The organism is Alkalimarinus alittae, assembly GCF_026016465.1.
GTDB classification, from domain to species: domain Bacteria; phylum Pseudomonadota; class Gammaproteobacteria; order Pseudomonadales; family Oleiphilaceae; genus Alkalimarinus; species Alkalimarinus alittae.
The window spans coordinates 2,643,083-2,700,753 of sequence record NZ_CP100390.1 but is presented as its reverse complement, the minus strand read 5'-3'; the positions used below and the strand labels follow the sequence as shown (position 1 = coordinate 2,700,753).

47 protein-coding genes and 1 riboswitch (2 of these 48 running past the window's edge) are annotated in these 57,671 nt (G+C 42.8%); of the genes, 18 read left to right on the top strand and 29 right to left on the bottom strand.

The window, feature by feature from the left end; genetic code table 11:
• The 7 genes in view from NKI27_RS12285 to NKI27_RS12255 are tightly spaced (at most 11 nt apart) and all read right to left on the bottom strand, a layout consistent with a single transcriptional unit that may run on beyond the window.
• On the bottom strand, window positions 1-3,480 hold the 5' portion of the coding sequence (locus NKI27_RS12285) for a hypothetical protein (RefSeq protein ID WP_265046343.1). It extends 726 nt beyond the left edge of the window; the window shows 3,480 of its 4,206 coding nt (coding positions 1-3,480); the start codon lies at window positions 3,478-3,480; its stop codon lies beyond the left edge, outside the window.
• On the bottom strand, window positions 3,477-8,279 hold the full coding sequence (locus NKI27_RS12280) for a hypothetical protein (RefSeq protein ID WP_265046342.1): 4,803 nt from the start codon (window positions 8,277-8,279) through the stop codon (window positions 3,477-3,479). The genes NKI27_RS12285 and NKI27_RS12280 overlap by 4 nt, the downstream gene beginning before the upstream one ends.
• A gap of 11 nt (window positions 8,280-8,290) precedes the next feature.
• A complete protein-coding gene (locus tag NKI27_RS12275; RefSeq protein WP_265046341.1) occupies window positions 8,291-9,262 on the bottom strand; it encodes a hypothetical protein in 972 nt (323 codons plus the stop codon).
• A complete protein-coding gene (locus NKI27_RS12270) occupies window positions 9,249-11,939 on the bottom strand; it encodes a hypothetical protein (protein ID WP_265046340.1) in 2,691 nt (896 codons plus the stop codon). The genes NKI27_RS12275 and NKI27_RS12270 overlap by 14 nt, the downstream gene beginning before the upstream one ends.
• 1 nt (window position 11,940) lies before the next feature.
• The gene (locus tag NKI27_RS12265) at window positions 11,941-15,162 is read right to left on the bottom strand and encodes a poly-gamma-glutamate biosynthesis protein PgsC/CapC (protein ID WP_265046339.1); all 3,222 of its coding nucleotides are present in this window, start codon (window positions 15,160-15,162) and stop codon (window positions 11,941-11,943) included.
• On the bottom strand, window positions 15,162-15,542 hold the full coding sequence (locus NKI27_RS12260) for a response regulator (protein WP_265046338.1): 381 nt from the start codon (window positions 15,540-15,542) through the stop codon (window positions 15,162-15,164). The genes NKI27_RS12265 and NKI27_RS12260 overlap by 1 nt, the downstream gene beginning before the upstream one ends.
• Entirely contained in the window at window positions 15,542-18,319 is a 2,778-nt protein-coding gene (locus NKI27_RS12255; protein WP_265046337.1) for a sensor histidine kinase, read from the bottom strand. Before NKI27_RS12255 ends, NKI27_RS12260 begins: the two co-directional genes overlap by 1 nt.
• A 278-nt stretch (window positions 18,320-18,597) precedes the next feature.
• On the opposite strand from NKI27_RS12255, the gene NKI27_RS12250 reads away from it, so the two are divergent.
• Entirely contained in the window at window positions 18,598-19,296 is a 699-nt protein-coding gene (locus tag NKI27_RS12250) for a THxN family PEP-CTERM protein (RefSeq protein WP_406803156.1), read from the top strand.
• A gap of 24 nt (window positions 19,297-19,320) precedes the next feature.
• Here the strand turns inward: NKI27_RS12250 and NKI27_RS12245 are convergent, their stop codons facing one another.
• Window positions 19,321-20,895 carry a M48 family metalloprotease gene (locus NKI27_RS12245; RefSeq protein WP_265046335.1) on the bottom strand — a complete coding sequence of 525 codons (1,575 nt, stop codon included), beginning with the start codon at window positions 20,893-20,895 and terminating at the stop codon, window positions 19,321-19,323.
• Window positions 20,896-21,093: 198 nt separating this feature from the next.
• Between NKI27_RS12245 and NKI27_RS12240 the strand changes: the two genes are divergently transcribed.
• The 5 genes from NKI27_RS12240 to NKI27_RS12220 all read left to right on the top strand — a co-directional run bounded on the left by NKI27_RS12240 (window position 21,094) and on the right by NKI27_RS12220 (window position 25,902).
• Window positions 21,094-21,807: a DUF599 domain-containing protein gene (locus tag NKI27_RS12240; RefSeq protein WP_265046334.1), complete on the top strand. Its 714-nt coding sequence runs from the start codon at window positions 21,094-21,096 to the stop codon at window positions 21,805-21,807.
• Window positions 21,808-21,813: 6 nt separating this feature from the next.
• Complete coding sequence (locus tag NKI27_RS12235) at window positions 21,814-22,335, top strand: PaaI family thioesterase (RefSeq protein WP_265046333.1); 522 nt, start codon at window positions 21,814-21,816, stop codon at window positions 22,333-22,335.
• Window positions 22,335-22,766, top strand: a complete 432-nt coding sequence (locus tag NKI27_RS12230; RefSeq protein ID WP_265046332.1) for a PaaI family thioesterase — start codon at window positions 22,335-22,337, stop codon at window positions 22,764-22,766. The genes NKI27_RS12235 and NKI27_RS12230 overlap by 1 nt, the downstream gene beginning before the upstream one ends.
• Window positions 22,767-22,899: 133 nt before the next feature.
• The gene (htpG, locus tag NKI27_RS12225; RefSeq protein ID WP_265046331.1) at window positions 22,900-24,807 is read left to right on the top strand and encodes a molecular chaperone HtpG; all 1,908 of its coding nucleotides are present in this window, start codon (window positions 22,900-22,902) and stop codon (window positions 24,805-24,807) included.
• Between the two features lie 210 nt (window positions 24,808-25,017).
• Window positions 25,018-25,902: a Dyp-type peroxidase gene (locus NKI27_RS12220; RefSeq protein ID WP_265046330.1), complete on the top strand. Its 885-nt coding sequence runs from the start codon at window positions 25,018-25,020 to the stop codon at window positions 25,900-25,902.
• Between the two features lie 126 nt (window positions 25,903-26,028).
• Here the strand turns inward: NKI27_RS12220 and NKI27_RS12215 are convergent, their stop codons facing one another.
• The 3 genes from NKI27_RS12215 to NKI27_RS12205 all read right to left on the bottom strand — a co-directional run bounded on the left by NKI27_RS12215 (window position 26,029) and on the right by NKI27_RS12205 (window position 29,647).
• Entirely contained in the window at window positions 26,029-26,997 is a 969-nt protein-coding gene (locus NKI27_RS12215; RefSeq protein WP_265046329.1) for a GGDEF domain-containing protein, read from the bottom strand.
• 9 nt (window positions 26,998-27,006) lie between these two features.
• Window positions 27,007-28,050: a response regulator gene (locus tag NKI27_RS12210; RefSeq protein ID WP_265046328.1), complete on the bottom strand. Its 1,044-nt coding sequence runs from the start codon at window positions 28,048-28,050 to the stop codon at window positions 27,007-27,009.
• 235 nt (window positions 28,051-28,285) lie between these two features.
• A complete protein-coding gene (locus NKI27_RS12205; RefSeq protein ID WP_265046327.1) occupies window positions 28,286-29,647 on the bottom strand; it encodes a DUF1329 domain-containing protein in 1,362 nt (453 codons plus the stop codon).
• A 234-nt stretch (window positions 29,648-29,881) separates the two neighbouring features.
• Between NKI27_RS12205 and NKI27_RS12200 the strand changes: the two genes are divergently transcribed.
• Both NKI27_RS12200 and NKI27_RS12195 read left to right on the top strand, forming a co-directional pair.
• On the top strand, window positions 29,882-30,388 hold the full coding sequence (locus tag NKI27_RS12200) for a DUF6586 family protein (protein ID WP_265046326.1): 507 nt from the start codon (window positions 29,882-29,884) through the stop codon (window positions 30,386-30,388).
• 122 nt (window positions 30,389-30,510) lie between these two features.
• Window positions 30,511-30,753, top strand: a complete 243-nt coding sequence (locus tag NKI27_RS12195; RefSeq protein WP_265046325.1) for a hypothetical protein — start codon at window positions 30,511-30,513, stop codon at window positions 30,751-30,753.
• Window positions 30,754-30,769: 16 nt separating this feature from the next.
• Here the strand turns inward: NKI27_RS12195 and NKI27_RS12190 are convergent, their stop codons facing one another.
• The 3 genes from NKI27_RS12190 to NKI27_RS12180 form a co-directional block, all read right to left on the bottom strand.
• Window positions 30,770-31,255 carry a cell division inhibitor SulA gene (locus NKI27_RS12190; protein WP_265046324.1) on the bottom strand — a complete coding sequence of 162 codons (486 nt, stop codon included), beginning with the start codon at window positions 31,253-31,255 and terminating at the stop codon, window positions 30,770-30,772.
• Entirely contained in the window at window positions 31,252-31,860 is a 609-nt protein-coding gene (gene lexA, locus NKI27_RS12185) for a transcriptional repressor LexA (RefSeq protein ID WP_265046323.1), read from the bottom strand. Before lexA ends, NKI27_RS12190 begins: the two co-directional genes overlap by 4 nt.
• A gap of 172 nt (window positions 31,861-32,032) precedes the next feature.
• Complete coding sequence (locus NKI27_RS12180; RefSeq protein ID WP_265046322.1) at window positions 32,033-32,515, bottom strand: DUF1499 domain-containing protein; 483 nt, start codon at window positions 32,513-32,515, stop codon at window positions 32,033-32,035.
• A 118-nt stretch (window positions 32,516-32,633) separates the two neighbouring features.
• Between NKI27_RS12180 and NKI27_RS12175 the strand changes: the two genes are divergently transcribed.
• Window positions 32,634-32,999, top strand: coding sequence for a translation initiation factor Sui1 (locus NKI27_RS12175; RefSeq protein WP_265046321.1), 366 nt, complete (start codon window positions 32,634-32,636; stop codon window positions 32,997-32,999).
• A 49-nt stretch (window positions 33,000-33,048) separates the two neighbouring features.
• Here the strand turns inward: NKI27_RS12175 and NKI27_RS12170 are convergent, their stop codons facing one another.
• From NKI27_RS12170 to NKI27_RS12145, 6 genes are all read right to left on the bottom strand, one after another.
• A complete protein-coding gene (locus tag NKI27_RS12170; protein ID WP_265046320.1) occupies window positions 33,049-34,839 on the bottom strand; it encodes an ABCB family ABC transporter ATP-binding protein/permease in 1,791 nt (596 codons plus the stop codon).
• Between the two features lie 119 nt (window positions 34,840-34,958).
• On the bottom strand, window positions 34,959-35,543 hold the full coding sequence (locus NKI27_RS12165; RefSeq protein WP_265046319.1) for a PhnA domain-containing protein: 585 nt from the start codon (window positions 35,541-35,543) through the stop codon (window positions 34,959-34,961).
• 41 nt (window positions 35,544-35,584) lie between these two features.
• Window positions 35,585-36,349 carry an OmpA/MotB family protein gene (locus NKI27_RS12160; RefSeq protein WP_265046318.1) on the bottom strand — a complete coding sequence of 255 codons (765 nt, stop codon included), beginning with the start codon at window positions 36,347-36,349 and terminating at the stop codon, window positions 35,585-35,587.
• A 21-nt stretch (window positions 36,350-36,370) separates the two neighbouring features.
• Window positions 36,371-37,180: a motility protein A gene (locus tag NKI27_RS12155; RefSeq protein WP_265046317.1), complete on the bottom strand. Its 810-nt coding sequence runs from the start codon at window positions 37,178-37,180 to the stop codon at window positions 36,371-36,373.
• A 256-nt stretch (window positions 37,181-37,436) separates the two neighbouring features.
• On the bottom strand, window positions 37,437-38,489 hold the full coding sequence (locus tag NKI27_RS12150; RefSeq protein WP_265046316.1) for a methyltransferase domain-containing protein: 1,053 nt from the start codon (window positions 38,487-38,489) through the stop codon (window positions 37,437-37,439).
• Between the two features lie 53 nt (window positions 38,490-38,542).
• Entirely contained in the window at window positions 38,543-39,574 is a 1,032-nt protein-coding gene (locus tag NKI27_RS12145; RefSeq protein WP_265046315.1) for an NAD-dependent epimerase/dehydratase family protein, read from the bottom strand.
• Window positions 39,575-39,866: 292 nt separating this feature from the next.
• On the opposite strand from NKI27_RS12145, the gene NKI27_RS12140 reads away from it, so the two are divergent.
• From NKI27_RS12140 to NKI27_RS12130, 3 genes are read left to right on the top strand one after another with little or no spacing between them, the layout of a single operon-like run.
• Window positions 39,867-41,081, top strand: coding sequence for an HD-GYP domain-containing protein (locus NKI27_RS12140; protein WP_265046314.1), 1,215 nt, complete (start codon window positions 39,867-39,869; stop codon window positions 41,079-41,081).
• Between the two features lie 21 nt (window positions 41,082-41,102).
• Window positions 41,103-42,383, top strand: a complete 1,281-nt coding sequence (locus NKI27_RS12135) for an MFS transporter (RefSeq protein WP_265046313.1) — start codon at window positions 41,103-41,105, stop codon at window positions 42,381-42,383.
• The gene (locus NKI27_RS12130; RefSeq protein ID WP_265046312.1) at window positions 42,373-42,882 is read left to right on the top strand and encodes a YchJ family protein; all 510 of its coding nucleotides are present in this window, start codon (window positions 42,373-42,375) and stop codon (window positions 42,880-42,882) included. The genes NKI27_RS12135 and NKI27_RS12130 overlap by 11 nt, the downstream gene beginning before the upstream one ends.
• A 13-nt stretch (window positions 42,883-42,895) precedes the next feature.
• On the opposite strand, the gene bluB is transcribed toward NKI27_RS12130, so the two are convergent.
• Window positions 42,896-43,642, bottom strand: a complete 747-nt coding sequence (bluB, locus tag NKI27_RS12125) for a 5,6-dimethylbenzimidazole synthase (protein WP_265046311.1) — start codon at window positions 43,640-43,642, stop codon at window positions 42,896-42,898.
• Window positions 43,643-43,688: 46 nt separating this feature from the next.
• Window positions 43,689-43,887: riboswitch (cobalamin riboswitch) on the bottom strand.
• A 178-nt stretch (window positions 43,888-44,065) separates the two neighbouring features.
• Between bluB and selD the strand changes: the two genes are divergently transcribed.
• From selD to NKI27_RS12105, 4 genes are all read left to right on the top strand, one after another.
• Window positions 44,066-45,118, top strand: coding sequence for a selenide, water dikinase SelD (selD, locus tag NKI27_RS12120; RefSeq protein ID WP_406802402.1), 1,053 nt, complete (start codon window positions 44,066-44,068; stop codon window positions 45,116-45,118).
• Between the two features lie 61 nt (window positions 45,119-45,179).
• Window positions 45,180-46,103, top strand: a complete 924-nt coding sequence (locus NKI27_RS12115; RefSeq protein ID WP_406802401.1) for a haloalkane dehalogenase — start codon at window positions 45,180-45,182, stop codon at window positions 46,101-46,103.
• Between the two features lie 170 nt (window positions 46,104-46,273).
• Window positions 46,274-46,774 (top strand): hypothetical protein, encoded by a 501-nt coding sequence (locus tag NKI27_RS12110; protein ID WP_265046310.1) that lies wholly within the window; start codon window positions 46,274-46,276, stop codon window positions 46,772-46,774.
• Window positions 46,775-46,879: 105 nt separating this feature from the next.
• Window positions 46,880-48,058 carry a BaiN/RdsA family NAD(P)/FAD-dependent oxidoreductase gene (locus tag NKI27_RS12105; RefSeq protein ID WP_265046309.1) on the top strand — a complete coding sequence of 393 codons (1,179 nt, stop codon included), beginning with the start codon at window positions 46,880-46,882 and terminating at the stop codon, window positions 48,056-48,058.
• Between the two features lie 222 nt (window positions 48,059-48,280).
• On the opposite strand, the gene NKI27_RS12100 is transcribed toward NKI27_RS12105, so the two are convergent.
• Together NKI27_RS12100 and NKI27_RS12095 are read right to left on the bottom strand one after the other, a co-directional pair.
• Window positions 48,281-49,294 (bottom strand): hypothetical protein, encoded by a 1,014-nt coding sequence (locus NKI27_RS12100; RefSeq protein WP_265046308.1) that lies wholly within the window; start codon window positions 49,292-49,294, stop codon window positions 48,281-48,283.
• A 119-nt stretch (window positions 49,295-49,413) separates the two neighbouring features.
• Window positions 49,414-50,415, bottom strand: a complete 1,002-nt coding sequence (locus tag NKI27_RS12095; protein ID WP_265046307.1) for a helix-turn-helix transcriptional regulator — start codon at window positions 50,413-50,415, stop codon at window positions 49,414-49,416.
• 348 nt (window positions 50,416-50,763) lie between these two features.
• Here NKI27_RS12095 and NKI27_RS12090 point away from each other — a divergent pair, with 348 nt between their 5' ends.
• A complete protein-coding gene (locus tag NKI27_RS12090; protein WP_265046306.1) occupies window positions 50,764-51,195 on the top strand; it encodes a hypothetical protein in 432 nt (143 codons plus the stop codon).
• On the opposite strand, the gene NKI27_RS12085 is transcribed toward NKI27_RS12090, so the two are convergent.
• From NKI27_RS12085 to NKI27_RS12060, 6 genes are all read right to left on the bottom strand, one after another.
• Window positions 51,157-52,047, bottom strand: a complete 891-nt coding sequence (locus NKI27_RS12085) for a hypothetical protein (RefSeq protein WP_265046305.1) — start codon at window positions 52,045-52,047, stop codon at window positions 51,157-51,159. The genes NKI27_RS12090 and NKI27_RS12085 overlap by 39 nt on opposite strands.
• A gap of 65 nt (window positions 52,048-52,112) precedes the next feature.
• Entirely contained in the window at window positions 52,113-53,309 is a 1,197-nt protein-coding gene (locus tag NKI27_RS12080) for a hypothetical protein (protein ID WP_265046304.1), read from the bottom strand.
• 462 nt (window positions 53,310-53,771) lie between these two features.
• Window positions 53,772-54,704, bottom strand: coding sequence for a M23 family metallopeptidase (locus NKI27_RS12075; RefSeq protein ID WP_265046303.1), 933 nt, complete (start codon window positions 54,702-54,704; stop codon window positions 53,772-53,774).
• Window positions 54,701-55,150, bottom strand: coding sequence for a DUF4124 domain-containing protein (locus NKI27_RS12070; protein WP_265046302.1), 450 nt, complete (start codon window positions 55,148-55,150; stop codon window positions 54,701-54,703). Before NKI27_RS12070 ends, NKI27_RS12075 begins: the two co-directional genes overlap by 4 nt.
• A gap of 119 nt (window positions 55,151-55,269) precedes the next feature.
• Entirely contained in the window at window positions 55,270-56,229 is a 960-nt protein-coding gene (locus tag NKI27_RS12065) for a quinone oxidoreductase family protein (protein ID WP_265046301.1), read from the bottom strand.
• A 125-nt stretch (window positions 56,230-56,354) separates the two neighbouring features.
• The gene (locus tag NKI27_RS12060; protein WP_265046300.1) at window positions 56,355-56,801 is read right to left on the bottom strand and encodes a DoxX family protein; all 447 of its coding nucleotides are present in this window, start codon (window positions 56,799-56,801) and stop codon (window positions 56,355-56,357) included.
• A 111-nt stretch (window positions 56,802-56,912) separates the two neighbouring features.
• On the opposite strand from NKI27_RS12060, the gene NKI27_RS12055 reads away from it, so the two are divergent.
• On the top strand, window positions 56,913-57,671 hold the 5' portion of the coding sequence (locus NKI27_RS12055; protein WP_265046299.1) for a LysR family transcriptional regulator. 165 nt of this gene lie beyond the right edge of the window; the window shows 759 of its 924 coding nt (coding positions 1-759); its start codon is at window positions 56,913-56,915; its stop codon lies beyond the right edge, outside the window.

Sequence of the window (57,671 nt, the reverse complement as noted above, 5' to 3'; positions counted from 1 at the left end):
CTGTTGCCATTGCTGCAGAATGCTCTGCTTGTTTTCTTCTACCAAATTACTGTTAGTTAGATGCGCTTCTAGCTGTTGGGTTAGCTGTTCGGTGTTGTGTTGTTCATCTGAAATGTTGATTGGCCGCTCTACACCTTTTAGCATGGCGTGTAATCGCAGGTTTACCTGATTTTGGTCTGATGGCACCCTGAGACGTTTGGCGATTTCACAGAATGTGGCGGCTATTTTTTCGTTAGTTTGAGTTTGATCAGCCATCGGGTCTGTTACGCTGAGTTCCTGAATATAGTCATCCCAGGCTGCGTCGATATAGTTCTGTAGACCGTCCAAGTTTGAGCCAATGAGAAAGTGCTTATCGGCACCAATATCTTCTGCCAGCAGTTGGGCGAATACTTGTGAGCGAGCAATTCGGTCGGCGCGGTTGTTGACGACGGTAGATACCCAAATATTGGGCTGATTCTCAATATGAGTATCGTAAAGGCCCACTCGTTGCCAGTTACTCAGGGTTCCAAAGCGTTCGTTAGCCGACATGCCGTTTATAAAACCCAAATATCGACCGTTAACATGTGCCACCGGATAAATTTTAAGTACACCTAAGTCGGGTACGACACGGTCAGCCATTTCTTTAAGGCAATACTCTGGCGGTAAGTTTAAGAGCTCGCCCATTTTCATCACTAGCGCAATATTGTAAGGGTGTTCTTCATAGGGAAACCGACTTAATACGTCCTGCGTGAGTAGGCCAGCATCTAACCAATTAATATTATGCATTTCGGTTTGTTTTTCACGCGCGGCCTCATCAAGGAAGGGGCGCATGTTTTCTTCACTGGTAATTAATATGCTGTTCTTGGGAACAAACTTTTTCATCACCCTTGGTATGTCTACACCGGCAGGCCCCTGAATGTCTTCATGGTCAGGGTAACAGTTAGTGATGGTGGCAATATCATCACGCATCCATTGTTGTTGCAAAATGTCTATATAGCGAGGTGTCAGCCCCATGCATTCCCATAAAAATACATCAGCGCCCAATTTCTCTGATAGCGTGACGACTTGTGCTTGTTCCCAAATAGTTGCTTTGTCATAAGGCCGAAAAAGAAACATTTCGTGTAGAGGTTGTAAGGCGGTACCGTGTAAAAACATGGCTTCGCAGCCGGATGTTTTAGAGACCACATGATAACCCATAGCATTAAACAGGGCGGCTTTAAGCCTTTCTGTGCCTGACTTGCCGCGGGTTCCCCAGCCACCAATCACCAGTGGAATAGCGGCGCGCGCTTTGCGCATTTGCCAGTTTGATCGTAAATGGCTGCCAAAAAATATCGCGGATAAACCGCCGCAAAAAATTAACAAATGATTGAGACTGTTCTGATAAACAGAAAAAAAGTAATTCTCAAATTGGCGCCAACTATCAATAAACCAGGGAGGCAGAACCACTGGGAAAAACCGTTGAACCTGTTGATCTAGTTTAAAGGCTTTATTGTTATGGTCTGTGTGCGGTGTTAGTTGTATGGTAAAACCTAGCGCAACGATGGCTTTTAAATAGGCGTCGGGTGCTTCGGCATCTCCCTCTGACCAGTTACGTAACTGCGCGTAGGTTTTGAAATGCCAGACTAATGTGGCTCGAGCTTTTAAACGACGCCAAAGTGAGCTGGGAGGGGTGAGCCATGTTATGCCCTCGCTGGTGGTGATCTTAATAGGTTGTGTCGGCCAGCCCTGATCAAGTGAAGAAATAATCTGGTCTACTAATGGCAGATACGGACGCCAACCTTCTTCATCCTCTTGAAATAACGGTTCGCCAGGTACCTTAGTGGCGCTGCATTCAGAAACAATATTTGAAGGGATATGCTGCTCGCCATAATAAACTCGACCTGACATATGTGAATAGTTCTGCCGTTTGTCTGTCGCGCTATGGCGTAGTTCGTGAATGAAACGCCAGAGGCGGAACTTAACCTTATGGTCCCTTATCACTTTGTTTGATGCGATATCAAAACCAAACCCATCCTGTGCTTGAACGGCCAATAAGTGTGCTTGGGATTCAGAACTTAGGTGCTTTCTTATTGCTCTGGGAAGACGGCGTGATTTTCCAAGCGGTAGGTCTTCGAGTGAGAGCTTGTCCATTACTTTCTGAGCATCTTCAAACTCATTCTCACGGGCTAGTATATACACCGTTGCCCAAAGTTGTTCTCGTGCATTGGCGGCCCAACGTTTGACTTTGGTTTCGCTATGCTGGGTGTGTAATGCAGTCATTGCCTCGATTAATAGGGCGTAAATAGGCTGTTCGGTGAGATTATCAACCGTGTGTTCCAATCGTGAAACCTGGCTAATAGCTCGAAAAAAATCAACGCTGGAATGCAGCGCGGTCCGCAAAACAAATGGCGTTTGTATAGGGTCGAGAAAGATCAGTATCTGCTGACTGCAGGCTTCTACTAACTCTGGCTGAGAGACTAATATAGGCAACTGTAGTACTAAACTGCCGCGTACTTGCTCACTGTTGTCTTCACTTAGCGGGGTCATCAGCTGTAACGCTAGAGCGCTTGGTAAACGTGGCAGTATATTGACCAGCCCTTGGCGCACAAAGTCACTGGGATCATGCTGCGCTAAAGGAACAATACTATAGAGCGGAGTATGTTCGCTTGCGTGGTCTGCGATAACGGTTAGCAAGTGTCGACGTAAGAAAATGAGATCATCAACTTTTGCCTGTTCAAAATGCCGTTGTGCAATTGATAACAGACTCTGAGGTTCTATTTCTGCAATCAACGCGGCTGCTTCAACTTGCGTCCAGATGGGTTGACGGTAATCTTGGGCGAAACGATAGACATAATGAGTAGTGGCGCTGCCTAAGTAGTCGGCATGGTTGCCTTTTAAGCGGCGAATGATGAAGCTTAAACACTTGAACGTCGCGTGCTTGAGTCGATCTTCTTGAACGTGTGTCAGCATATTTACGAGCAGGGGCTCAAGTTGAATCTGCTGCCAACGTTGCTTTATTTCTTGTTCATTCAACTCAGAAAACCAGTGGCTAGTAATATGTGCCAAGCGGTCGAGTATAAAGGTGATGTAATGTTCATTATCTTTATTCAACCGTGTAAAGCGTTCAGATATCGCATCGATACCGAAATAGCGTTTGAAGGACGCTTCGTCACCCTTTAGCTTTTTCTGGTTTGCTCCAAGCTGGCTTGCAAACTGTAAAATATAGTTTTGCCGCTCAAGCTCTGTTACCGCATTGCGGCTGTTGCTTAAAAATGTCTGATAATGTTTTTGATGCTGGTCGAGAATTTCTAATTGTTTCTTAAGTTCAGCGGTTAGAAAATCAACGATGGTTGCCAAAAGCTCGCTATCTGAACGATTTCGACTTTGAACAAACGCTCTGGCGTCAATTGTGCACCGCTCAATATTTTTACCTTCAAGGCGTTGATTTAGGTCGGTTAACCCTAAACAGAGAACAGTGTTAAGCTGTTTGCTCAAGGCTTTACTATTCAGTGACTGGGTCATAGTGAGGGCTGATCCGATAGTGTATTCATTTGTTGCTGATGTGTGCTCTGTTGCTGATACAGGCCTCGCATCGGAAGCACGGTGGGTAAATAGTCTGTTACACCTCGACCGTCGCTATGATTAAAGCCAATGGTTAGCGCTAGTGCGTTGTCTTTGTCGGTTATGTTATGAGTCAAATTCAGTGCGCCATACCACTCGTTGCCCGCGCTGTTCCATTGGTGAAAGCGAAGACTACCTTTAACTTCATTTTGTTGGCTGGATTTTTGACGATCTTCGTCACTAAAACGCTCAATATGGCGAAATGCTAATGCCGCAGTAAGCCCTTTATAATATTGCTGGTAGCCTGCTTGAACAGACATTTGGTCGAGTGTATCTAGCTTTTCATTACTGACGACCTTAGCGCCGATGTTAAGGCGGCTGTCTTGCCATAATCGATATCGCCAAAGGCCGGCCATGCGCCATCCATAGAGGTGGTCGCGCTTATAGTCGCTATAAACTAAAGGGTCTATAAAGTCGGGCCCATTGGGTGAGTCATTATCTAGAAAACGAACAAACCCTGTTAAAGAAGCATAAAGACTATGTTGGCGGTTGAACTGCCAGTCATGCCGGTACTCTGCGTCTGTATAGATATTTAATACATCATCACTAACGCCGTTAGAGGCTTGAAAATACTGTGCTTTCGCCTTTAGGCTGAGGCGCCAGTCAGTGAGCGAGTCTGCTAACATATACCTTTGCTCTGTGCCTAAAGTATTGCCGCTATCGTTGGTGTGGCGCAAAAATGTATCGCTTTTCCAATAGGCGTCGCTGCGCCAATCGCCAGAGGGCGTAGTCCAATATCGGTCATCGTTTAATTTTTTTCTATATAGGTGCCCAACCTGAAAGGCATTCAATGAGGCGTTGTTATCATCTTCATCGCTATCAGTTTCGTCGATCGATGCTTGGTTGGTATATTTTAGGTAGCCGCCCCAAGTACCTTCGTTTTCTTCACCGAGCTCTAAACTATCTTCGAGTGCCCACTCTCTGGCGATGGGGGTATATGGAATAGGGGGCGCAGGTGGCAGATGTATTGGTAGAGTGCTTGCCGGTAATTCGATTGAGTTTGGTTTTGATTGAAGGGTATAGACTCTTATTAGACGTTCTGTCTTGCCAGTTTTAGGTAAAAGCGTGATGATGCCGCTCTCTTGTTGGAAGTGGTAGCTACTGGAAACCTGATCGTTTTCGACATCATCGATGCGAAGCCACTGGGAAGCAGCAGCGAATACTTTCACAGGGCTGTCTTCCAAACTAACTGAATAGGCTTGCTTGACGGGATTCTCAATGAGAGCCCATTGATCGTTAGTGGTTTTGCGAAGGGCTCTAAATACGACTTGTTGGTCTGATGTTGCATTTAACATAGCCATACGAAGCTGATGGCTACCTGCTTTTAGATTCAGCGTTAAGGTCTTAAATTGGTTGTTCGGCGTCAAATAGACGTTTTGGTAAAGTTGTTGGTTTAACCATATTTGGACCGTTGCACCGTCTGCCGTGTAAGCGTTAAACGGCAATAGCTGTTTCAACTCTAATTTTAGATCAATGGGCCTGGTGCTATTGATGCTAACGTTCGAGTCGTTGAATGCAGACAACCATTGGCTAGACGTATCTTGCTGCCCGCTTAAACTGCGTCTTATCTGTGTTTTTGGGTTTGATACGGGAGCATGCTCAAATTGTATGTAGCGCTTTCCGGCACTGTCGACTAACTGTTGCTCAAGTCGCCATGTAGTGTATTTGTTGAGTCGCTGGTTTAGGCGATTTAGCAGCGGGCTTTTTGCTTGCTGCTGAATTAAGTGATTACCCTGTGCCACTAGGGATAGATTGTCATTTAAGGATAAACCGTCACTCTGATTGGTTTGACTTTGTTGGGGATGCTCTATGGTCCAAATCAAACGCAGTAGTGCTCTAGCTATGCTAGTCGAGGCTGTTAGCTCGTCATGGCTGTTTACATCAAGGCTAGTATTTATATCTTGATTGGTAAGGCTTAGCGGGTTTTTAGTATCGTTAACAGCTACCTGATTGATACGTTTTGCATCACTCGAACGAGTGGATAGTCCGATAGCAATATCTCCCTGTTCAGGGTGGAGTTCTATTTGGTGAGTGCCTTCGCCAACTTCATATTCAAAGCGCTGCTCCACGCCAACCTTCTTGTCTGAGCCGATTAACGATACCTCGTTTGATTGGGCGGAGGAGAACGTTGGAATATAACGGGTTTGTTGATTATCGCGTAACGTTATCCAGCTATTTTGGCTTTTCTGGTCTTTTTGATGAAGGAGTGATCGGTAACTGACAGTCAGTCTTGCTGGCCCCTTAACGGTAAATACCAGTGGCTGGGTTGGACTGGCTACGAGTCGGTAACTGTAAGTATCGAGCGCATGGCCATAAAGCAAAACAGCTGAAGCAGACGAAAAAGTATCGCTTTGCAGTGATTGCCATAAATGTGAGTGGGCAGTTGAGTTTGGTTGTGGTTGTGGTGGTGGTATTGGTAATCGCTGCGATGGAGCAACAGTGTTTTGTTTCAATGCTAGCACGTTATAGGTGGTGTCTATTGTTTGCTTTAGCGGCAGATTAGATTCGTTTGATAAGCTTTCCCCCATTAGCATTAGATAGCGGATTTCAGCCGTTTCGTTAAAGCGATACGCTGACAGTTTCTCAAGTGCACCCATACGACCTTGTTGTTTATAACGGCTAACAAGCGCTTGTTCTGCGTCGCTAGCGATATCTTCGTATGCTGGTGACTTCAGTATCTTGAGCAACCATTGCTCGTGAAGATAAAACTCACCTGACTTTAGTAATAAAACCGACAGAATATTAGCCGCCGGTAAGCGAATAGTAAGGTCTTTATGCATGGCTAACGGCGAAACAAGCTCAATGGCATTTGCCCAAGACTGCTGTTTAACTAGTACCTGTACAGTTTCTTGCCACCGAACAGGTACGGGGACGTTGTTAAGCAAACTAGGGTCGAGAGTGGGCGTTGTTTGTTCGAACTGCTTTGACCGTACCTGAATTCTGTGAGCAAGCTTAGACAGTGATAACTGCAGTAAGCGATCGTTTATTCTCTCACTTGGGGCACCCTTCGGCTCGTGATAACGCCCCCGCAAGAATGCAATCATATCAGCACTGTGACCTTCGCTAAGCTGGGTTAAGACTTGTGGTAGCTCTTCAGCAGATAGGCTAGGCGTGCTAGTCGTGAGGTATGCTAGTTGAAGCATGCTGGTAGTGTCAGACAGTGATTTTATATTGAGTGTTGTTGTCGTACTTGTCAGCGGAATAAACGCTTCTGCTGCAGCTACTTCGTCTTCTTTTAAATCCTGAGTTGCTGAGTCGAGCAATGTAGTCTTGAATTCAGGGTGATAAACAATGGTGCTGGTTTCACCTTTTTGGTTAGTGAGCAAAAAAGTCGTGCTTTGGTTGTTAAGGCCGGCTAAACGAACCCTTAGTGTTGTTGGGCCTGATAATGGGGGAAGCGAAAACGAAGCGTGTTGGTTTGCCCTTAGTTCAGTAAAGGTGCTTGTTGAATCGTCGTTGTTAGCTTCATTATTCAATAGCGCGGGGTGCTCTTGGATGGACGTGTATTTCGCGACGACAGGCTTAAGGTTAAATACATTGAGTGGCGCAGTTGAAACCGTTGATGCAGTCAAAGGGCGATAGAACTGTAGTCTATTAACAGATCGTTCTTGTATAGACTTTAGGAAGGTCTGTTGATCTTTCCAACGGCCGAGCAGCTGATCAGACTCTGCAGAAGAGTGTGACAATAAGGCATCGGTTAAGCGGTTTAGCCCTTGTTGATAATCGATTTGGCGTTGCTGATGTTCTTTAAGTTTAGGGTATAAAAAATCCTCGTTGCTAGATAACCCCCAAGGTGAGTCTTTGAACATACGCAGAGCCATTGGCCGAAATGACGTGAAACTTAATGTATGCTCGCCTTCGGGTATTTGTAAGTAATATTTCTCCGTATATGTACTGGTCTTGAACTCAATGTTGTCGTTTTGGTCGGTGGCGGGTAGCTCATTGCTACGACGGATAAAGGGGTAGCGAGCGGCTTCGTGTTGCCACTGCTGCCAAGGTTTACCATCAAGCTGAGTGTTAATTAGGTAACTGGGTAGGGCTTCATCGATACCTGTCTCAAGCAATAAACTCTCGACTTCGACAAATAAAGGGCCTTCTACAGAATAGGTGATTGAAGACTCACCGTTAGTATAAGCATACTTGTCTCGCTGACTAAGGTGAGGCGTCGTCAACCAGCCTGTTTGGCTATTGTTAGGTGCGATTAACTCCCGAGCTAGCGGGACGTTTTTTTGGCCAGTCACTCTGCTGGTCATGACAGATAGCGTGGTGGATTTATCATTCGTATTGTGGATTAAAAGCTGCCAATAATTATTTTCGGGCATTAGCAACAGGCTGTTGTCTATTTTACTAACGTGGTTGAGTGGGCTAAACAGGCCGTTCCCATCGCCTCTCAAAAGCGTAATACTATCGGGTGCTTGTGCAGTGTCGCTAACAAGTCGTGTAAACGCGTTGCGGGGGATACGGTAAGTAACAGACGCATTAGGTTGTAATGTAACGGCGTGCCAGTCTGAATGCTGTATATAAGCCTTTGATACCGTGCCTTTGGCGTACTCCCAGTTGGGTGCGTCATCCCAGTGCAGCTTATCGGCTGGAAAGTTCATTTTCGCGCTGGCCGGGAGGCAATTTAATAGCGCCAATAGACATAGCGCTTTAAAGCCCTCTGTTAATACCTCTAGTGGTGCTGTGGTTAGTTTATTCATGCTGTATTTCATTATGGCCAGCTACTCCACAATGCTTCTCGTAGGGCGTGCGATAGCCTGAGTTTATTGCGGGCCTCTGCTGAGAGTTCCATGTGAATAAAGTGGCTCTGTTGATGAGTGTTAGCCAATATCGCCAAACTACTGTTTTGGGTGCCACCCAATTCATCGATATCAGCGCCATAGAGATACGTCTTGAAGCCGGTTTTTTGGGCCATACGAGCTTGGGCGTTGATTAAAAAAGTGGAGGGTGATCGAGAACCATTGCTGAGTATAATATCTGCTGTTTTTCCTTCTGCTGTTTGTCTGTTTTTTTTGCTAAAGCCATGAACTTGTATTAAATATCGTTCTGTATTTTTGTGGGGGAGAGCCTCAGTAAAGGCAGAAAATAAACTGTTTGCCTGATGGGCTAAATCAGACTGGTCTGTTTGGTTTCTGTGAACGGTATTCAGGGCCACCGCGCGAAGGTTTTGTTCAAAGAAAAGCTGCAAGGCTAAATGCCCAGACTTATAGTCAAAGTATTGGTGTGGGGCTTGAATAACAAACTTGAGCGGTTTGTTCATCGCAAACAGATAAGCTCCCTGACCTTTAGCTGTTTCCTCTCTTTCCATTAATAGTAGTACAAGATGCGCTTGTTTCATGTGCTTGACCCTCAACCACTGCAGGCAAAAGCCTGCTGAGTCAGACAGCGTATTGAGTGAGTCGGGTAAACCGTTGACGGGGAGCGATGCCGACTCAATGTCTGACATGTTAAATAGCGCACTAAAAAGCGCTTTTGCATGTTGGTAGCGCTCTTGAGCAATGGGTTCAAAAGAGATGTCTTTTTGAGACGTTAGCAAGGCTGAAAGTGACTTAATAGAGTGTGCTTCTTTTGCGCCACAAGTAACGCTGCCTGCGTGGCTAACTTGAATAGACATACTGCACCCCAAAATCACAAACCCTGCCAACCATTGGATGCAACGTTTGATGTTGTTAATAGGCATCATTGGACTCTCTAAAATAGTCAATCTCGACTCCCTCTATGGGCGTTAGACGAGATACGTTAAAGTAACCTTCAGAGCCTTCGAGCAGACTAAACTGAACTTGATACTGCCCAACAGGAAGGTCATCGCCCAATCGATAAACAAAGTGTGAACCCGTATCTGTTTTTCGATCCCCCCGATTTAACATTAGGCCATGCTCTTTTGATTCTGACCCTGACCCTGATGAGGGTGCTAAACGCCAGTGTCTAATCGGAATGGTCATGCTATTGCTTAATTTTTTCTCAGCCGAATCATTGGGTTTAGTATTTAGCAGCCTCACTTCAATAAGCGTGTCTTCAATGGCGTTGTTTGTAGTTTCGCGGTAGTAAGTGAAGTTAAGCAATGTATCGGCAGTGGTTTTATTAATGGTATAGGTCATTTGCTGCTTTGTTAGGGAATACGCATCTTTTTGAATCAAGTAGCGCTCCCCAATTTTAAAATCCACTTGGTTGGTAAACCATTGTTCGGTAGAGCCGCGAATCGCTAATGAACGTAAACCTTTGGTTATTTGAGGTAAGGTGATTTTGCCCCATTTTCCGGTGATCCATTGTGAATGAATAACCTGATTATCTAACGCAATATCTATTTTTCGAGGGTTACCATTCTCACTCGTATACACTAATGATGGGGATAGCGTGCGATGGCTACTGGTGTTTGAAAAGTTAAGCTTTTTGGGTTGGTTTAATTGAGTAGACGCTGGGCTAAGCTGTCGATATCGTCGAACAGGCGACGCGGTAGATAGCTTTTCGTCACTACTTTCAGGCACTAATATCTGGTTAAGGTTTGACTGAGCTTGATCTGGTGGGATTTGCTCACTGGTAAACTGCTCATTCAAACTTGCTTCACGGTCTATCAGAGGGCGATGTTGAGTGCGTAGCATGACACTCTGGTCTTGACTGATCAGCGTATGATAATCATTAGGTCGAAGGTTAAACCAAGTAGGGATATAGCTTTCATCGTCAAACCAGCTTCTGTTGTGATCGGGTATATTACGAAGCAAGGGTAGCTTAAAAGGACGAGTTGATACATCGACCAATACTGGGCTAGTTGAGGTGATTTGTAGCGTGTGGATTGAGCTAGGCGCTAGATAATAGGCTGACTTTTCGACAGATACTCTGTTTGTGAACTCGGCTTCATTCATTGTCAGTTGACCCCCAGCGAGGCGTTCGTATCGCGACGGTTGATAGTCGAGGCTGAGGCGATGACTTAAAGGTGTTTCGTGGCTGTTAGAATTTACTGCCGTATTTTTATCTGTTAACCAGTTTGCGGTCGTCGTGGTGTTTATGTCGGTTGATAGACCTGATGGGTTGATAATTGCGCGGGTTTTAATTTGCACAGGCGTCGCTTGACCTTGCCAGTGCTCAATGGGGTAGGTTAGCGGTTGATTAGGGCCGACTAAAAAATAGCGCTTAAAATGTTTCTTATGATGTTCACTCTCTTCATCAGGCATTTTCTGAAATTCAATTTCAAGTGCCTGATCTGCACTTATTTCAAGTAAACCCTTTGGTATAGTGCCTTGCCAAGTCGAAACAGTGGGGTTGATAGCCTGCTTAACAATGGTAGGGGTAGGCGCGTCAAGGTTGTGAAAGGTTAGCGTAATATCCTGATTGTTAATGTTAGGGTTCAAGGGGCTATACGTGAGCTGCACTTCACCAGTCGAGTGAATAGGAAACGTTAGGTTTTGACCTTTACTAACCACTAAGGTTGAGGCGGGTAAAGAGGGAGAGCTATTATCGGCTACTGTCGCAGGTTGTGCATCGGTAACACGATATAACCCAAGGGTTGTGAAATCCACATCTACAACGCCATCGGGGCCTAAGTGCTGCCAATAGTTCGATAATAGAGCGTCTATTTCGGCACTTGTCCAGATATAGTGGGGGTACATATTGACGCCTTCTGTAAGGCGGGTACGTTTACTCTCACTTAATTTCCGCCACAACGTAGTAGCCTCTTCTTGGCTACGACTAAAGTTTTGGCGCACATAAATAGACGCGCCAGCGATTTCTGCGGGTTGATGCTGCAGGCGAATTTTTAGTCTCCGAGCTGTGGGCCAATGGCTCATTCGTAAAAAGATAGTTTGTCGAGTACCTGCATGAACACTAGAATCAGATAAAAAAATCTCTGGCACTAAGTCGTTCTCATTATCAGAGTGTGCGATGCGGTCTTCTTTAAGATTTACGTCTTGTTGGTTTTCATGTTGATGAACCCAGCGAGACGGTTTGGCATTAAACCAATAAGTATTTTGGCTGAGATGATTGTTGTGTTCATCTAGCAGCGTATATTCAATAGAGTATCTGGGATACTGTTTTTGCTGACGCATAATATCGACATTTTTCTGATTAAAGGCTTCTGGATTGTTGTCAGGTATAGGAAATAGCGCGATCGTTGAAACTTGTAAACGTTCAATTCTCTGATCTATTTTAAAACTCAAAGTAGAAGATGGTATATCAGTGTCTGCTGTTAGAGAACCTGCCTTTGTATTCGATAAGAGATAGACATCATTCCGCTCAGTCACCGCATTAGGGTAGGGTGTAGCAATATTGAGATGGTCATGCTGGTAGAGATCTTGCCAAAGTTTATAGCACAATCCGATGAAAAGGATTAAGCAGAGGAACAATATGCTACGGCCAAGTATTCTCATCTTATCGCTCTCCTGCCAGAAGCCAGCCTGACTGCCGTTTGATAAAACCCGCTACCGATGACTTGCCATTAAGTACGATGTGCTCCTCGGGGTTCAATGGGTCAATGCTAGCGAGAGCGACTAACTGTTTTTGAGCGTTAGTGATGGCTATAAAATAGTGCTGAGAATTTGTGTCTTGGATGTATTCAAGTTGGAGTGAGCCCAACGCCGATATTCCATTGGCTAGCATGATAATATCACCTGAATCAATGAAGGCGTTAAGCGGGTTGTAAACACTTGTCGGTAACGCTTGATTGCTGAGTTGAGTTGCATTTATCCAGTGCTCAATATCTCTGACCTGTAGATCAACGTGCATCGCCAGAAACTGTTTACGGTAAGTGGCTGTCACGCTGCCTTGATTTATTTTGCGGCGCAATTGCTCTGACAGCCAGAGTGTGACCATTTCAGTCTGCTGAGCGATGGGCATGTATTGGCTTAACAGACTGTGGTGATCTTCATAGCCTGCTTCAGTTGCTTCTCCGCCTACCAAGTTAAAGCTGAGCCCACTTAGCGCTATTTGTTGTGTGAGTCGATCAACTAAAGGCGGTGTAAATTCTGTGTTGGAATTTTGCCAGAGCGCTAAATGAATATCGACGGGGTTGTTCTCGTCCCACTGATTGGCACTTAAGCCTCTAGTTTGGATGACTAAGGACGTTTCAGATTGATAATGTCGCAATAGGCTTTGATGAACACGATTGAATAAAGTAACCGCATTGTCTCGTGCGAGTACATTAGCCTTGCCATCTGCATTTGCTAGGGCGTGGCTGCTCGGCACCAATAGTGATTGAGCGTTTAAATCGACAAATAGATTGATGGCATAGTCAAAGCTATTTGACTCAATGAGTGGGCGGGGCGCTTCGATAAAGTAAGGCGCTGCATTAACCAGTCTGAAAACATAGCTACCCCAATAGCGTTGTTGTGCTCCTGCCTGCTCTGTAAGAATCAAGAAACGTTCTGATGAGTCAGGTTGCTGTAAATTGACAATTTTATAGCCCATTACTTGAGCCATTCGATTAATGCCTTCTAAAGCCTGCCGCAGTTCATCTACCTCTTTATTTAGTGGGTCGCTATCAATCAATTGAAATAGCGGTGTTAGCACTTGCTCATCAAAAAATATTAGCTCATTGAGTTTCGCAGGCTTGTAAGACTCACTGTTCTTGCCCGCCCAGGTTGTTTTATGGGCTGTTAACCACTCGTTCAGCGCAATTTTTTGGATATCAATCTCTGGTTTGTTATCTGGCGATACAGCAGGCTCAAAACTGGCAATTAATTGCCTTATTCCCGCACTGGTTAGCATGAGTTCTGCAAACCCTTCCCGACTATATTCTCGTTGCCTATTAGAAAAAATAGGTGGGCTCCAGCTGACAGAAAAATCACCTAAGCTTGCTTTAAGCTGGGTGATATTCAAACTTTCTGGGAGGCTTTCTTTAATCCAGAGTTTATTGGGTATGGCTTGAGCAGTTAATAGCTCATCATCAAACCGTTCACCGTAAAGTTCACGGGCTGCGGTTCGGGTATAGCCTCTTAGTTGAAGTACATTTCGTTCGCTCAGGCGTTCATGAGCTATTTGAAAGAAACTACGAGGAACATTCAACATATCACTTTGTCTAAGAGGGTCTTGGAAGCGATGACTGCCTGCATAGATTAAGGCTTTGGCATTAAGGCGGTCATACATTCTTAGACCGAGATCAGCAATGCCGTTTTCATTTAATGGCGCAGGCACTTCGAGAGTCAGGCCTGTTGATTCATTCAGGTTGACCACAACAAGGCCGCCGGCCCTCTCTGGACGACTATCTTTAATGATTAAAGAGTTTTCAGGGGTGTGAATGATATCAACATCAATACTTGAGAGTAGGGCGAAGGCTTCAGTCAGCTTGGGGGTGTTTGCTGACAGCGGTCGAACTGGAGATTGCAACGCTTGCCTGATTGCAATAAAGGCTCGCTCATAAGTAGCAAGGTCTTGCAACGTTGGCGGGGTATATTGCATTGTTCGAGATTGATAAAAATTGGAATAGCCTTCGATCACTAGTTGGTCTTGTGTCTGCTCTGATAGTTTAATAACAGCCGCAGAGCGGCTAGTACCGAATGATGATTTAGGAGAAAGGTCTATTAACGTTAGCGCATAACCAATGATGCTAGCGAATATCAGCGCAAAGGCTGATGTTTGAAGTGTTGCCCGTGTAACCAGTGTCGGTATGTCTTTCTGAAACATTTTTAATGCTAACAGCGTACTCAAAAGGTAGCCAAAGGCAAAATAATCACTGACTTTTACTTCTGGAAACCACTCAATGAGGATCAGGCTTAGTAGGTATTTATACATAAAACTGAGGTTGAAAAAAAACAACAGCAGGCGAGAGCCTTCCATATTAAAATGCGCAAACAACGGAAGTTTAAGACATGCTCTGCCAAGCCCTAAAATGATAAACGCTTCAACAAACGTCACCAGCAGTTTACTGGGTTCGTACCATTGAAGCGCGAGTAAAGAAGGAATAAGTATCCCGTTGAATTCCCAGCCATACCGAAGGTTCATTTTTGAAGCGATATAGGCGGTTGTCAGCAAAATGATATAGGCTTTTGGTGTTGCTAGAATCGAGCTCGCAATGTCTTCATAAATGAAGCTCAAATTTGAGATACTGAAGTTGGTATAGGGGATCACCAAAAAGTTAACAATCAGGTAGGTGATGCCCAGGTATAAAAGTAACGATGAGCTGCCTCTTCTAACCCCACCATTCCACATTTGGTTGGCGATCAAAGAGACGATAATAAGGCCAAAACTCTGTAGATTGTTTCGGTAATCAAAGTCGACGCCAGCATTTACTAGCTCTTGACCTAGCCAGGGTAATAGCCAACTGTCAAAAACCACACGCACCAAAATACTGACCAAGACTAAAGCAAAAAAACGGTCTCGGCCAAACATCTCGCTGGCGCCTAGCCGCCGCATCGTACCGCTAGCCAATAGTAGTGTAATAAAGTAAGTAACTATCCCTTCTATAAGAATAACACCCGCGCTAAGAGGCTTAACGATAAGCAGTGGTACGAGATAACCAGGAACAACAAGCCCAGATAGTGCAAAACCAAAGCGCAGGTTAAGAAATGCAACGACCCAAATGCCAACCCAAACGGTGACAACGACAGAGCTAGCAAGTCCTCCGTCTGGAAATAGTGGCAGTGGGAATATCGTCATTATAGATACTGCTTGATACGTTCTATCAGTTCACTATAAGTTTGGGGGAGCAATGGTTTGACATATACTTTCTCGACCCCGAGTTCATATAGCTCTTCATGAATACGCTTATTTGTTACCCCTGTTGTAACAAAAATGGGGGTTGTATGCCCTAATTTCTTAAGCTCAGTTATAAATGATAAGCCATCTGTTTGAGGCATGTTTAGATCGCTGATGATTACGTTGAAGGACTCTTCTTGTAACGCTAGTAATGCAATTTGACCATCCCGTGCATGAACTGTGTCGATGTTTTGCTGCTCAAGAAAGGCGATAGTCATCATAGAGAGCATTTTATCATCCTCTACTAGTAGCACGCGTTTTTTGTTTATAGGTTGATTCATTAGATCTCTGCGGGTTTGTAAAAGTTAATAACAGGTAGCACAATAGTGATTTCAAAGCCGCTCCCAACCTCAGAAGCACTATCGACAGTTACCGCCCATTGATGCACTTCTGTAACCGCTTTTTTGAATAACGATAGGGCGTCGGTTTCAATATAGCTCGTATCGATACGGGGGGCTGCGAGCTCTTTTTGGGGTATCCCATAGCCTGAATTACTCATTGTAATCAGGATGCTGCCATCATGCATCAGGTCATCTTGTCGTTGCTGTTCTATTAGCGTTACCTTAATTTCTGTATCAGGTATTGCATCATTTACCAGTAAGTTTAGGCTATGCCTTAAAAGGCTATCAAGCGCATCTTCAGCAATAAAAATAAGGCTGGTAAATGAAGGTAATGCAGTGTTAAACGATATTTTAGCTTGTGCAGCGGGCTCTTTAAACTCAAGCAATGCTCGCTTAAGTAACGGTAGGGGGTGGAGTAGCTTACCTGTAGGCGCTTGATTATTAGCCGCGTCATTAAGCAGCGTTTCGGCATTGCTCAATATTTCGCTAGAGTGTTGCAATGTTTGGCTGATTTGAGTCATCAGTTTCTGATCTGCATCGGGCGATAAACTTAACTGAAGCTGGCATAAAGAGAGCGAGCTAAGATCGTTTCTTAGAATAGAATATAGGTTTTCATAGGCTACGATGTCGGTGGTAAACCTCTGCTGAATGGGGGTTACATTGATAAACTCGAAAAGAATACCTAATAACTCAAACGGTAGAGAGCTATCATTAATTGAGCCAGTCGTTTGAGGCTGTGGTTTTATTGATCGTATGCGTAGTAGGTACTGACGCGATTCAATTAAGTCGGCTAATGGAAGGTCAACACTTGCTGAGTTCATAACGACATGCCGTAACCTGCGTCTAGCTTCGTCTTGGCTGATACCGCAAGCTTGCGTGATAAGATCAAGTGAGGTCAGGTCATAAATAGAGAGGTGAGACTCAAGGGCTAATTGATCCATCAACTGGTTACTACTCATGATTTGACCAAAAAGGTCATACAGAATTGCCGCAGAACTCATGCCATCAAATATGCCTTCCATGACGCGAAGTCTATGGTCTAAGCCATCAACGGCGGTTTTTAATGACTTATGATTGTTCATCCCTAAGTTAAAATTTAATAACTTAGTGACGAGTTTTCTATTAATACGGTCTTCATAGTTAAACGTTTTACGGTTGTGAATGAGGTGAGCTATTTGTTTTGCAAAAATATTAATATTTGAAAAGAACTTGTTCTGATCCCAGTTATCGTCGGGAATCACTGTAAAAGCCCAAAATCCTAGTACTTCCTCTGCAAAGCGAAGAGGAATAAGGTATTGCTTTTCGCCTTCAAAACTCTCTTTAAAATAATGACGGTTTTCAAGGTCCAAAGGTATTTGTTGCAGCAACGATTGGTCGTAAGGGTAACGCTGATAATCACGGCGGCGCTCAGCAATGTCAGAAATGCTACAGCCTAGACTCTTTATCTCTTTGACTCGATGGTCGTTTTCAACGCGCTCTAACAGAATAGAGCGGTTCAACAATAGATGCTGATTAATGAATACGATGATTTGGTTCCATGGGTCTTCTACCTGATAAAAACTATGCGGTGTCTTTTTCGATTTTAATTGCGAAAGTATATTAAAGCGCAACGTTTCAATAATGTTCTGTTCTGTGATGCGATGCAGCGGTATCGCTGTTGATAATGCCGCGATGATCGATACGATGAAGCTAAATACTGGCAGGTAAAAATAGTGAAAGCTCACTATGTACCAGTCTATCAAAAGAAGTGATATGGCCGACGTAAAAATGATGATGATGCCCAAGCGTATCGTTAGCCACTGAAACGTAAACAAATAGAAGAAAAACAACAATACGCACACCATTGCTGTTTGCCATGGTTTTAGCATGCCGATATCTGTTTGATTAATTAATGTATTAAGTGCCATTGCCTGTACAAGGCTAGGGGATAGTGGTTCAGCATAATTATTGTATGGGGTTGTTAACCCCGTGGTAATGTTGTTGAGCGGAGGGGTGATGAGTATGATTTTATCTTTAACTAACTCCTCGATCATCCCAACTGAAATTAGCTTTTCAGCATTATATCTCGGTATAGGCTGAGAGCCTTGGTTGAAGTTGATGACGAGAGGGTTTGCCTGACGGTCTGTTTGAGTGATGACAGACTGAAACCCAGTGAGTGTTTCTCCATTGGTTACAAGCTCTAGCGGAATGCTGCGAGTGATACCAAAACTTGATGTTGCGGGTAGAGCAAAACCTAACGGTGAAGCCGAGGGTATAAGCGCTTCGTATTGGTAACCAACAACGCCACCATCCTCAAGAGTTCTGTTGACTATCGGTGCGTACATCACTTGTTCGTGGCCTAACCATTTTTTTAACTGAGTTTGATCAAACTCAGTCAATGAATGCATAAGCACAATTTTGCTGGGTGACAGCGGCAGTAAGCGCTGCATAATACCTGCGATGAAATCGGGTGAGCTATTCTGTTCTTGAGGTGCTACCTGAAGCAATAACACGTGGTTTGACTGAGGTGTTGCATAACTATTAAACACTAGTTTGTCGTACACCAATAGCTCGGGTAGTCGCAATGATCCAGATAAGTTAATTAATACTAAAAAACTGGCCATAAGGAGTGCCGCAATAATTTTTGTCCAGTCAGCTTTTTGTGTTATCGACTGTAAGACACTGTTAGCATCTTTAACATTAGAACGCTTCTTGCTCTTGAATGGAAAACCCAACAAGTTTCTATCACCTTATGAAGAATTAAACTAAATGACCATGAACAGCAAAACGGTGTGGTTTACTATGTTAAAACACAACTTGCCTCTACGTTTTATATTGTTAGGGCATGATTCATGCCTAACTATAAAACAATAACTACTTATAAGGCAGTATAGATGCTTTTAAGTAATGTATTGGAGAATTGAATAAACGATTTTACAAAAGTTAACAGCGTGAGAGTGTTCTGTTCGGTGGTTGTTCAATATAATTAGCTTATAGAATTCAAAAGATGGTAATGATGAAAAAAATAATTAAAGTTATAACTGTTGTAGGTGCATTCACTGCGTCAAGTGCTCAGGCGATACCGTTGCAGTTAGACGTGACACAGCTAGACTGGTATAACCCAGTGAGTGGCTCAAATATTGTGTATTCGGGCAATGATAGTATTGCCGGAAACGAAGTGATTAGCTGGGGCGTGCCTGTTAAAGAAAAGCAAAGTGGTTACGAACTTGAGGTCTATAACTCGACGTTTGACGTAATAAGCGACCAGAGTTTCTTGTTAGGCGACTTTACCCATCATAACTATGTCATGAAAAGAGGCACCTCTATTTACGAGGCTAGCTTAAAGATGGGTGTTGCGGTAAGCACGCCAACACTCAACGATTCAATTGACCTGTCGTTTTTGTTCGATCATACAGAAACAACAAATAATTGCACCTCAAGCCCTACATGCTCAAATGATCGGATTAAAGTAGTCAGTAATGCGACTAATCAGTTTTCGTTTAACAATACGTTGTATGAGTTTGAGATTCTTGGCTTTATTACTAATGGCGTGCTATCGGACATATTTAGCACCGTTGAGAATCAGTCAAGTGTTGCATCATTGGTGGGTAGAGTGAATACGGTTTCAGTTAGCGAACCAAGTTCGTTTGGAATTTTCTCATTGGGCTTTGCGGCATTATTGTTCACGCGTAGAAAATCACTCAAGTGGGGCTAACCCCCCACTCAAGTGATCTTAACGCTACTTTACGATATCCGCAGACAGTATCTTCGAATAAACGCGATAACCTTCTGGCAGAGTTGCGATTGTCGGGTCCTTTTCAATTTGGCTTCGGCTCCTAGGCTTTATGGCTTGTTTTATTCTCCAGCGCTCTTTATTGACTAACTTTCCCGTTGCATCAGTCACTGTAGACTCAACTTCAATTTCTATCACTGTTATCTCACTATGGTTTTCAGCATAGGCCTGAAGCTCTCGGTTTTTTCCTAGCATGTGTTTGATCTTAATGTATTTATCAGGCTGATTAGGTAGCTCAAGCTTAGCGAGTTTAATTCTCGCGTTTTGGCCATTGCGGCCTTCAGCCTGAGAGGCTTTGCCATAATGCAAAATGGCGTTGCGCTGATCGCCTTGAAGCTGAGCAATATTACCTAGACCTAGCTCTGCAACAGACGTAGGAAGTAGTTGCGCGCTACGTGTAAAATCTTTTTTGGCTTGTTCAAGGTTACCTAGTTTTTCGTTTGATATGCCTTTCTTTAGATAGCTTGAAAACTGCTCTGGGAATAACGAAACAGACTTTTCGTATTGTTTAACCGCTAAAGCGTCTTTGCCTTGAGCACTGTAAATGTCTCCCTTAGTGGCATAAAAAAGGGCTTCATTAGGCTCAGCTTTAATGGCTTTCTCAATTTCGGTCATTGCGGCAGTAAATTCTTTTTTAGCTATTAATGCAGTTGCCTTGTCTTGGGCGTTATACGCATTAGTCTTGCTTAAAAGGTATTTCATGTGCTTTTGAAATTCAGTTTTTCCGCGGTAGTTACCTGCAGAGGCAAACGCAGTAACATGCTCGCGGTTTGCTTTGACGCGGTCAGGAGAAGGGGGGTGAGATGCAAATAGCCCCTGCAAAAAATTGGATTGCTGGTTGTTAGATAGCTCAACAAAAAGCTGTTGAAGTTCAACCGCTGCATTAAGGTCATAACCGGCTTTGGCCATATACTTCATGCCATATTGATCTGACTCTAACTCATGGTCTTGGCTGTATTGAGCCATGGTTAATTGTGCGCCCATGGCTGCGCCACCAATAATCAGGTCTTTATAGTCGGTTCCTTCGGCTGCCATGCCAAGCCCCATCATGCCGTATTGAACGATCATTCCTTGCTGCATACGTTGGGCGCTATGGCGTGCTGCAGCGTGAACAATTTCATGGCTAAGCACTGCAGCGAGTTGTGCTTCATCTTCTAGTCGAATGAGTAACCCTCTATTTAGCGCTATTTTACCCGAAGGTAAAGCCCACGCATTAGGGACGGAGTTATTCAGAATCACAAATTCATAAGGAAGGTCAGGACGGTCGCTGACTGCGGCTAGCTTTTTACCTACGCCTGCAACATAAAGGGTCAGCTCTGGGTCTAGATAATATAATCCGCCCTGAGATTGCTGTGCCGGTTTATACTGAGACTGACCTATTTCTGCGTCTTGACCTTCGGGCAAAAACATCAATTGTTGTTCGCCTGTCACTGGGTTTACGGCACACGCTGTCGATAGGGCCGCTAAAAAAAGTATGGTGATAAGCCTGAGCATTGTTACCTCTGAAATAGTAATGTTCATGTATTTACACCATTTTGACCAATTTAGGCTTTAAACTGCAATAGATGTCGAGGTTTTATTAATGTTTTGCTAACCCTATCTATACCTGAACAACACAGGTGCAGTAACAAGCTTTCGTTGAAAGTCGGTGATGAGAGGACTATAGTGCCTCAAATCTTAACCATGCGATTAATACTGCGTTATTTTTAATAAGAAGGAATGATGTTTTCAGATTACCTATTCGATATGATCGCCATTAGCTGGTTCGTGCTTATTTGGGCGGGCTATAGCTACTATGCAGACTACCATAGTCAAAAATACCCAACCTTATCGAGTACGCTTGATTTGTATCGAGGTGACTGGATGCGGCGCGTATTAATGCGTGAGAACCGAATTGCAGATGCATCAGTCTTGGGTAATCTTGAGCGAAATGGTGCTTTTTTTGCCTCAAGCAGCTTGCTTATTATGGCTGGTATTTTAACTGCGATTGGTTACGCTGATGAGGCCATGGCTATCTTTCAGGATTTGCCAATCGTTGCTAATAACGGACGAACCATGTGGGAGCTTAAACTGGCAACGCTGTTGATTGTATTCGTATATTCTTTCTTTAAATTCACATGGTCGATGAGGCAATATAATTTTTGTTCTGTCTTAGTGGGTAGTGCGCCTTTAGTAAATGAAGAAAAGGTCAGTCCTGCTGCACGAAAAGCGTTTGCAAATAGCGCAGCAGAGCTAGCTAACCTAGCGGGTGATACGTTCAACCTAGGGCTAAGGTCATATTATTATGCCCTTGCTGTTTTGGCTTGGTTTATTCACCCGATTGCTTTTATAGTAGCGACTACAGCGGTCGTAGTTATTTTATACCAGCGAGAGTTTTACTCTAAGGCATTATGGGTTTTACGTTCTGGTAAAAGTTTTGATGAAGAGAAGTAATAGTTTATGACAAATGATCCCGTTTTGTTCGGCAAGGTATCTCGGTTTGTCGGTTCTTTAGCTCAATGTAACACACTAGGTATAAAAACCGTTCAGGCGGTACCTAATCAGTTGATTCTAGAATTACCTTACTCAGATGCGATAATTGGTAATCCATACACTGGGGTTATTCATGGGGGGGCTATAACGACCTTAATGGATACTGCCTCAGGGTCTGTTGTGATTTGCGGTTTAGAAGAATTCGAGCTGTGTCCGACACTGGACTTACGTGTTGACTATATGCATGCCGCAGCACCAGGTGAATCGGTATTTGCCAAAGCGACCTGCTATAAAATAACCAAAAATATTATCTTTACACGATGCCTCGCATATCAGGGCGCGAACGAAGAGCCTGTGGCTCAGTGTGTTGCAACGTTTATGAGAATAGGGGCAGAGGCTACACCGCTCCCTTTTCGACAAATGATCATGGGTACTGACTTATTAGAAGAACGTTCAAATGAAGATGCTAACCAACAAGGGCAGGTGTAATGGATTTAAGAGAGTTAGTAACACGGGCTCATGATAGTGGCGACTATTCAGAGCTGATTGCGACAATACCGTACGCTGTCACGATTGGTGTTGAGTGTGAACGTTTCGGTGATGAGGTAATGTTTAAACTACCCCGTAAAAAAAGCAATATTGGTAACCCTATTTTGCCTGCGATTCATGGCGGTGTAATTGGTGGGTTTATGGAAATATCGGCATCACTTTATTTGGTGATGTTTCAGGATACTCCCAAGCTACCTAAGATCGTTGATATCTCGTTAGACTACTTACGAGCAGGGTTAGACAGAGATACTTATGTTGAATGTAAGCTAACGCGACAGGGCAGCCGAGTTGCCAATGTTATTGTCACCGCTTGGCAGAAATCACGAAATGAACCAATTGCATTAGCTCGTGCGCATTTTTTGTTTAGTTAAACTTTTCAGTCATGCTTGAAATTATTTTAGCCGTCCCCAAATAAGATATCACCAGTTCGCTACGGTGTTTTTGATCGTAGCGACAAGCTAAATATAAATCCGCTCCCCGAATGAAAAGAGAGTTAAGCTAAACATGACTGTAGAAACAAAAAAAGAAACCTTAGGTTTTCAGACAGAAGTTAAACAGCTTCTTCATTTGATGATTCACTCTTTGTACAGCAACAAAGAGATATTTCTCCGTGAGCTTATTTCTAACGCTTCAGATGCAGAAGATAAATTGCGTTTCGAAGCACTATCAAAACCTGAACTTTATGAAGGCGATAGTGACCTTAAAATTCGATTGGCGTTTGACAAAGAAGCCAATACCGTCACTATTTCTGATAACGGTATAGGCATGTCTCGTCAGAATGTACTGGATCACTTGGGTACTATCGCCAAGTCTGGTACAGCTGATTTTATGAAAAACTTGTCAGGCGACCAGCAAAAAGATTCACAGTTAATTGGCCAGTTTGGTGTTGGTTTTTACTCAGCGTTTATAGTAGCCAAAAAAGTAGAAGTCTTTACTCGAAGAGCAGGTTTAGACGCTTCTGAAGGTGTTCGCTGGGAGTCAGAAGGCGAAGGTGAATTTACGCTTGAAACGATTGAGAAAAAAGAGCGTGGTACTTCAGTTGTTCTTCACTTAAAAGATGACGAAAAAGAATTCGCAGACGGTTGGCGTTTACGCAGCTTGGTTAAAAAGTATTCTGACCATATCTCATTCCCTGTAGAAATGCTTTCAGAGCCTGCTCCTGCAGCAGAAGGCGAAGAAGCGAAAGAACCTGAGTTCGAGGCAATCAATGAAGCCACTGCCCTTTGGACGTTATCTCGATCAGAAGTTAAAGACGAAGAATATAACGAGTTCTATAAGCACATTAGCCATGACTTCCAAGATCCACTTACGTGGTCTCATAACCGAGTAGAAGGAAAGCTTGAGTACACTAGCTTGCTTTATGTACCGGCTAAAGCCCCTTTCGACATGTACAACCGAGAAGCACCGCGCGGATTAAAACTTTACGTTCAGCGTGTCTTTATAATGGATGATGCTGAGCAATTCTTGCCGCTTTATCTTCGCTTTATTAAAGGTGTGGTTGATTCTAATGACTTGTCACTTAACGTATCGCGTGAAATTCTACAAAGTGATAAAGCGGTCGATAGCATGCGTAGTGCATTAACTAAGCGAGTGCTAGATACCTTAACTAAGCTTGCCAAAAATGACCCAGAGAAGTACCAGGCATTTTGGAATGAGTTTGGTCAGGTGTTAAAAGAAGGCCCAGCAGAAGACATGGGCAATAAAGACAAAATTGTTAAACTGCTTCGTTTTGCGACAACCCATACGGGCAAAACAGATCAAGATCAATCAGTAGAAGACTACATTGGCCGAATGAAAGAAGGTCAAGATAAGATCTACTATATTGCTGCAGATAGCTTTGGTACTGCTGCTAGCAGCCCACACCTAGAAATCTTCCGTAAGAAAGGAATCGAAGTGTTGGTGATGTCAGACCGTATAGACGATTGGATGATGTCTTACTTAACAGAGTATGACGGTAAGCAGTTCCAAGATGTTGCCAAGGGTGCACTTGATCTAGGTGATGTTGAAAACGAAGAAGTTAAGAAACAAGAAGAAGAGGCGACTAAAGAGCTTGAAAGCTTGCTGACTCAAATTAAAGAGTTGTTAAAAGATAAAGTCGCAGATGTGCGTGTAACAAGCCGGTTGACTGACTCTCCAGCATGCTTAGTGGTTGGTGAGCAAGATATGGGGGCGCAGATGCGTCGCATCATGGAAGCGGCAGGCCAAAGCCTACCTGATAGCAAGCCTATCTTCGAGCTTAATCCAGAGCATCCTTTGGTTAAGCGCCTTAACGAAGAGCAAAATGATGAGCGGTTTAACGACTTAGCTTGGGTTCTGTTTGATCAAGCGGCATTAGCCAGTGGCGATGCGCTTAAAGAGCCCGGCGCGTTTGTGACTCGGCTTAATAAACTGTTGCTAGACTTGAGCAAGTAATCGCTAACAGTGCTAGCAAAGGCATAATAAGTGCCTATGCTATAGATATGGGCAAGAACGTTCATATTAAGAAAGGGTGGCCTATTAAGGCTGCCCTTTTTTTTAAGGAAAATTAAGCCTTTATCTGCAATAATAATTTTATGCTTATAATAAAATCATTTGCTGCCGTCTCGATCAAAAAAAGCAGTATGAAGATTAATAGGAGAAACAATGAATCAATCACAACCTGGAATTCTGAAACCAATACCTCTTTCAGCACGGTATCTAATTTTCTCTATAGATGATGAAAAGAGTCTCTCTGAGGCGTTAACGAGGCTTTCATTGATTGCAGATGGGGATGAAGTCGTTGTTGGGCTTGGTCATTCTTTATTAACGACATTGGGTGTTGAAATAGAAGGAATGAGGCCCTTTCCATCGTTTGTTAGTTGTGGCGTAGAAATACCCGCCACGCATGGGGCTCTGTGGTGTTGGTTAAGAGGACGCGATAGAGGCGACTTAATACATAAAGAACGCGAGATCAGTCGTGCGCTGGCGCCCGCATTTGTAATAGATGACATTGTTGATTCTTTTAAGCATAAAAGTGGTCTTGATTTGAGTGGCTATGAAGACGGCACCGAAAACCCAGAAGGTGAAGAGGCGATAGCCTGTGCGTTGGCATCATCAAAACAAATGGGTGTCGATGGTAGCAGTTTTGTTGCTGTTCAGCAGTGGGTGCATGACCTTAATAAATTGGATGAAATGGAGCCCATAGAGCAAGATCATATTATCGGGCGGCGCAAAAGCAATAATGAAGAAATTGAAGATGCGCCTGAATCAGCTCACGTAAAACGTACAGAACAAGAAAGCTTTAGCCCGCAAGCGTTTGTTATTAGACGGTCTATGCCTTGGGCAAATGAGGCGGGCGAAGGGTTTAACTTTGTTGCGTTTGGTGAGTCATTTAACGCATTTGAAGCGCAACTTAATCGCATGACAGGTAAAGATGATAAAATTATTGACGGGTTGTTTAAATTTACAAAACCGATAACAGGCGCTTATTTTTGGTGTCCACCGGTAGTCGAGGGTCGATTAGATTTTACCGCATTGAATCTAAGTTGATTGGTTCAGCTTATCATTCATAACGCTTGATGGGTTAAGAGTAGCGCGCCTATAATTTTGAAAGAAACTTAATTCAATAGTGTAGGCGCGGCTCTAAGCCACAATTTTTATCGCTTTAAATAACACTTAAAGCGTCGATAAATCATAAATCATGGTTTTGTTTCTGCCACTTTCTTTACATTGATAAAGCGCTTGATCTGTTTTTTCTAGCCACTGTTTATAATCTTCTAACTTTTTAGAGGCTTCACAAATACCTAGACTAATAGTGAACTTTATTTCGATACCGTCGTGAACAACCGTGGTGTCCTCGATAGCTTTTCGTAAGCGCTCACAATAAATGAAAGCATTCTCAGACGAAGTGTGTCCTAGAATAATACCAAATTCTTCTCCGCCGTAACGACCGGCTATATCTGTTTTTCGCAGTGAGTCTCGCAATAGCTTTGACACAACCCTGATGACTTCATCGCCTGCCTGGTGACCGTAGGTATCGTTTACTTTTTTAAAGTGGTCAATGTCAAACATTACTAGCGAAGAGGTTGTATCGTATCTCTGAAGTCGGCTATATTCGTTTTGTAAGCATTCTTCCCAATAGCCTCGATTGTTTAGCATGGTTAAGCGGTCGGTTCTACTGAGAGACTCGAGTTCTACGTTGGCTTTTTCGAGCGCTTTTTTATTACTTGCGATGTCTGTGACGTCATAAATGATAACGCAGATGCTGCTGACTGATCCATCGACTGAAACCAGTGGGCTTATACTGACGTTCTGGTACATAAATTCTTCTGTACCGGTAATAGGGCGATAGTTTTTAAATTTAAATAAATAAGGGCGTAACTCCCAAGTAATAAACGCTCGACTCTTAAGTAGAAAAACCGACTCAGCTTTTTGCGTAAACCATTCTTTAGGGATATCACCAAATACATCAAATAGTACTTTGTCTTTGACTGATAAAGGGGGGATACCGCTGTGATTTTCCATAAAACTATTCCAGACTTGAACCTTAAAGTTTTTGTCTAGAACAATCAGACCTACATCGATGGTCTGCAACATATCCATTAACCAATGGAACTCTTTTATGTCTAAATTATCTTTTGCCATAACGCGTTATTAACCCATCAGATACGATAGTCTCTGATTCAAATTGTCGATTGAGTCTTCTGTAAAAAGCAACATGAGGTCGCAAGTGATATCATAGTTTTCAATTTCGTAGGTTATCTCAATTGCCAACGTTTGCTTCCAGCGTGTTTCGTTTGTTTTAATCAGGTCGCTCACCTTAACGTGCTGCCCAAGAACCATGGGGTGACCTTGGCTAAACGATATATCAAGTTGTTGAGCGATACCGCCGGTGCATGCACCTACTAATATGCTGGCGATATCCATAATTAATTCAAGCTCTGTTATATCATTAAGCTCACCGCTAAATTTAAGCAGCTTTGCTATATCGGCATAACTAGAGTCGCTAAAGATGAGTAGCGCTTCGCCGGCTATCCCTGATCCAATAAAACCTTGGCATACAGCGGTAAATGTATCTTCTTGCTCCACCTGAGCAAGTGCCATTTTAAGCTCGCTGACTTCTAAAATATTAACGTTCGGGATCGGCATCTTAACAAATACATCTAGTAATCTTGCTAATAAATCCGCAGCCTGACCCATTGCAACGTTTGATATCTCTTGAATACAGTCACGATATTGTACTTGACCAGCACCCGCAAGTTCCGCCTCTGATCTCTGAAGAGGAGGAGGGGGGGCAGCGCTGCCATCGGTTGAAGTGCTGTCTGTACTTTTAGAATAAAGGCCAAAGCTTTCGAGGATAACGGTAAGGTCATCAACGCCAATAGGCTTTTTGATAAACTCTAATGCGCCTAGCGCTTTAACTCTTTCGCGAGCTTCCGGCTGAATGTCACCCGAGACCACGATTACCATTGTTTGAATATCATTTTTTACAATGGATTCAAGCGTTTCGTAGCCATCCATAACCGGCATATTAAGGTCAAGAAACAAAATCTCGCCTTTACCTTGTTTAAGTTGCTCTATCGCATCTTGACCATGAACAGCGTAACTGATTTCGATATCCCAATCAGCTGGTAAGGAGCGAGCCATTTGCTTTCTGGCAACGCTAGAGTCGTCACAAATTAAGACGGGTGTTGTCATTGTTAGTATTTTGCTCTTTTTGAATGATGCCCGATTTGACGTTCATAGAAGCATAGCCAGTCTTAGGTGAGCCATAGCCACTGACGCCATTAATATGGGGTGTTAGAGTAAGTAAAGATCAATAACCGGCTAGGGGCAAGTCGAAAATAGAGGAAAGGGGGGTAACAAACGGAAAAAGACAGCCAGATGGCTGCCTTTAATAGGGAGATTGTTAATAACTACGCGGATGAACGGTTTATCGCTTAGCTTCTCTGCGTGCAGCGGACGTTGTGAATTCACGACGCTTAAAATCAGGGTTGTAGTTAACTGGCCCTTGCTTATCTACACCATCTAAATAGTATCTTTCAGCTTTTAAGTCGTAGGTAAGCTCTACTGCAATCCATGTTGCAGGTACTTGATAATTATTAATGGTATGGGCTTCAGATACTCTCCAAAGTTCTCCATCCTCATTATAATCTTCTGCTAGCACAATCTGCCAAGTATCTTCATCAAAGTAGAATCGTCTTTTATGATAAACGTGGTTTAGGCCTTCTCTTAATTTGCCTTCTACGACCCAAACTCTGTGAAGCTCGTAGCGTGTTAGGTCTTGGTTGATATGTGACGGTCTAATAACGTTTTCTGCATCCTCACTGGCTTTATTAAGTTTATATGAGTTGTAAGGAATATAAATTTCCTTTTTGCCTTGCAGCTCCCAGCTATATTGGTTGGGCGCGCCGTTATACATGTCTTTTTGATCAACGGTACGCAGACTCGCTGTTGATGGTAAGTCCGTTCCATAAGCTAGGTTTGGTACTCGTCGTAAGCGCCTTTCACCTGCTTGGTATCTCCAGGCTTTTCGTGGTGAGCGTACCTGATCTAATGTCTCATGTACTAATGTAAGCGTACCTGCTAATTTTGCAGGGCTGACTATTTTGGTTTTCAAATAGAAAATTTTGTTATCAATCTCTTCTAGCGTAATGCCGGGCTCAGCATAGGCAAAGTAATATCCATAGTTAGTCAATATGGGGGTGTATGAACCATCTTTTGTTGGGGTTACAAACGCGGCTCTATATTCGTACTGTTCGCCTCTAAAGCGAAGAATGTGGTTCCAAATAACTTCAACACCGTTTGCGGGTATCGGAAAAGGGCTTGTTGCAATGGTGCTCTTTACGCCATTGGCATTCTCGAGCAGTTCTGCTCCAAGCGCATTTTCATATAGCTTTTCATATATGCGCTCAGGGTAAGATGCTGAACGATGACTTGGGTAAACGGGGATTTCATAACCAGGCGCATATTGTGTTAACAGCGCTTTTTGGCCTTCGGTTAAGTGCTTTTCATATTGCGCCATGTTGCTTTTATTTATTTTAAACAACATTTTGTCGCTTTCGAAAGGATCAGGGTGAAACTGACCTTCTTCATAATTAGCTGGAATTTCTTTGATACCGCCATCCCATGCAGGTATCGTACCTTCGGAGTTGCCATATCTTTCAGCTCCAACAGGTGTTAAATCATTTTTTAGCCGTTTGGCTGTAGCTTCATCAACTTTTGCTAGGGCTAAGCTGCTTGATGCTGACAGAGTCAGGACTGCTACAGCTGTAACCAGTTTGGATAATTTCATATATCTACGGCCTCGCATGCTTACTAATAAGTCTTTATTAATTGTATTTATCTACTGCAAGCTATAACTTGCTGATAGTTCGTTAAAAGTTATTACCTATAATAGTACTTTATTTTGAAAAATCTGTATGTTTCGAGTTGTAACTGCATTTTTTTTTGTAATAACACATTATTACGTATAATAATCCGTAATATCTCATGTAGGTTAACGACTTCGAGGCGAAAAGTAGCAGCAATGAATAAATGGCAATCTCAGACTTCACAAAAGTTATACCTTGCAGATATACAGCTACAAGCTTGGCAAGAATTCAATTTAGCGTCAACAGCCGTTTTTAAACCTCGCGATGAGTCACACAAGCAATCATCAATTTTATTGATGAGCGCAGCGTGGAGTAGTTTAGTTAATGAATTGGCGGAATATCACCAACGACCTTCTGACTTATCAATGACACTTGAGCGCTTAGTCAGCGAGATAGGCAATGAGCTCCCTGAAATTGAATATTTGACAGAACTTTCAAAGGTTCAAGGCAGCTGGGTGTCAGATTTAAGAAAAAACGATTTATTAGTCAGGCTGCCTAAAAGCCGTGAGCCCGCAAGTGAAGAGCAGGATCTTGCATCCAATGCATTGATCGCGACATCAGGTGCTGCTACTGAAGTTGATTCAATCGAAAACTTAAAACGCATTTTAGGTGAGTTTAAAAGTTACTTAGAAGACCTAAGGTCGAGAATGTCTGAATGGTGAGGATTTTAAAGGGGTTTAGTAGTATACTCTGGCAACAATTTATTAATTGAGTGTTACATTAATTTTTAGAAAGTGTATCCAGTTTCTTTTGAAATCCATATGAATTCAGGGCTGTTTGTTTTATGAGTAGTGCGTTTTTAGAAATTATAGAATTACCCAATGGCGATTTTGCTTTACAAAAAGCAGATGAAGATGGGGATGCGTTAGTCACCATTACTTTCTCGAAAGATGCAAAAGAGTTCTTGAAAGAGCATAACGTAACGGTTGCGAAATCAATGATTAATGCAGGCATTCAGACCGTAGGCGTGATATCAAAACAAATAGCTGAAAGTGATATAGAAGAAGAGTTTAGAACGGTTCATTAAAGGATAGTCAAACCCTTTATCTATATCTCATCACGAGGCCGTGGCTACTTCCTTTGGCTGATGCGGCCTCTAACAAACGGAAATCATTTTTAGTGAGCTTGTTAGTCCATGCGATCACTGCATGGCAGGTACCCGCTGACAGTGCTTGTAGCGTAAGGTCAAGTGTAGACTTTGACTCGGTTGATCTTAAAATCATTATTTGATTTGCGATAATACCAGACTGTTGTTGCCAGCGATTAAGTAAGCTTTGTGGCGGGTCAATCCAGGCCAACCAACGATTCTCTTGATTCAATTGTGTCATCATTGGTAGAAGCATCTGAAAGTTTTCAGCTTGCTCTGGCGATAATATAATTTCGGTCACATTTCCAGCACTAGGTGCAGTAGCCGTTTGAGCAGGCGCTTGCAGCGCTACTGCAAGCTCCGCCGCATTATCTTCAACTGCATACAAGCCTTGCTCAGGTTCAATAGCGGGTTGCTCATCATAAAAGCTCATTTGTTTCATGATAAATTTTCCTTTCTGATAACCCCTACGCCTAAACCCTCGATAAAGAGCGCTTGTTCTCTAAGGTCAATAACGATAGGTTCAAATTCTTCATTCTCTGCAATTAGCTGAACTTCATGTTTGTTTTTTTGAAAGCGTTTTACGGTGACTTCGTCGTCTATTCGGGCAACGACTATTTGTCCGTTACGAGCTTGTTCGGTTTTATGTACGGCCAGTAGGTCTCCGTCCAGAATCCCGATATCCTTCATACTCATGCCCTTAACACGCAAAAAATAGTCGGCGCTTGGCGCAAAAAAGTTTGGTTGAAGGCTACAGTAATCTTCAATGTTTTCTTGAGCCAAAATAGGGTTACCTGCGGCCACTTGACCAACGATAGGGATTCCGGGTTTGTGGTGCTCGGGTAAACGAATACCCCGGCTTGCACCTGGAACAATTTCAAGTGCGCCCTTTTTGGCTAGTGCCTTAATATGTTCTTCTGCGGCATTAGCTGAACGAAACCCTAACTCTTTTGCGATTTCAGCGCGAGTAGGTGGGTAGCCTGTTTCTTCAATGTTACGTTGAATCAGGTTTAAAACTTCAGTTTGTCTATTGGTTAATTTAATCATAACGGCCGCTTATTCATGTGTCTTTATACAGTACATGTAAATGTATACAGTATTTTTTAAAAAGTAAACATGAACAAACAATTATTTTAAATAGATAAATAGATAAATAGATAAATTGATGATTGAGAGAAACAGGATAGACTCCGGCCTTATGATGGCCGGAGTAATATGCTTAATTAACGATGTTTTGCTTTTGTAGTTCTGCTCTTATTGCTTCAAGGCGCTCACGATTAACGCCAAAGTCTTTATGGCCTAAGCGGGACGCAGAGCGAAGTTGTACACGGTTGTTTTCTTTGTCTAGTAAGAATTCGGTGTCGTCTACAAACCTCATAATACTGCTTGTGTATTCTGCATAAATATAGTGATCATCTTGTTTAATGATCTCGGCGTTGCTGTTTTGCTTTATTAATGACTGCAATGAAGACCATGCTTGCTGTGGGTTGTCTCCTTTAATCACAAGTGCATCAATATAGTGAGTCTCGTCTTTTTTATCTTCGTAACTGCTCACGCAGTTAGGGCTATCAGGGCAAGGTGTCAGTTGGTTATCTAAGATGCCTATATCTACTGGCCGGGTCCCAGTACAGGCGGTAAGCAAGGTGGCTGATAATAATATACCTAGGCTGCGTATGTGCTTTTGACCTGCTGTGTGAATCATGTTTATTCCTTTAATTAAATGAAATAAGAGATCTTTTTGTTAATTAATGCCTATTAGGAAATTAACAGGAATTAAAATAGAATACGAGCTTCAGGTTTAAATGTCAGGTTTTCATTTTATGTCTAGAAAAAGCAGAGAATCAGGTGGTTTGGTATTCTCAACCGAATTCGGAAAAATGTGTCCTGGGTGCGGTGAGTCCGTTTCTCGGTGTCGGTGTAATGAAAAAAGCGGTATTGAAGCAGGCGATGGCGTCGTAAGAGTCTCAAGAGAGACGAAGGGGCGAAAAGGAAAGGGCGTTACACTCATTACCGGTGTGCCGCTTGAGGCCAAAGAGCTAAAAGATCTAGCCAAAAATTTGAAGCAGAAATGTGGGGTTGGCGGAGCGATTAAAGATAGGGTGATAGAAATACAGGGTGATCACCGCGAACGTTTAGTTGAAGAGCTCAAAAAGTATGGCTGGGTGGTCAAAAAAGCAGGGGGTTAAGGCCTGCTTTTTAACGCACCATTTTGAATGGGTCGATACACCTATGTTATTACTCACGCTCTTTTTGCTGAATGCGCCATAACTTAGCATACTGACCATTCAGTGCTAATAGCTGCTCGTGGGTGCCTTGCTCGGCTAGTTCCCCATGGTTCAATAGAATAATCTTATCGGCATCGACGACGGTTGATAAGCGGTGAGCAATTACCAAACTGGTATATCCTTCTGATACTTCTTTTATTGCTTCTAAAATCGCCTGCTCTGATCGGCTATCGAGTGAAGAGGTTGCTTCATCGAAGACCAGAATAGGTGGGTGTTTTAGAATGGTTCTGGCTATTGCCACGCGCTGTTTTTCACCACCAGACAATTTAAGGCCTCGTTCGCCAACAGTCGTTAAGACACCTTTGGGCAGCTGACTAATAAAGTCATCTAGGTGCGCTAAGCTAATAGCTTTTAACACCTCTTCGTCGCTAGCGTCTACGTTTCCATAGCGTACGTTTTCTAAAATAGTGTCATTAAAAAGTACTGTATCTTGGGGGACAATTCCGATGGCTTTTCTTAACGATTGTTGTGTTACATCACGCAAATCTTTGCCATTAATGGTGATTGACCCTTGGTTGCAGTCGTAAAAACGAAAGAGCAGCTTTACCAGTGTCGATTTACCTGAGCCACTTTCACCCACTAATGCTACTTTTTCGCCTTCTCTAACGGTAAAGCTAACATTTTTAATGATTGGCCTTTCAGAATTGTAGTGAAAAGATACATTGTTAAATGCAAGCTCCGCATTCGCGAGTGCAAGGTCTTCTGCATCTTTTGAGTCCGTTATTTTGGGCTGCTTTTTGAGTAGTTCAAACATCTGCTCGATGTTTGCTAATGATCCTTTTATTTCGCGATAGACAAAACCTAAAAAATTAAGCGGAATGAAAATCTGCATCATAAATGCGTTTATTAATACAAAATCACCAATACTCATGGTGCCATCTGCGACGCGTAGGGCTGCGAGTGCGAGCATACTGGTGGTCGCTACGGCGATGATTAATGCCTGGCCACCATTTAATGCAAACATAGTGAGTCGGTTTTTTCGTTTCGCGTGCTCCCACGTTGCTAGGTTTTCGTCATAGCGATTCGACTCGTATGTTTCGTTGGTAAAGTATTTAACCGTCTCATAGTTAAGCAGGCTATCTATAGCTCTCGAATTGGATGCAGAGTCTGCCTTGTTGACCTCTCTAACGAAGCGAGTGCGCAAGTCTGTCGCCACAATAGAATAAGCGACGTATGCAACAACAGATAATAAAATAATCAGGGCAAAGCTAATGCCGTAGTTGTAGAAGAGTAGGCCGATAACCATCAAAACTTCAAATAAAGTAGGGAATATGTTGAACACTAAAAAGCGCATCAGCATGTTGATGCCTGTAGTGCCTCGCTCGATATCTCTCGATAATCCACCGGTACGGCGATTAATATGAAAATCCATATCAAGTTTATGAAGGTGTCTAAATGTTTGAAGACCTATGCGTCTGATCGTCCGCTCTGTCACACGGCCAAATAACGTATCTCTAATTTCATTAAATACGACGTTCATAAACCGGGCTAAGCCGTACGCGGCAACAAGCCCTAAGGGCGCCACTAGTAATGCGCTAGCACCTAAATCTTTTGCATCTAGTGCATCGACAATGTCTTTTAAAATGAACGGAATAATGATGCTGGCAACTTTGGCTAACACTAAACAACTTAATGCCAAGAAGACGCGCTTTTTAAACTCTAAAAGATAAGGAAATAGCATTTTTATTACATGCAATTTCATGCCAGCATCTGGCTCTACATCATAGTTGTGGGGTCGCATTCATCTTTGCTCTGAGTTTTAAGGGGTGAGAGTGTTGCAGTTTAAGTTATAAGATAGACGTTAAAGTATGAGTCAGGTAGAGGCAAATTCAGTTCGAATTTGCCTCATGTGTGTTGTGACTAGTTTGACTTCTTCAGGAAGCAGGTCAGTAGTACGATTCGTGTACCGTTAACGCGCCCTTCGATATGCTCAGGGTTTGACGTTAACGAGATGTTTCTAACAGCTGTGCCGCGCTTGGCAGTAAATCCTGCGCCTTTTACATCAAGGTCTTTAATTAATGTGACGGTATCGCCTGCCTGCAAAACTGCACCATTACTGTCTAGCGTCGGTGTTGTGCTGTCATCGCTTTCAGCGGGAACCGTTGATTCTGCCCATGCTTTTACATCATCTTCGAGGTATAACATATCAAGCAAATCGTTTGCCCAGCTTTCGCCAGCGGTTGATAACTGCTTGAGTTGACGCCATGCCATAACCTGAACAGCAGGTACTTGGCTCCACATACTGTCGTTTAAGCAGCGCCAGTGGTTTGCATCAATAGTATCGGGCTGATCGATTTGTCCACGGCAAGTGTCGCAAATCATAACGCATTTATCGGCATCATTTGTTGCATCGGGTGGAACCTGATAGAGATCCAAGTTTGAATCAGAAGAACAGAGTTCGCATTTTGAATCGCAACGTTGTAACAATATAGTTTCTGTACTCATAATCTAATAACCCTCTAAAATTTGGCGCTATTATGCCTCTTTTAGAGTTTAAAATCACTGTTGCCTGATGCTCCCTCGATTAAAATCAGCAGATTAACCCTTCGGTTCATGCTTCGGTTGGTTTGACTGTTATTAGGCGCGAGGGGGCGAGTATCGGCATAATTAGCGGTACTCAATAGTGATTTGGGTACCCCTTGAGATGAAAGGTAATGCAAAACACTATTGGCGCGAGCGGCTGATAACTCCCAGTTAGATGGGTAAAGCGATGTGTTAATCGGCGTATTGTCGGTATGACCCTCAATCACTAGCGGTTTATTCAGTGCTTTTAATGTTGGAACTAACGCCAGAATAGCTTGTTTACCCTCAGGCTTGATAACCGCCTTTGAAGAATCAAACATTAACGTATTATCAAGGCGGACACTGATATGCCTATCGTTGCTGGCAACTGTTATGCGGTGGTCGGCACTGAGGCCTCTTAATGTCTCTGTTAAGGCTTGAGGTGCGGGATCATGAGCGGTTTGGGGTGTGGTTTGAGGTGTAGCTAGAGGTGTAGTTAGAGGTGTAGCTAGAGGTGTAGGATCATTGACTAGTGGCTGTTCGGCAGCTGATGTTTGATCTGTCGATTTTAAAAGCATAATTATTAAGAAGGCGATAATAAGCAGAAACACATCAATATAGCTTAGCAACCATGATTCACTATCAACGCGTTGATCAGGCAGAATTTTGTCTTCTAGCGCAAAGTCATCGTAGTAGGTGGGCGATGTTACGACTGCAGCTATTGGCTTGCAATAAGGTTGATAAGCCATAATAAACCCCCGAATTATTTGCTAATGGTTAAGTGCAGGCTCTAATGGGCGTGAGGTGAGCTCTGCCCCTAAATTGCAGTGCTCAAAAGGGTCGAGCGTTTCCATCGCGAGTTCGATGAATGCAGCGCTTTTTCGTTTTTCAACCATCATGATGCCGACCATCATAATGCGCATCCACTCAACCAGTTGATCAGCCCTGCGTTCAAGTTTAATAGCAATGGGCTTAAAAAAAACATTGGCAAATATTAATCCGTAAAACGTTGTTACGAGTGCAATAGCTAAGTGGCTCGCAATGTCGATACTGGGTTGATCGCTAATTAAGTACATCATATTCACAAGCCCTAATAGCGTGCCAACCATGCCAAACGCTGGGGCGAACATCGCGAGGGAGTGAAATAGCTTTGCTGAACGGTATTCTGAGTGATGTAGCTGTCGAATTTTCCAATTAAGCACCGAGGCTATTTCATCGGTGGTTCGGCCATCGATAATATGCTGTACACCCATGTGTAAAAAGCTGTTGTCGATGGTGCTGAGTTTCTTTTCAACGCCTTTAAGGTCTTTTCTGTTCCACAAATAAGCGATTGCGGTCATGTCTTTAATGGCTTGCTGTTTATCGATGGCGTGGTTATCGATCAATAACTTTACCGTGCGGAATGCGGTCAAAATATCTGATTTTGAGTAACTGAAAAAAAGTGCGGTGAGCACACCCCCGACAATGATTGATAACCCAGGTAGGTTGATAAAAAGTCCAGGGTCTTTGGTTGAAAAGATAACGGTAGCTAATATTACCGCTAGGCCGGTGGCAATTGCGATAACCGGTAAACGAAGCATGATATTCCCCTGCGTTAAAAACGACTGATTTGGTTAGTCTTTAAGCAGCAATTAATGTGCCTTTAGCCTATTTATGCTTACTATAGAGCGCAACAGGCTGTAAATAGGCGTTATTAGGCGTGCAAAGGGGGTAATAATAGGGGGGGGAGGGGAATGATTTTGCCTTTAAGCGATAAAAGATGACCGGACAGCGGCCACCTTTTTCAACGAGACGCTAAACTTCTCTTAGTGTTGCTCAGCTATAGGTGTTGTTCAGTTAACAGCACCCACCACTTGAATCACTGTTGGCGTCTTCCCAAAGATCAAAGGGGAGTGAGGTTCCGCAACCTTCAAAAATGCCATAATGTGTATCCCAGTTGCCGATAAACTCGAAGTGATCTTTAAAGCGAGTGTCATGAAGCATCTTCCATGTGTTGCCGCAAACAGGGAATACTTTTCCTTTTTGAATCGCATGGTGTTTATCGAGCCAAAATACTTGAGGGTGATTAGGAATAGAGCCCTTGTAAATGACCGCTTGCCCGTAATCTTCGCATTGAGGTTCTAGCTCAGGTAGCTTAAATAAGCGGTACGTTGCAGAGAAAAAGTTTATATGACCAATTTTGTCTTCAACGCTTTCATTGTCAATAGTGATAACACTGTCTTCTACTAAACGAGGGTCGTTAAATCCAGACTTTTTAGCCAAATTAATAAAGTCATTCCAGTATAAAGCGCCACTTAAACACTCTCCAAATAATACAGGGTCATTGACTAGTTCTTCTTCAACTCGTCTATCGGCGTAAACATCGGAGAAATAAAGCTCACCGCCTGGTTTAAGTAATCGATAAGCTTCTCTCATGACGGCTTCTTTGTCAGGGGAAAGATTAATAACACAGTTAGACACAATGATGTCAAAGCTATTGTCAGGTAAATTTAGCTCATCTAACCGCTCAATATAACCGAGCTTAAATTCAGTGTTCGGCTTAGCATAGCCAAATTTATTAGCATGGTAATCGACATGTTTTTGAGCAATATTCAATTGCTCCTCAGTCATATCAACACCCACCACAGAGCCTTTTTCGCCGACCCATTGAGACAGCACATAACAGTCTCGACCTGAGCCACTGCCTAGGTCAAGAATGCGGGTGCCCTCTAATAGTGCTGGCGCAATCAGACCACAGCCGTAATAACGCGCCATGACTTCATCATGAACTTGTGACAATGCGTGCTTAATATAATGAGGCATATTACTGTCAGTGCAGCATGCATTGGTTTTGAGGTCATCACTATGCTGAAGTACTTTACCGTAATACTCTTTAACGTCGTCTTGCATAAATACTCCTGTGGTGGAATGCGGTTATACTATCGCTAGAGTAACCGCTAACACTAACGGTTGCTATCTAATTGGTTTTTTACTTTTTGCGCAATGGAAGGCTTAATTTTCTGGTTGTCAAGCAGCCATTGAATGCAGTCTTTAATAGTGTCTTCGGCCTTGCGAGGTGTAATACCCAAGGTGTCAATGGTGTCTTGAAATTCATAATAGGCGTAACGCTCAGCCACTTCATATACCAAATCATAGGTGAATGGCGGTGTAATACCGGTGACCTTGCAAAGTGATTCTACGACCTTAGCAGTCAGCAGTGTTATTGAGCGACTCATCCCTAAATGAAGTGGTTTAACCCCTGTGAGCTTCTTCAATAACAGGCCTGCTTTTTTAACCTCCATATTTTCGCCACCCGCGATATAGCGATGATAGTTTTCACCTTTGGTCAGTGCAGCAACGTGGATATCTGCAACATCTCTCACATCAACAAAGTTAAGGCCGCCAATATAGGTTTGGCCTTTGCCATTAATCCAATCTTTAATCATTTGGTTTGAGGGGGTGATTCTGTAATCGTATGGGCCTAATACAATAGCAGGGCAGATAACAACAACATGAATTCCATACTCTTTGGCTAAGGCTTGTGCTGCCTGCTCACTTTTAGTTTTTGCAATGTAATATGGGTTTTGCGGGTCGTCATTCCAATCACTTCCAGTTCTTTTTTCATTAGGGTCATAAGAAAAACCAACAGACGCTACAGAGCTGGTGTAAACAATGCGTTTGATTCCGGCTTTGTTAGCTGCAGAAAATACGTTTTTGGCCCCTTGAATGGCTGGCTCGACAATCTCATCTGCTGTTTTTGCAATGGTCTTGTACACCGCTGCTAAGTGGATGATGGCATCACAGCCAATCGCCGCCTGTTCTAAACTTTCTGCATTCATCACATCGCCATAGCAAAGCTCAAGATCGAGGCCATCAATACCTTGTGTATCAGACGCTTGTCGTATGAACCCTTTAACGGTGTGTCCCTGTTGAATGAGTGAGCGAACGACGTTTGCACCAATGTGTCCGTTAGCACCGGTAACCAGAACTTTCATGCGATATTCCTTATTATTTTGAAGCTTAATAGGCTTGTACTCGTCTTAAGATCAATACCTTAGGGGTAGTACCTTAAGAGAAGGCTTTAGGGATATTAATAGTGACCGTATAATGGCCCTTGCTCAGCTATAATTCAAGGTTAAAGATATCAATCTATTAGTGGTTTATTTTTAGATAACTTTGCTAGAATCATAATAACCCAACGAATAAGAATGATCGGCGTATTAAAGTCATTTTGGTACCGCTAAAATAGCCTGATGCATCTAGAAACTGAGTTATCTGGAATACAATATGAGCTCGTTAAGCGTAAATAATAATCACCCAGAACTGGGTGGCCAAACAGCACCCACAGATAAGCTCAATCATGGCGAATTCTTATTCAATGGCTTTTCTGAGCTATTCAACACCTATGATGTATTGGCTGAAATACATCGAGGTTTTGGTAATGATCAGAAACTTCGTATTCTTTGTTATCAATTATCTGAATACCCTAGTTTAATGGACGCCTTTAAAGCTGCCGCCGAGAGTCATCCTGACTTTATCGAAAAAGCGCTGTTTTGTAGTTGGTTTTGCTTTTTGATAGCAGGGCAATTAAAACTGCCGGTTAGTGCGACTAAAGACTTATTTATTGCGGGTCTTGTTCAAGATATTGCGGCATCAGGTAGGGCGCATTTAAAAAAACTGTCGCCTATTTTCTCGGATGAGGCGGGCTCATTAAATAGTGAAGCGAATGATGATAACCACCCGGTCATCACAGGGCGCTTTTTAGATACGATTCCTCGACTTTCACCAGGAATTAAACCGATTATACGCACCCATCATGAACGGTTTGATGGCTCGGGTTTTCCTGATGGTAAAGTTGAACAGGGTTTAAGTACAGCGCAACAAATATTGATTGTCAGTAATGAAGTGAGCGATCTTTGCCATCGTGGTGTTGAACAAAACTATAACTTCGTCTCTATTTTGCCTATTTTAAAATTGAATGCGTCAGTTTATTTTAGGCCTGTTTTTAGTGCCGTCATTAACGTCATTAGACCGAGTGTTTCTGGTACTACCAATCGTTCGGTGAGAAACACTGCCTCGATTATTGAGAGTCAACGCCAGTTAAATAAACGCTGGCCTCATGTTTTAACTGCAACTTCAGAACTGGCTTTATTGAACGAGACCCTCGTGGTCATTACATCAAAACAAATAGCCAGAAGAGCTTGGATGTTGGTGACGACTGCAGGGATTTTGTCAGACGCGCTGGATCAGTGGTTATCGACATTAGGAGAGGATCAGGCGCAGCAAGAGAATGATGTGTTATTTGAGTTAACCGTGTTACTCGACGAACTAGAGGCCATGATCGTATCGTTTCAAACCCATCTAGAAACGCTGACGAATGATACTGAGGTGAAAATGAGTGACACTCAACGGTCGCTGCTCATCGATTTAAGCTATTCAATGGGGGAGCTATTAGAAACATTTGACCTTGATGAGTTTACTATTTTAAATATGTGCGATTAATTAACCAATAGTGCCTATTTAATGCTGCCTACTGAACCCAAAACCTTACCAGTCTTTACCGTTGTTTTACTTTCATCGTTGTATTTTTCGCAAGGCTTACCCTCCGGATTTTTAGCGCATGCACTACCCGCACTATTACGCGAATATGGCGTGGCGGTTGAATATATCGGCTTGTTAAAACTGCTTGCGTTACCGTGGTTTTTAAAGTTTCTTTGGGCACCTTTTGTAGATAGAACTGAAGTCGCACGCTTGGGTGATCAACGAGGGTGGATATTAACCATGCAATCGGCGTTAGCGCTGCTGATACTGATATTGTCATTTTTTACCCCAGATACACTGTTTGGCTCGTTTATTATTTTGTTTTTTTTATTGGTGCTGATGATCAATACTACCGCCGCTACGCAAGATATCGCCACCGATGGTTTAGCGGTTAAATTATTACCAGAAAAGTGGCGAGGTTTGGGTAATAGTATTCAGGTGTCAGGGTTTAAAGCGGGGATGATTCTCAGTGGAAGCCTATTGTTATTAAGTGTCGATAAGCTTGGCTGGTCGCTTTCATTTCAGTTTTTGTCCCTTTGCTTATTCGTACTACTCGTGCCCTCGTATTTATTTAAAGAACCATCAGAAAATACACAACCAAAAAGACTTAAGGATGAGCACTGCAGCCATTACACATCCAATAAATCCAGTTGGTTTGATGCCTATAGGGGGTTCTTCTCTCAACGTGGTATCAGGTATTGGTTGGTTGTATTGTTTACCTATAAAGTCGCTGATGCCTTAGGCTCAGGCATGATAAAACCGCTTTTGGTTGATCTTGAGTTCAGTCTTACGGCCATTGCGGAAATAACGTTTTGGGCCTCAATATGTGGCTTGATTGCCGCCGTTTTAGCGGGCTTTATTTACTATCGATTAGGCGCAAAAGGGTCACTACTGCTTTTTGGCTTGCTACAAGCACTCGGTATTGCCGCTTATGGCGTATTAGCAAAGGGTGATTTGAGTGTAGATGTGGTTATTGCCGTTGCACTGTTCGAACAAGCCGCCGATGGTATGTCAACTGTGGCGTTATTCGCGCTGATGATGGGGCAGTGTAGAAAAGACCATGAAGGCAGTGATTTTACGGTTCAGGCGTGCATTCAAGTGGTTATGTCGGGTTTAGTAGGGGCGTTAAGTGGGTTTGTCGCCAAGTTTGCGGGTTACACGACACTCTATATGGTTGCAGGGCTGTTGGGTCTGTTAGCGCTTATCCCAGTATACCTTTATTTTTCTAATCTAGCACAGAGAGCAAATGCCAATGACCAATAACACCCCGTGTCCTTGTGGTAATATTCATGAAGGGCAAGCGCTTCTGTATGCAGCATGTTGCGAGCCGTTTATCAATGGAACAACCAAGCCCGCCCACTGTGAACAACTGATGCGATCGCGTTACACCGCGTATTCATTCGCACGCGTCGATTACTTGATGGCAACTTGGCATCCGAATAAGCAGCCTGCATTAGATAGGCAAGATTTAGCCGAGTCTGCTGAAAAAACAGAGTGGATGCGGTTAGAGATCGTTAAGAGCAGCCAGCAAGGTGAGCAGGGTATTGTAGAGTTTATCGCTTGGTTTAAAGATAAAGGGATTAACGGTGACAGCCAACGAAGTGAGATTAAAGGCCTCCATGAAGTGTCACGGTTCGAGAAGGTAGGAGGGCAGTGGTTTTATGTTGATGGCGATGTAGCGTCAACGGGCCAGTTAAAAGTAGGCAGAAATGACCCGTGTCCTTGTGGAAGTGATAAGAAGTTTAAAAAGTGCTGCGCTTAACGCTTTATGTTGCCTACCATTCACCCGGAAAGTGCTTGTCATCAACGACCTGAGAAACCAAAGTGTCTTCTTCGGTGTTTCTCTGCTCGCCCCACTGGTCAAAATAGAGAAGGTCATCAAGCGGCGTTCTTTTTAGCCAACCTGCCGTTTCTAGTTCAGGTTTATCAAAAAAGTGCGATACATAGCCCACACATAAATAGGCAATGGGAACGATGTCAGATGGGATGGCCAGAGCCTCTTTAAGCGCCTTACGCTCAACAATACTCACCCATCCAACGCCCAGCCCTTCTGCTCGCGCCGCTAGCCAAAAGTTCTGTACAGCACATACACTGCTGTACAGATCCATCTCTTTCATAGATGTGCGGCCAATGACGTTGGGCCCAGTACGTTGGCGATCGCAAGTAATACAAATATTAACCGGCGACTCAAGAATACCTTCTAGTTTTAAAGATCGATATGTTTTGCTTTTTTCAGTCTCAAACAAGTCTGCTGCTTTGTCGTTGGCTTCAACAAACGCGCTATGAACATTTTGTTTGACCTGCTGCGATCGAACAACCACAAAGTTCCAAGGCTGCATAAATCCGACAGAAGGCGCGTGGTGAGCTGCATATAAGACACGGCTTAGAACATCGTCAGGAATCGGGTCTGGTTTAAATTGCCCGCGAACATCACGTCTATTAAAGATGGTTTTATACAGACCGTGCCGCTCATCGTCAGAAAAAAATAGTTGGTCTTGGTGTTGAGGATCTTTCTTTTCCATTTTATTCCCCTTATCGGAAAAGTGAGAGTACGCCTGTCCAAACGTCTCTGAAAGCTTAAAGGCCGGTCTTCTGACTTAGGGTCAACTTGCTCAATGGCCTTCCCAGATATGTTTAATATATCCAGTGGCACTTTATGTTGAACAATCACCATTACAGCGCTGGGCACGTATCGGACTTTAACCGATTTCCCGATTCTCCATTTTAATGCTGCTTGTGAATGAATACGGTCACTAAGCGAACAGTAATGGCACCTAAAAGCGAGGAGAGCACTTTTGCAAAACCACTCAAATTTGTCAATGCTGTTTTTTGCTTGAGTGTGAAAGAATCGCTTAATTGTTTTTTATCAATGTCGATGAGTAATTAAGGCTTATAAACTACGCAACATTTATCAGTCGCTTTACATTTCATCTTCGGATTAATCCATGAATAAGACCCCTATAAAGCTTACAGAATACAGCCATGGCGCAGGTTGTGGTTGCAAGATATCCCCTAAGGTACTGGACACCATCTTAAAAACAGAACGAACGATAGCACCTGACGCACGCTTGTTAGTCGGCAATAGTTCAAGGGATGATGCCGCTGTTTATGATATGGGCAATGGTATTGGCATTATCAGTACGACAGATTTTTTTATGCCTATAGTCGATGACCCCTTTGACTTTGGCCGTATTGCCGCCACCAATGCAATTAGCGATGTGTACGCAATGGGGGGCACGCCTATGATGGCCATTGCTATATTAGGATGGCCAATAAACCGCTTAGGGCCGGGGGTGGCACAACAAGTAATTGAAGGAGGGCGCCAAGCTTGCGCCGATGCGGGTATTCAATTAGCCGGTGGACACAGTATAGACTCACCAGAACCGATTTTTGGTTTAGCCGTCACAGGATCTGTCTTGTTGTCCGAATTAAAACAAAATAATACCGCCACCACAGGCTGTAAGCTTTACCTCACTAAGCCCTTAGGAATTGGTATTTTAACGACCGCGCAGAAACAAAAAATACTAAAGCCTGAACACAGCACGTTAGCAAGAGATATCATGTGTCAGCTCAATACATTTGGCAAGAAAGTAGCGCCAATGGAAGGCGTTAAAGCATTAACCGATGTCACTGGCTTTGGCTTACTAGGCCACCTTAGCGAAATCTGTGAAGGGAGCCGTGTGGGTGCAGTTGTCGAGTTTGATAAGGTCCCTGTTATATCTGAAGCAATAGACTACCTTAACGCCGGTGCAATCCCCGGCGGCACCATCAGAAATCATGATAGCTATGGCCATAAAGTTCGCAGTAAGCAAGGAGGGTTAAGCGACAATCAAAAGCATATTTTATGCGACCCCCAAACGAGTGGTGGTTTGTTGATTGCGGTAACGCCCGAATCTGAAGGCCGTTTGCTTCAATTGGCTAAAAGCGAAGGTATTACTCTTGAGTCATTTGGAGTGTTGACCGAATGGCAGAGCGAACAACTTATTAAAGTGATTTGAATTCTTAATTAAAACATTGCTATGGTTAACCAACGCAATAATAAATATAAAAGGGACACCCATGATCAAATACCTCCGCACGCCTGATAAATGCTTTGAACGCTTAGTCGGTTATCCGTTTCACCCACATTATGTGAAAGTCGATGAAGGCCTTGAAGTAGGGAGTGGAAAAACCCAAGGGTTGCAAATGCATTTTGTCGATGAAGGCCCTCGCGATGCTGACCCAATACTAATGCTGCATGGTGAGCCGAGTTGGTCATATTTATACCGAAACATGATCCCCATTTGTGCCGCCGCAGGGCATCGCGTGATCGCACCAGACCTTATAGGATTTGGAAAGTCTGATAAGCCAATCAATCTATCCGTGTTTACTTATCAACAGCACATGGACTGGATGCAGACGTTCATAGACAAACTAGACCTAAAAAATATCACGCTTGTTTGTCAAGATTGGGGTTCACTCATAGGTTTAAGGTTAGCCGCAGAAAATAAAGATAGATTCAAAGCCATCGTCGTAGGTAATGGTATGCTGCCTACCGGCGATCAACCCGTTCCAAAGGCCTTTCATTTATGGAAAACCTTTGCACTATATAGCCCGTGGTTTCCGATTAGCCGAATCGTTGAAAGCGGAACATTCAAAAAGTTATCAGCTGCCGAGCACAAAGCGTATGATGCGCCATTCCCAAATAAAACGTACAAAGCCGCTACACGTGCATTCCCAAAATTAGTCCCCGTTTCATCTAATGACCCTGCATCAGACGCCAACCGAAAAGCCTGGAAGGTATTAGAGCAATGGGAGAAGCCTTTCCTCACCACCTTCAGCAATGGCGACCCCATCACGCGAGGCGGCGATAAATACATGCAAAGAAAAATTCCGGGCAGTAAAGGTCAAAACCATCAAACGCTACAGGGTGGGCATTTTCTGCAAGAAGACTCACCCCAACAATTTGCAGTGGCCATTAATGAAATGTTGGCTGATCGTTAACTGCATATCACGACATTCATGTAAGCGCTAATCAACTTGTTATCCTCGCGAATGCGGGGGGCCACTAATACTCAACACCCGCTCACTCAAAACGCTCTTCTTTGCACTATAATTACCCTTGTTCGCAGGGGTAATATAAGCACTCAAACATCTCATCAATAGGCAGAATAATGATATTTTATTATGCTAAAACTCAAACACGACAAGCGATTACACTAGCTGTAAACATTTTACTCATACCTGTACTTCTTTATGCTTTCAGGTATTTCTTACACAGCGAACCAAACTTCGAACAACTATATGCCGTTGTAAAGATAGGTGCTTTTGTTGTTGCTGCCGTTATGGTCGTCATTTTGTTATGGCTATTAAAAAAGAATGACAGGTTCGAAATCTATGTGACAGATAGTGAATTTTATAGCCACCATCCTGTTTTTAAAGAATGGTGTTTTAGTGTCAACCCAAAAGACATAGTGGCTATAGAGCACAATTTGGAGGTTAGCCAAAGCGCGATGACCAACATAAATGTCTGTCTTAAAAATGGCGAAAGAGTGCAGATAACCCAAAATTATAACTTTTCTCGCAAAGATCTTTATGACGCATTAAAACAAGCAAACCCAGACATAAAATTACCAGAGAATGCCAATCTGTTTAATCACAAACTTAACAGGTAAAACGCAACAGGCTTTGATTACCTTCTTTTAAACATGTTCTGTTAGAATGCACCCCATATACCTAGCCCCCTTACTGTTTACTTGACCCGTTCAGGAGTATCACTGTTGTCTCATTATGATGTTATCGTAATTGGTGCTGGCGCAGCCGGCCTTATGTGTGCAATAACCGCGGGTAATAGAGGCCGTAATGTGTTGGTGTTGGATCATGCCAACAAGGCCGGTAAAAAAATACTGATGTCAGGAGGAGGGCGCTGTAACTTTACCAACATGTATTCAGAGCCTGAGAATTTCATCTCTCATAACCCTCATTTTTGTAAATCGGCACTCGCCAGATACACACAATGGGACTTTATCGCCCTGGTCGATAAACATGGCATTCCCTACCACGAAAAAAAGCTAGGCCAACTATTCTGCGACAATAAAGCAAGCGACATTCTAACGATGCTTTTAACTGAATGTGACGATGCCGGTGCTAAAATACAGCTTAATACTTCTGTTGAGCAGATAGAAAAAACAGAGCAAGGGTTTGCCTTAAATGCTGGCAATAAGCCGCTCACTTGTGAGTCTCTCGTCATCGCCACAGGCGCATTATCCATTCCCACTATGGGTGCAACAGGCTTCGGCTACGACGTTGCGCGCCAATTTGGTCATTCAATACTCAGTACCCGAGCAGGCTTGGTCCCCTTTGTGATCACCAATCAACTTAAACCTCTCTGCGAAGCACTTTCAGGAAGCTCGGTGGATACCACCGTCAGCTGTAATGGTCAGACCTTTAGAGAAAATATCCTCTTTACCCACCGAGGCATCAGCGGGCCCGCGATACTGCAAATATCATCTTATTGGCGAGAAGGGGATGAAATAGAAATCAACCTGCTACCCGACTTCAACGCCGAAAGCTGGCTAGCAGAAGAGCAATCAGGAAGGCCCAACGCCGAACTCCGAACCGTATTATCAGATGTATTCACCAAAAAAATGGCTACGCTATTTTGTGAAAACTGGTTCGAATCCAAACCCATGAAACAATACACACCTGCTGAGTTAGAGAAGGTCGCCGCACAGCTTAGTGAATGGAAAATTACGCCATCAGGAACAGAGGGATACCGGACGGCTGAAGTTACTATTGGGGGTGTAGATACTAATGAACTCTCGTCTAAAACGATGATGTCTAAAAAGGTTGAAGGGTTGTATTTTATTGGTGAAGTGGTTGATGTTACGGGGTGGTTAGGGGGCTTTAACTTTTCTTGGAGTTGGAGTTCTGGCCATGCGGCAGGGGAGAGTGTTTAATTAGATTGAAGGAATTAAAACGAAGACTATTGGATAAAAAAAGACAATTGACTCTTTAAAAACGTTTGTTTTATACGTTAGTAATTGAAAATAACACAATTCCTATACCCTAGTGTTTGTCATATACAGCAATGAGTTAGAGTTAGTATATTAATATTTTTTTTGGTACTCCATACACAACATGAACAGCATCAATGCACATCATTTCAATATTCCACCTCTTTAAGCTGAGACCGGAATAGCAATATATTCAAAATTTATAGTAACTTGTTTTTTAATGAATTCTAAATATGACTGATCTGAAGCTGATGCTGCTCTTTCGCCAACCACTATAATATTTTTCTTTTTTGGTGACCTGTACTTATGAGCGTAATGAAGAACTTGACCAAGAGCTTCTCGCACGCAGTAGGTTGGGCTGTAGCTTGACTTCACTTCGTAGAAAAATATTTGGTCACTACTTTCTCGAAATATATCGATTTTATTTTCTTCAATTCCAATGTGATCAAACGGATATTTTTTTTTAAGCTCTTCGAAAAGCTTATTTTGAATGATATTGTGCCTTTTATCAGCAGTATAGGATGCTTTTTTTAGAAACCTTGTTTCAGAATCCTCACTTTTTTTTCCGCTATTTGGTTCTACCTCCTTGATGTTGTCAAATTTTTTAAATAGGTCAAATACAAAATTGAAGCGACATTCTTCTTCTGGAACTCCATTCATTATGTAAGCCAAAGTCGGTGCTTTCTCTTCCTTTTTAGTCGGGATTTGATATTCATCAGCAATTTTTCTAATAACCCCTTGCTTAAATATTGGAGGAATTCGACCTTCTGAATATAAAGAAGCTATTTTCCATTTATACCAAGCATTTAAATCGATCTTTTCAATTGTTTCTAAGTCACATAGTTGAGCAGCCTCTATCACGGCACATATTTTTTGTATTACATTGTTAAAAGCGTTTTTTCTTTTTTTTCCAAAATCTTTGTTCCATGCATATTTTGAATCATGGTTAGTTTTTGTTGTGTTCTGGTTATAATCTTCCCCCCAGCGGAAAAATCCAAACTTGTTACTAGGTAAGGCGCGTATAGTTCCTAACCCTTTTGTCCGGTTCTCTACCGAGTAACAAAATGTGGTTTTATCGTTTAAGCCGGTGTATTCCTCATAGGTCATTTCCCTTACTTTTTCCAAGGGCCACAGGTCTAGAAATTCATATAATATTTTACTTTTTTCCGGTGAAATCAAAATCAATGTCCTTAAGAAATTAGCATGTTTTTCACAGTTTTAATCAGACTTACTTTACTTTTTTATCAATATAGTTAAAAAGTAACCCACTTATATTTATCTAATCTGTAACACCTTCTCTAACCAACCCCATATCGCGCAGCCATCCCTTTAACCTGACCTACCAAAACCTCCCGCAAAGATGCCGGCTCTAGCACTTCTATCCGATCCCCTAAACTCAAAATCCACCACACAAGGTGATGGCTATCAGCAACAGTCGCCTTTAACAAAAATGAGTCGTCTTGGTCGTGTATGATTTCTTGGTCTTTACTGAGTGGCGTTTCGTGTAAGTGCCAACCCTTTAGTGTCTGAACCCTCGCAATCAGTTTTAGTTTTTCTTTGCTTTTCAACATGCCAAAAGCGCCTTGATCAAGGTAGGCTTGCACATCTATTTTGAGGCTGTTTTCATGAATTTTTTGATCTGTTATTTCTACCGAGCTGAATCGATTTATTAAAAATTGAAGAACGGTTTCATGCCTGCTGCTGGTGCATAATATATAGGTTTGCTGTCCTCGGAGGACTAAACTTATTGGGTTTAGTTGGTATTCACGTGCTTCTTTTCCTCTGGCTTGATAGGTTGCTTTGACCTGCTTCCCTTGGATTAGCGCAAGGTAGAGTTGATCTGTGATTTCATCTTTTTGTATAGGCGGCTCAAAGGAGAGGGTGTTGTGTACGACATGTACTTTGTCTTGCCATTTTGACAAGGTGTTGTCTGATAGCGAGGCCAATTCTTTTTCAGCTTGTTTAAAATACGGTGATAGATAATCAAGTGCATTTTTAGGAAGCAAGTTTTGAGAATGCTTGTTGATTAGGCTGAGTGTTAGTGCCATTTGTGGCGTTAACCTAGGTATTTCAATCATTTCAAATTTATCAAAACACCAACGGTATGGCTTTGATGATTCATCTATCGTCGTAATTGGGAAGAAGCTAGTTAGCGCGTCCAAATCTCGCTCAGTGGTTTTTCTGCCACAGTTAAACCCTGCATCCAATACTTTACGATAGATATCACTTGTTGTAATAGATGCAGGCGCTCTAGGTATTAAAGTGAGTATAACGAGCTGTCTAACCGCTGAATCTGCCAAGTTGGCCTCGTTAAATAATGAATAAAGTTGAGTGTTATTACTTAATTTAATAGGTTATTAATTAACCTTAGCAGTACGTGTTTTAATCGCAACTCAGCGTTAAATATCGTTGTTATCAATGATTCTGACGCTTTGAATACCTTATAGATTTAATGAGTACTAATTCTGAAACGTCACTAAAAAAATGGATCCCCGCCTTCGCGAGGATGACAAAAAGCTAGAGTTTTTTTGTTTATGGGTGATCACTAACTAAAAATAAAGTTAGACGCATGGTGTCGTTACGTGCTGCTAAACTAGACGTTATTAATTCAGATAATTTCATATAGCCGATAGAAATAGGGTGTTTATTTGAAACATGTAGAAAAGAATAAAAATGAAGGCTATTGTGCAGAGCGTATTGGGCCATTTCACTTTATGTTGCCTCAAAAAATCAGTGATTTTTTATCCAATGATGTTGTTTGTACATTATTGCCAAACCTTATTTTAGGTTCAGAATATAGTGATGATGAGGGGGTATTTATTGCGTTAATCCCTTCTGACGTATGGATGAATAGCTTGCTGCCTGATATTGAGTCCTCTTCCTGGGATAAGCCAGAAGGGCGGAGGCTTCAAAGGTTAGCCTTGGGTTACGTCAGTAAGGTTCAGTGTATAAATGGCTGTATTGATCTTACAAGTCTCAAAAGCATCATTAAATACTCGGTTGAACATGGCTGTTTACATGATGGTGATATGCTACTAAGCCTAGGTGAGCAAAGTGTTCGGATGGACACGCCCCGATAGGGGTTTTTGTTTGCTCTTAAAACCTAGCCAGCACCAAGAGTTTGAGGGAGCTATAAAGGTTAGAAAGCGTTCTGAACTGGGTCCGTAACAGGCTGAATCTAAAATGATATCGTCCTCTCTAGTAAAGGGTTCTGCAATGTGTAAAAGCTCCAAAACCTTATTGGGATTGAACTCCTCAATTGTTGCACAACCCAACATCACTACAGCAGGTCTGCCGCCATACTCTTTTGCAGTGCGACAGCATTCATCTATGAGCTTAGCTAAACTTTCTCCTTGTAAGAAAATGACTCCAGACCCTTGTGACGTTAGGGCCCAAAGTAAATCGTTCCAGTCTACACAGAATGTGGGGCTGTTGAAGTAAATCCCCAGAACATACAACGATGCTTTAACATTATTGATTAACGATGAATAGCTCTCTGTTTTCCAGTACCTAATACCTTGGGCGAATTGATGTTTAGTCTCTATTAACGTCTGTTTGTTTGAAACCACCTCTGTTTGGGGCTCTAGGCCGATAATATCGACGTAGGTAATACCTGTTTTATTTATAATTCGATAAGTTCGTATGGCGTCTGCAATGGCCCTTTCTGTTTGTGAGTTATTACAAATAACGAATGTTAACTCACTGTTTATATGAGGCGTAGTGTTTTTACAAAGCAGTGCGTTACTTATAAATGACGCTTCGAGCGTAACAATCGTAAACCTTCGAGTGTTGTAGTAAGCACTACCCTGATCTAGATCCTCGGGCGTGTTGGCAAACAGGCCAAGGCTTTTAGTAACCTGTTCTTTCAGTTGTGCGGAAACATATACAACGATTCCAAATAAATTCGAATTGGTATCATCAGAGTTAGACATAGCTGTATGCTCAATGGTCAGTTTAAGGTATTTCGGGTGTTTTTTGAGTTGGCTGGGTGTATTACCTAGAAGTCGTCATCATTGTAATCTTCAGATTCGCACACTAATTTATATTGATAGCGTTCCAAATCTATCCCTTTTTTTGACGACAGAAGCCATTCATAAATGACGTGTTCGATTTCAGCTGAGGGTGTCGTATTATGTTTTAGTTTAATATCCTCAAGGTAAATTTTTCCACTATCCTCAACGTTAAGTTGAATTGTTGCACGCTGAGGTCTGGTTATTTTGTAAAAGTAAGTAGAGCCGTCTAACACCATTTCATGGTAGTTTTGAACGCAGTGTTCTTGTTCTTCAGACTCTCTTAGGATGTCATAATATTTAGATATGGGTTTAATATGATCATTGCCTTCAACGGGAGGTTTTGGGTAACTACAATTTGGCTTCTTTCTCTGTGATACCTCACTTTTATTCCTAAAGTGGTGGGTGATTCTTTCATCAATGCGCTCTAAAACGACTTGTGGGTTATTCCCCGTCAGTTTTGTTGCAACCCATTTCACGCCTAACTCGTAGTCTTCGGCTGATTCAGTTATCGTTGATAGCTCGTCTGAAAAGCTAAAATACTCCCATGAGGGCTGGTAGCGTTGAATGAGCTTGCTTGAAGATAGGTCTGGGTACTTAGCAAGTAGATTGATCAAATCCTCAGTGAGAAATTTAACATGCAATAACGCTTTATAAGTGCCTGATTTCATGACTGTTGTTAATGCATTAACAACATGGTTGTCTGGTTTTAATAGGTTTAGTTTTTTAAACGTATTAAATACAGCGGGTTCTTCGGGTAAGCCTAAGAACGACAATATCTTCTTTTTACGTTCATTAAATAGTTGTAGGGTTTCAAGAGGGTGCCAGCTGTTACAGTGTTTTATGATGTACCAAAAAAGTCCCATATTGCTTGTAAATAAATTGCGGGCACTTTCTGACCGGCTAATAAAGAACAGTGTTATATAAGCATTACCTAGCCATATTTGTTCAAAGGCAATTAATCTAGGCACTAGATCGGCAGGTATTCGTTGAGACCATTTTTTAGCGTTGTCATCAGCCAACGCCACTGCGATAGTGATATCAGCACTGAACGGGTCATCCGTGTATCTAAGTTCAGGTGTAAAACTGATATCTGGCCAACATGTCATTGACCCTTTCCAGTCGCCACCGTACTGATTAATTACGGACATATTCAACGTCTTATCTGCGTCACATGAAAACATATATAGACCCTGCTTAATGATTGAATTACGGCTTAATATTCAAGTTCAGTTTAACGACAGGGTGAGACATAATGTGTCTAATGTGGTTTTGGGGTGGGATTAAGGTTGTTTATTTTTAGATTTGGTGATGTGTCATTAAGTCTAATAAAATCAGATACTTATAGTTGTCTTCGTTCGAATTCAATATATTGAAGGTTGTTGGAGCCGCAATACAAGGGATTCAGCGTTACATTGTCTTCGCTGAAATTACACGAATACAAAATTAGATTGAAGGAATTAAAACGAAGACTATTGGATAAAAACGAAGACTATTGGATAAAAATGAAGACAATTGAGTATCATAATTAAGGTGATGGTTTTAAATAAATTTATACGCTTAGTGTATCGTAGTCATTATATCGATAAAAATTTTTTACCGTACTAATGAAACAAAAAACCTCCAAATGACTAAAAAAGACTGACTTAATTTGGCAAATAAGGCAGTAACCAATCACCTCGTTTAGGCGTAATTTGTTTATTGCCAGGCTGCAAAAATTTAAACGGTATCGACTGCTTTTTGCCTTTATTGTTATAAAGCATAACAAAGTGCAGGTGAGGGCCGGTTGAATATCCTGTGTTTCCCGACAAGCCAATCACTTGCCCTGCGGTTACTTTATCGCCGACTTTTACTTTTACGCCACCCAGTAATAGGTGCCCATATAAGGCATAGGTGCCGTCTGAATGAAGTATTTTGACTAGGTTGGCTTTATCAAGGAAGTAAGGGCTTGATACTCCTGCTAGCGTATAATTGTCCCTTGTCCTAATGACTACGCCTTCTCTAACGGCTGTGATGTTGGTGCCAACAAGCATGCCTATATCAACCGCATAGCGACTGCTATCTGAACGGTGACTAAATGGGCCGTTGAAGCCTTGGCTTACACGCATTGGCTTATAGTTTGTGAATGGGGGGAGGATAAGTGCATTGTCTGGCTGGGCCGTAGGATCACCGAGAACATAACGGAAGTGAACGTTTCGTTTGTTTCGGCTATTTTGCTGCTTGAAGACAGTTTTAGATGAATGCGGTGGAATTACGGCTGATGAGATCTTCTTTTTAGTCTCTTTGTCATTTAAAAAACACTGAGCAGGAATGAGTAATGGGTTGTGAGCAGTATAGTGTAGTTGTCCATTCGCTTGCTTTACCGTAAGAAACGGCTTTGTTTTTTCTGTTATGACGGCAGGTTTGAGGTTGATTTGTTGAACCGGCGCCTTGGTGTGAGAGGGCTTTTTATCTGAAAAATGCCATTTGCCGTGTTCGTCTTTATACTTATAAATTTGCCCATAGGCGAAGGCATTACTGAGCATCAATAATGCGAAAGCGACGAATAGGCTGAGGCTGTTTGAGTTTTTTGTCATCATTGGCAGTGCTTACGAATAATGCTTTCGAGCTTTTGAACGCTTTTCTTTCTTGTTTCTTCACTCACTTTAAGGTCTTTACCATTGTCATCGACAAACACAACAGGGCCTTTAATGACGTTTAATTGTTGACGTACTTCTTGACACTTTTCAGCCTTAGAAGGCTTATTTTTTTGCTTTTCTTTCCACTCATCTATGCGCTGCTGTCTTTCTGTATCTTTGCTTTGCTCATGACGAAGCATCATATCTGGTGAGCTGTAATCGCTAGTAATATTGATTTTGTCGAGCTTTTCAGAGATGTTTTTTGAAGCGGTTTTCTCGGGTGGTCGATCACCAAAATGTATTCGGCCATTTTGGTCGGTCCACTGATAAACTTCAGATAGTACATGAGTGGAGAGTAGTAAAAGTAGAGATAAACACGAGTATCGGATGATTGTTGAGGTCAGCATGTGGTCTCTACGGCTATAGGTTTTAATCTTGCAAATAATTTGAAAATAAGAATATCACAAATATCTGCAAGAGGGTTTTGAATGGCGTCAAACATATAAAACGTTAAGAGCGGGCGGGATTATGGAATCAGCACAATTTTATCTGAGCCACCGTTACTTACTTGATGGTAGGCTGCAACAGCCTCAGATAGCGGCATTTCTATAAAATTATTTGAAACCGGTAGACCATTCTCAAATGCGGCGCCTATTTTCGTTAGCATTCTTGCGCAATTTTCTAGGCTATACAACAATGAATTAACACCAATTATTGAGCCCCCCTTACGGTACAGGTTTAGAATAGGTAGGTTGATTGATCCATCACGTGGAGCAGAAATGACTGCAATACGTCCAAATGAGTCAATGGTATTAACGGCTGCGGGTAACCAATACCCCGTCGTGTCAAATATGACTTCTGGTGCTTGCTGTTTAAAGGCGTCTTGTGCCTGTACTGGTAGTTGATGCTCGTCTTGTAATTGAATAGCACTGATGCCTTCGGATTGAAACGTCTGCAAAACATCACTTCGTCTGGCTGCCATGACAACATTGGCGCCTCTTGCGGTGGCTAATGCTTGCGCGGCTCTGGCCACAGCACCAGCGCCTATGATTAAACATCGAGTACCTGCCTTCACTTGACTTCGTTCAAGCGCATCCCATGCGGTGATAAATGGAACTCCATAGGTGGCTGCTTGAGCGAATGTTAGTGACTCCGGTAAAAGTGCGACGGCATTAGCAGGCATGACTACATATTGCGCATGGCAGCCGTTTTGATAAAAACCAAATCCTTTACCTGTGCCACCCCAAACAGCTTTACCTTGTAGTTCCTTCGGCCCGCTTACCATTACCCCGGCAAAATCCCGACCGGGAATACGGGGTGTCGTTGTGTAGGGGAATAGACCAAGCACGTTCTTTATATCACTAGGGTTAACGCCCGTAGCCTTAACCTCCACCAAAACTTCATCGGCTGCAGGCGTTGGTGTTGGTAGGTCTAGCACTTGAAGTGAATCTAGACTGCCGGTTTTGGTAAACTGTAGTGCTTGCATAATAGGCCTCACTTTATGGGGGGAGGTGAACGGCGTGGTTCAGCTAATTAGTCTCTACCCTGAAACACCGCACTGGTATGTTTTGCCATTCTCGCGAATGGCTGTCGTCTCTGTATGAGCACGTATTAACGCTTGATGCCACTCAGTTTGCGGTCTAGCGAAAATTTACCGCCGCCGTTAAATACCAATGCTACTGACATACCTAGTAATGCTAGTCCAAATTCATAACCATTGTTACTCATAAATAGCCCGTTAGGTAAGTGAACTGTGATGATAGCAACGAGCATCGTGATCGCCAACATTAATGCTGCTGGGCGAGTTAGTAACCCTAGGAGTAGTGCGATACCTCCGAAGAATTCTGCGCTGCCGGCTACAAGCGCCATTAAGTAGCCAGGCTCTAATCCAATGGATGCCATCCACTGCCCTGTTCCTTCTAAACCGTAGCCACCAAAACTACCAAATAGTTTTTGAGCACCGTGAGCCACAAATATGACGCCAGCTGGAAGGCGAAGCGCTAAGCTCGTTAAGCTGTTATCGGTTAAAAGGGGACGCTGGATAAGTGCTTTGTTCATGATTTTTCTCCAATTCATTTCAATTAAGTTGGTTGATGAATCTACTATAATAAAAGGCGTTGGTAGATAATAGCGGAATATTTTGACCTAAATGATCAGGAAAACTGAATTATGAACTCACTCATTTCTTTGGATGCATTACAGACCCTCGACGCCATCGAACGTCGTCAAAGCTTTGCCGCTGCTGCAGAAGAGTTGTACCGAGTCCCATCAGCGATTTCATACACGGTCAACAAACTTGAAGAAGATATTGGGGTGGCGTTATTTGATCGCAGTCGGCGTAAAGCAGAGCTGACACCTATTGGACGGTTAGTGTTGGAGCAGGGTCGGCAAATTCTTAAAGCATCTGAGGAGCTGACGGCAATGATCAGTCGGGCGGTTGACGGTTGGGAAGTTGAACTTCGTATCTGCATTGATAGTGTTCTGACCTGCGGTCCTATTTATGACTTGATTGAAGCGTTTCAGCGGATTCAACCTAAAACCGAAATACGCATTAGCGAAGAAGTGCTGGGCGGAAGCTGGGAAGCGTTGAATGATGATCGTTGTGATCTTGTGATTGGTGCAGAAGGCGCTTCGCCGGCACCAGGCTATGCCATTCATTCATTAGGGAAGGTGAAGTTTGAGTTCGCAGTTGCAGCAGATCATCCGTTGACTAAACAGCCTATGCCTTTAGCTACGAGCGCTATACAAGATTACCCAACAGTTATTGTGGCTGATAGTTCGAAACGAGCCCCGGCTCGATCCTCAGGGTTATTGGATGGCAAAAGTCGAATAATTGTTCCGACCATCGAGCATAAAATAGAGGCTCAATGTAAGGGGCTTGGGGTTGGTTATTTGCCGAGCCATCGGATTAAGCAAGAACTGGCAGAA

Bases quoted from the DNA above. Each gene is read 5' to 3' on its own strand.
- bluB (WP_265046311.1), bottom strand. From the start codon at position 43,642: ATGGAAAAGAAAGATCCTCAACACCAAGACCAACTATTTTTTTCTGAC.
- NKI27_RS12165 (WP_265046319.1), bottom strand. From the start codon at position 35,543: ATGAGTACAGAAACTATATTGTTACAACGTTGCGATTCAAAATGCGAA.
- NKI27_RS12170 (WP_265046320.1), bottom strand. From the start codon at position 34,839: ATGCGACCCCACAACTATGATGTAGAGCCAGATGCTGGCATGAAATTG.
- NKI27_RS12230 (WP_265046332.1), top strand. From the start codon at position 22,335: ATGGATTTAAGAGAGTTAGTAACACGGGCTCATGATAGTGGCGACTAT.
- NKI27_RS12205 (WP_265046327.1), bottom strand. From the start codon at position 29,647: ATGAAATTATCCAAACTGGTTACAGCTGTAGCAGTCCTGACTCTGTCA.
- NKI27_RS12210 (WP_265046328.1), bottom strand. From the start codon at position 28,050: ATGACAACACCCGTCTTAATTTGTGACGACTCTAGCGTTGCCAGAAAG.
- NKI27_RS12195 (WP_265046325.1), top strand. From the start codon at position 30,511: ATGAGTAGTGCGTTTTTAGAAATTATAGAATTACCCAATGGCGATTTT.
- NKI27_RS12065 (WP_265046301.1), bottom strand. From the start codon at position 56,229: ATGCAAGCACTACAGTTTACCAAAACCGGCAGTCTAGATTCACTTCAA.
- NKI27_RS12155 (WP_265046317.1), bottom strand. From the start codon at position 37,180: ATGCTTCGTTTACCGGTTATCGCAATTGCCACCGGCCTAGCGGTAATA.
- NKI27_RS12235 (WP_265046333.1), top strand. From the start codon at position 21,814: ATGACAAATGATCCCGTTTTGTTCGGCAAGGTATCTCGGTTTGTCGGT.
- NKI27_RS12175 (WP_265046321.1), top strand. From the start codon at position 32,634: ATGTCTAGAAAAAGCAGAGAATCAGGTGGTTTGGTATTCTCAACCGAA.
- NKI27_RS12190 (WP_265046324.1), bottom strand. From the start codon at position 31,255: ATGAAACAAATGAGCTTTTATGATGAGCAACCCGCTATTGAACCTGAG.
- NKI27_RS12275 (WP_265046341.1), bottom strand. From the start codon at position 9,262: ATGATGCCTATTAACAACATCAAACGTTGCATCCAATGGTTGGCAGGG.
- NKI27_RS12060 (WP_265046300.1), bottom strand. From the start codon at position 56,801: ATGAACAAAGCACTTATCCAGCGTCCCCTTTTAACCGATAACAGCTTA.
- lexA (WP_265046323.1), bottom strand. From the start codon at position 31,860: ATGATTAAATTAACCAATAGACAAACTGAAGTTTTAAACCTGATTCAA.
- NKI27_RS12130 (WP_265046312.1), top strand. From the start codon at position 42,373: ATGACCAATAACACCCCGTGTCCTTGTGGTAATATTCATGAAGGGCAA.
- NKI27_RS12070 (WP_265046302.1), bottom strand. From the start codon at position 55,150: ATGCTGACCTCAACAATCATCCGATACTCGTGTTTATCTCTACTTTTA.
- NKI27_RS12075 (WP_265046303.1), bottom strand. From the start codon at position 54,704: ATGATGACAAAAAACTCAAACAGCCTCAGCCTATTCGTCGCTTTCGCA.
- NKI27_RS12150 (WP_265046316.1), bottom strand. From the start codon at position 38,489: ATGCAAGACGACGTTAAAGAGTATTACGGTAAAGTACTTCAGCATAGT.
- NKI27_RS12245 (WP_265046335.1), bottom strand. From the start codon at position 20,895: ATGAACATTACTATTTCAGAGGTAACAATGCTCAGGCTTATCACCATA.
- NKI27_RS12260 (WP_265046338.1), bottom strand. From the start codon at position 15,542: ATGAATCAACCTATAAACAAAAAACGCGTGCTACTAGTAGAGGATGAT.
- NKI27_RS12115 (WP_406802401.1), top strand. From the start codon at position 45,180: ATGATCAAATACCTCCGCACGCCTGATAAATGCTTTGAACGCTTAGTC.
- htpG (WP_265046331.1), top strand. From the start codon at position 22,900: ATGACTGTAGAAACAAAAAAAGAAACCTTAGGTTTTCAGACAGAAGTT.
- NKI27_RS12085 (WP_265046305.1), bottom strand. From the start codon at position 52,047: ATGTCTAACTCTGATGATACCAATTCGAATTTATTTGGAATCGTTGTA.
- NKI27_RS12080 (WP_265046304.1), bottom strand. From the start codon at position 53,309: ATGTTTTCATGTGACGCAGATAAGACGTTGAATATGTCCGTAATTAAT.
- NKI27_RS12265 (WP_265046339.1), bottom strand. From the start codon at position 15,162: ATGACGATATTCCCACTGCCACTATTTCCAGACGGAGGACTTGCTAGC.
- NKI27_RS12180 (WP_265046322.1), bottom strand. From the start codon at position 32,515: ATGATTCACACAGCAGGTCAAAAGCACATACGCAGCCTAGGTATATTA.
- NKI27_RS12140 (WP_265046314.1), top strand. From the start codon at position 39,867: ATGAGCTCGTTAAGCGTAAATAATAATCACCCAGAACTGGGTGGCCAA.
- NKI27_RS12145 (WP_265046315.1), bottom strand. From the start codon at position 39,574: ATGAAAGTTCTGGTTACCGGTGCTAACGGACACATTGGTGCAAACGTC.
- NKI27_RS12200 (WP_265046326.1), top strand. From the start codon at position 29,882: ATGAATAAATGGCAATCTCAGACTTCACAAAAGTTATACCTTGCAGAT.
- NKI27_RS12250 (WP_406803156.1), top strand. From the start codon at position 18,598: ATGAAAAAAATAATTAAAGTTATAACTGTTGTAGGTGCATTCACTGCG.
- NKI27_RS12280 (WP_265046342.1), bottom strand. From the start codon at position 8,279: ATGAATAAACTAACCACAGCACCACTAGAGGTATTAACAGAGGGCTTT.
- selD (WP_406802402.1), top strand. From the start codon at position 44,066: ATGAATAAGACCCCTATAAAGCTTACAGAATACAGCCATGGCGCAGGT.
- NKI27_RS12160 (WP_265046318.1), bottom strand. From the start codon at position 36,349: ATGGCTTATCAACCTTATTGCAAGCCAATAGCTGCAGTCGTAACATCG.
- NKI27_RS12215 (WP_265046329.1), bottom strand. From the start codon at position 26,997: ATGGCAAAAGATAATTTAGACATAAAAGAGTTCCATTGGTTAATGGAT.
- NKI27_RS12270 (WP_265046340.1), bottom strand. From the start codon at position 11,939: ATGAGAATACTTGGCCGTAGCATATTGTTCCTCTGCTTAATCCTTTTC.
- NKI27_RS12110 (WP_265046310.1), top strand. From the start codon at position 46,274: ATGATATTTTATTATGCTAAAACTCAAACACGACAAGCGATTACACTA.
- NKI27_RS12240 (WP_265046334.1), top strand. From the start codon at position 21,094: ATGATGTTTTCAGATTACCTATTCGATATGATCGCCATTAGCTGGTTC.
- NKI27_RS12135 (WP_265046313.1), top strand. From the start codon at position 41,103: ATGCTGCCTACTGAACCCAAAACCTTACCAGTCTTTACCGTTGTTTTA.
- NKI27_RS12220 (WP_265046330.1), top strand. From the start codon at position 25,018: ATGAATCAATCACAACCTGGAATTCTGAAACCAATACCTCTTTCAGCA.